A 56,354-nucleotide genomic window follows, 5' to 3' on the forward strand; every position below is an offset into this window, starting at 1 on the left:
CGGTGAAGCGGTGTTTAGGCAAACCAATCCAAAGGCGCAAGCAGGTTTTTGGAAGTTTTGTGAAATCAGACCGAATTAACCCGTAACACACTGTAATGAAACAACTTCACACACGGCCCAAAACCCGCCCCCACGACACACGACCCCGAATCAAAACCCGGAAACCAAGAATCAACAGAATCGCGAACAGCCAGAAATAGGGTTCGCGCTCATTCACCTTGACGGCCCAGACCCAATGCAGGCCGACCAGCAAGGCCGCCGGATAGACCAGCTTATGCAGTTTGCGCCACTGCATCCCGCCCAAGCGCCGGATCGACAGATTGTTCGAGGTCACCGCCAAAGGCAGCAGCATCAGAAACGCAACCAACCCGAACAGCAGATAACGGCGCTTTAGCAGATCCTGCCCCATCTGTGACCATAACAGCCCCATATCAAACACCACCCATGCCAGAACATGTGGCAGCGCATAGGCAAAGCACAGCACCCCAAGCGCACGACGAAAGCGCATCAACGATATGCCCGTCAGCCGCAGCAGCGGCGTCACCGCCAGCCCCGCAACCAACAGGTACAACGCGGTCCGGCCCAGACGATGTTCAATCGCCTGAACGGGGTCCGCACCCAAACCGCCCGTAAACGTGTCCCATAACAACAGGGCAAAGGGCAGCGCCCCTGCCAGCCAGATGACCGGAACAGGAATGCGGCGCAGGATATCGTTGATTGCGCGGATCATCAGTAATCCCTCGACAGGTCCATGCCGGCATACATGTCTGCGACCTGATCGCCATAGCCATTGAACATGAACGTCTCTTGCCGCCCGCCAAACAGGCCAGCGCCAATGCGACGTTCCGTGGCTTGGCTCCAACGGGGGTGATCAACGGTCGGGTTCACGTTGGCATAAAACCCGTATTCAGAGGCCTGCAGCTGGTTCCATGTGGCAAGGGGCTGTTTATCAGTCAGGGTAATCCGGACAATCGACTTGATGGATTTGAACCCGTATTTCCACGGCACCACCAGACGGATCGGGGCACCGTTCTGGTTGGGCAGAGTTTCCGAATACAGACCCGTCGCCAGCAATGTCAGCGGATTCATCGCCTCGTCCAGACGCAGACCTTCGCGATAGGGCCAATCCAGCAAGGCGCGCTGTTGTCCGACCATCTCTTCTGGGCGCACCAACGTTTCAAACGCGACGTATTTCGCACCCGCCTGCACGCCAGCTTTGTTCAGCGCCGATGCCAGCGGCACGCCCAGCCACGGCACGACCATCGACCATGCCTCGACGCAGCGCAGGCGATAGATGCGTTCTTCCAGCGCATTGTCGGGGGCCAGATCCTCGACCCCGTAACTGCCGGGGCGGTCAACCATGCCGTCGATTTGCACGGACCAGTCAGCGGTCGTCAGGGCACCTGCATTGCGCGAAGGGTCTTCTTTGCCGGTCCCGAATTCGTAAAAATTGTTATAGCTGCTGATCTCTTCCAGCGTATTGGGTGCCTGATCGGTGGAATATGGCGACGGCTTGCCCGTCAGCGCCATCGCGGGACGGCCCATCAATGCGGGGGCTGCCAAAGCCACAGCGCCTGCCGCCATAAATTTGCGACGGTCCATATAGATGGCCCTGGGGGTTACGTGTGACCAAGTCAGCTTCATGTCATCCTCCGGATATGACGGGCGCGTGCACGCGACCCGATGCATCATTGCACATGCACGCACACCCCGCAGGATTTGGTGCATCACATTCGATTGACACTACGTTGGCCAAGGCCAAAACGTTACAGGTCAGCCTGCCAGAATCCGGTCTAGAAATGCCGCTCCGAAACGATCGACGCGCGGTTCGTCCAGATAACGCCCCATCGAATCAAGGTTTTGCGGCTTATGTTCGGCGATCCGCTTGATCTGCTGGGTCGTGCAGGACAGCGGCTTGTCGATGCCATCTTCGCCCCGCGCCAAACGCAGCTGAATTTCTTGCAGATCATCAAACAAAGCCCCTGAGGGACGGCCAGCCAAGGCGCGACGGGCCGGATGCATCTGGGGTTGATCGCCCGCAATCACCGACAGGAATTGCTGACCATAGCTTTCCAGCTTTTTGGCCCCGACGCCGCTGATGCCCGCCATCTCGTCGATGTTCTGGGGGCGGCGCTCTGCCATTTCGATCAGGGTCCGGTCGGGAAAGATGACATAGGCCGGCACACGGGCCGTTTCAGCCATCGCACGGCGCTTGGCCTTGAGGGCCGACAACAGCGGTTCATCTTCTTCGGAGACTTGGGTCCGCAAGACATTTGCGCTTTTGGCGTTTTTGGTGGTGTCCTGCCGCAAGGTGACGCTCTCGTCGCCGCGCAGGATGGGGTGTGCGGCTTCGGTCAGGTGCAGCGCGCCGTGGCGTTCGGGGTCGGGGCGGCACAGGTCCAGCCCCATCATCTGCCGGAATATCGCCTGCCACTGGCCTTTGCCGAAATCCTTGCCAACACCAAAGGTCGGCAGTTTATCATGACCACGTTCCAGCACCTTTTCGGTCTGGTTGCCGGTCAGCACATCAATCAGATGCCCGCTGCCGAACCATTCGCCGGTGCGGACAATCGCCGACAACGCCTTGCGCACCGCCATCGTGCCGTCAAACAGCTTTGGCGGCGTCTGGCACAGATCGCAATTGCCGCAATCCTGCGTCATCTCTTCGCCGAAATAGGACAGCAGGCGACGACGGCGGCAACCTGTCGCCTCGGCCAGTCCCAGTAGGGCATTCAGGCGGGCGTGGTCGGCGGCCTTGCGGCCGGGATCGGCCAGACCTTCGTCCACCTGCGTGCGGCGCAGGCGGATATCGTCGGGGCCATAGAGGGTCATCGTATCCGCCGGATCGCCATCACGACCCGCACGCCCGATTTCCTGATAGTAACTTTCGATGCTTTTGGGCAGATCAGCATGAACAACCCAGCGGATGTCCGGCTTATCAATGCCCATACCAAAGGCGACGGTCGCCACGACAATCAAACCGTCCTCGCGCTGGAACCTCGCCTCGGCTTCGCGGCGCTGATCGGCCTCCATCCCTGCGTGATAGGCGATGGCAGGGTGGCCTTCGTCGCGCAATGCCTGCGCCAAGGTTTCGGTCCGCGCCCGCGATCCGCAATAGATGATGCCCGACTGTCCCCGACGCGCAGCGACATAGGATGTCACCTGCTGGCGCGGGCTGTTTTTGGGCTGGAATGCCAGACGGATATTGGGACGGTCGAACCCGCGCAAAAACGTGACAGGCGGCTGGCCGTCAAACAGGCGGGTGACAATTTCAGCCTGCGTTTCGACATCGGCGGTGGCGGTAAAGGCCGACAAAGGCACATCCAGCGCCCGCTTCAGATCACCGATACGCAGGTAATCGGGGCGGAAGTCATGGCCCCATTGGCTGACGCAATGCGCCTCGTCCACGGCAATTGCCGTGACATTGGCGCGGCGCAACAGGTTCACCGTTCCGCCGGATGCCAGCCGTTCGGGCGCCATATACAGCAGCTTCATCTCTCCGGCTTGCAGGGCCTGAAAGACGGCATCGGTTTCTTCGTCGGTATTGCCGCTGGTCAGGGCACCGGCATTCACACCTGCCGCGCGCAGGGCACGGACCTGATCGCGCATCAGGGCGATCAACGGTGATATCACCACCGTCACCCCGTTCCGCATCAGCGCGGGCAGCTGGAAGCACAGCGATTTGCCGCCGCCCGTGGGCATGATGGCCAGCACATCGCTGCCACCGGCCACAGCCTCGACAATATCCTGCTGGCCGAGCCGGAAGCCGTCAAAGCCCCAGACCTGACGCAGCAGATCATCCGATGCCAGATCCTGTGCCATCATGCGCCGTAAAAGAAGCCTGCGTTATTGGCCAGCGCGCGTTGCAGGATGATGATCGCGATAAAAACGATCAGCGGTGCCAGATCCAGACCGCCCATATCGGGCAGGCGGCGACGGATGGGCGAATAGATCGGCTCCAGCAACCGGTTCAGACCATCCCAGATCTGGCCGACCAATGGCTGGCGCAGGTTCAGCACCTGAAAGTTGATCAGCCATGACATGATAATGTGCACGATCATGATGAACCAAAGGACCTGCAAAACCAGTTGCAGGGCTTCATATAGCGTACCCATCGTCACTCCTACTGCGTCTATATGGCGATTTTCACCCCTGTATGCTTGTGCAGGTGGCAGGACGCAAGCGGCTGCGACCCCATGCCGCCGCGTTCGGGTTGACGGGGGCACGAACACGGCCCACCCAAGGTGCAAATGAGAGGGCCTGCATGTATCCGTTATTCCGCTTTGCCAAAGAGCTGCTGAAATTCCGCAATGCACCTGCATTGCCCGTCACCGGCACGCATGTGTCCACCCATATCTGCTGGCCGTGGGATCTGGACCCTTGGGTCGAGCTGAATAACGGCCGCACCCTGACCCTGTTCGATCTGGGCCGCATTCCCTTGGCGCGCCGCACCGGCATGATCCCCGTGATGCGGGCGAATAAATGGGGAATTACGGTCGCCGGAAACTCGACCCGCTATCGCAAGCGGATCAGGGGGTTCGACCGCTTTACCATGCTGTCGCGGATGGTCGGCTGGGATCACCGCTTTATCTATATGGAACAGACGATGTGGCGCGGCCAAGATTGTTGCAATCAGGTGATGATCCGCAGCGCCGTCACATCGGCCAATGGCATCGTCCCGCCTGCACAGGTCGTCCGCGCGCTTGGGCATGATATGGAAAGCCCGCCCCTGCCCGACTGGATCACCGCATGGATCGCGGCGGATGCCCAACGTCCGTGGCCCCCCGCCATCCCCGAGGATGCGAAACTGTCCTTGTCACAGTAACGGCCCTTGGGCCTTATATCGCCAAACGGGGCAGAAGGGGCCGATATGAACCGCAAACGCATCTGGGGGTGGTGGTTTTTCGACTGGGCCAGCCAGCCTTTCCATACGCTGCTGCTGACCTTCATCTTCTCGATCTATTTTGCGGAAGTGGCGCGTCGCCATTTTATCAACATCGGCGACAGCAGCACCTTGGCGGGGGCCAATGCACAAGCGCTGTGGGGATACGGGTTGTCGATCGCAGGGGTGATCATCGCCCTGCTGGCACCGGTGCTGGGCGCGGTGGCCGACAGTTCGGGCCGCAGGATGCCATGGGTCTGGCTGTTTTCGGCGCTGTATGTCGTCGGATCGGCGGGACTGTGGTTCCTGATGCCGACGCAGCCCGCCCTGATACAGGCGGTGGTGCTGTTCGGCATCGGGCTGATCGGGGTCGAGTTCGCGACCATCTTTACCAACGCCATGCTGCCATCCCTTGCCCCGCGCGATGAAATTGGCCGCCTGTCCGGTTCCGGCTTTGCCTTTGGCTATCTGGGCGGCGTCGTATCACTGGCAGTCATGCTGGCGCTGTTTGCCGAAACGCCAAGCGGGCGGACGTTGATCGGTATTCCACCGCTGTTCGGGCTGAACCCGACGCTGCGCGAGGGCACCCGCTTTGTCGGTCCCTTCACCGCCATCTGGTATATCGTCTTCATGGTGCCGTTCTTCCTTTGGGTCCGTGACACCAAGGGCAGCACCCGCCCGATCCGCATTCGCGCCGCCCTGCGTGACCTGTGGACGCTGGTCCGTAGCCTGCGCCAGCGTGACAGCCTGCGGAACTGGCTGGTGTCGTCGATGCTGTCACGCGATGCGCTGAACGCGCTTTACGGCTTCGGCGGCGTCTATGCAGGGACGGTGCTGGGCTGGCCGGTGTTTCTGGCGGGGGTCTTTGGCGTAGTTAGCGCCATTTCAGCCGCAATCATCAGCTGGCTGGGCGGGCGGGCCGACCGGCGCTTTGGCCCGCGAGGCGTAATTAGCATCTGCATTCTGGCGCTGATGGCGGTCTGCACCCTGCTGGTCGGCATGGACCGCACCACGATCTTTGGGATGGCCGTTCCTGCCGACCCTGTGCTGGCTGGGCTGCGCCTGCCGGACATGTTGTTCTTTATCTGTGGCGCGGTGATCGGCGGGGCGGGCGGCGCATTACAGGCCGCCAGCCGCACGATGATGGTCCGTCATACCACTCCTGAACGCGCGACCGAAGGGTTCGGCCTTTATGCGCTGTCAGGCAAAGCGACCGCGTTTCTGGCACCGTTCCTGATTGCGCTGACCACCGATCTCAGCGGCAGCCAGCGCATCGGCTTTCTTCCGTTGATCGTGATCTTTCTTGTCGCGCTGGTTCTGTTACGATGGGTCAACCCGGAAGGAGAGGCATAATCGTGATCCGCAAGACCCTGACCGCCGCCGCCATATTGCTAAGCCTGACGCTGCCCGCCACCGCAGCGCCGCTGGCCAAGGATGTATTCGGCCATGTTCCCGGCCCGACCGCAGGCACCGCCGCAGCATTCGGCACCTATAGCAAAGGCTGCTTTAACGGCGGCGTCCAGATGCCCGAAAGCGGGCCGACATGGCAGTCGATGCGCCTGTCGCGCAACCGCAACTGGGGCCACCCCGAACTGGTGAACTTCCTGACGGGCCTGTCGCAGGCCGCCACCAAAATGGGCTGGAACGGCCTTTATATCGGCGACATGAGCCAGCCGCGCGGCGGCCCCATGCTGACCGGCCACGCCAGCCATCAGATGGGGCTGGATGCCGATATCTGGATGCTGAAACCGCAAAGCCTGTCGCTAGGCCGCCAGCAACGCGAAAACATCTCCTCGGTTTCGGTGGTGGCATCGAACGGCTTGGGGATGTCAGGGTATTGGACCCCCTCGCACGCTGCGCTGATCCAGTCGGCGGCCATGGACCCGCGCGTGGACCGCATCTTCCTTGATGCTGCCATCAAGGACACCATGTGCAAAGCCAACGGCAACCGCGGATCATGGCTGCAAAAGCTGCGGCCGACGCCGAACCATGACTATCATTTCCACGTGCGCCTGAACTGCCCCGCCGGAAACAGCGGTTGCACCAATACTGCCGCACCCGTTGCTGCGCTGTCGGGCAATGACAACGGCTGTGGTGCTGCGGCGCAGGAAATGGCCTATCGGGCCAACCCCTCCAGCCGCCCCAAGGCGGGTCCGGGCAACCCCAACTATCGCCACCCCCGCACCTTTGCCCTGTCCGAACTGCCGCGCCAATGCCAGATCATCGGCACCGCGCGCTAGGCGCAGCCCTTGCCGGATTGCTGTTAACCGCGCCTGCCGATGCAGGCGCGGTTCTTGATTATGTGGGCACCTATGTCTGGCACGAGGACGAGGCCAGCTTCGGCGGTTTTTCGGGCCTTGAAATCAGCGCCGATGGCAACAGCTTTCATGCGCTGTCTGACCGCGCCTATCTGTATTGGGGCCGGATCGAACGCGACCCGCGTGGCATTGTCCGCGATATGGTCGTGGCAGGGCGCGCACATCTGCAAGACAGCAAGGGCGTTCCGCTGCCGCCGGGCTATATCGGCGACAGCGAAGGTCTGGCCATCGGCGACAATAACGACACATGGGTCAGCTTCGAGGGGTTCATCCGCATCGCCCGCTATGACGATCCTGACAAACCCGCCGTTACCCTGCCCCCGCCCCCCCATATCGCGGGCATGGGACAGAACGCCGGGCTAGAGGCGCTGGCCATCCGCAAAGACGGCACTGTCATCGCCGTGCCCGAAAAATCGCTGACCGAGGCGATGCCTTTTACCGTGCTGGCCTTTGCCGATGGCACATGGTCGGAAATGACGCAGATCAGGCGCGATCCCCGCTGGTTGCCGGTGGGGGCGGATTTCGGTCCTGACGGGTGGTTCTATCTGCTAGAGCGGAATTTCCACGGCATTCTGGGGTTTTCATCACGGGTCCGCCGGATGCACCTGTCGAATGCAGGCGTCACCGACGAGGAAATCCTGCTGGAAACCAGCCCGCTGCAATATGACAATCTTGAAGGTATCTCGGTCTGGGATGACGGCACGGGGATCCGGCTGACCATGATGTCGGATGACAATTTCCTGTTCGTCCAACGAACCGAGATTGTCGAATACCGGCTGCGCGCCGACAACCATCATCCGTAAGGAAATTGACAAGGCGGGGTACGGGCGCGTATGGCCCCCGCTGCCCCTGCACAAACGGGGGCCGAGTTCTTCCGCAACCTTGTAAAACGGAAATCCTGATGACCCGCTTTTTGCCCGGCATACTTGCCATGGCCGCCATTGTCGTGGCCTCTAATATCCTGGTCCAGTTCACTGTCGCCAACTGGCTGACATGGGGGGCCTTTACCTATCCTTTGGCCTTTCTGGTCACCGACGTGATGAACCGCGTCTATGGCGCGCCCGCCGCGCGGCGCGTTGTGGTGACGGGCTTTGTCGTCGGGGTGATCTGTTCACTGGTCGCGGCACAAATGGATGCCACAACCCTGCGTATTGCCATTGCATCCGGCACTGCTTTTCTGGTCGCCCAACTGGTCGATGTGTCTATTTTTGATGCATTGCGCGACGGGCGGTGGTGGCGTGCGCCGCTGGCCTCGACCTTGGTCGGATCGGTGCTGGATACGGTGCTGTTTTTCGGCATCGCCTTTGCCCCGATTTTCCCCGCCGATATCAATACAGACTGGTCGAACGAGGCTGTTCCCCTGATCGGACATGGCCCCGAAACCGCCCTTTGGGTGTCTTTGGCGCTGGCGGACTGGCTGGTGAAACTGGGGCTGGCCCTACTGGCCCTTGTGCCGTTTCGCATGATTGTGCGCAAATTATTGCGTGATCGGGTCAAAAGCTGATTGACTTGGAAGCTAACTGTGGCACCCTCTGAGTTATAACGGCAAACTTTTGAAAGGAGGTGGTCCAGTGTCTAGAGTGATATTGGAGAACGGTGTCGGAACAGTTTTGGTGATCGTGACCTGAGGGCAGCCCCGAAGGACATTGAACCTCGATTGGGACCGTACGGGTTTTTTCCCTAACCGGACCATCTCCGTGGAACTCGCGGACCGCTTTTTCAGCGGTCCGTTTTCCAGTTCGGGACATCCGGCATCTGCTGTGATCCCCCGCACTGAAAAAGGGCGGTCCTTGCGGGCCGCCCTTTCCATTTGTCAGCCGCGGTTCAGGCGCATTCCGCCGATCACGACCAGCGCCCAGACGACAGCCGCCACCCACCACAGGCCGCCACTGATCAGCGCCATACCGATCAGCCCCGCCTGCACCACATAATAGGCCATGGTGATCAGCGTTTTGCGAATCAGATCGCCTTCACGGTCGGTCAGCCCCACGGTCGCGGATGCCGCGACGACGTTATGCACACAGATCATATTGCCTGCGGCCCCGCCAACGGCCTGCAACACGACCACAACCGTGACACCCGCCAGATCCAGCCCGATGCCCTGCGCCGTTGAAAACTGGAAAAGCGAGAACATCATATTTGACACCGTGTTCGACCCGGCGATAAAGGCACCCAATGCACCGACAACCGGCGCAAAGATCGGCCATGTCGCACCGGTCGCCGCAGCCATCCCTTCGGCCAGAACGATCGGCATCGAGGCAATCCCCTCCGAGCCCGAGTTGATGAAGACCTGCACCATCGGCACCGCCAGCAACAGCGCAGGGGCCGCAGCCAGCATCGTCCGCCCCGAAATCGACCATGCCCGCGCATAATCCCGCCCCCGCATCCGGAACAACAGGACCGAAATCAACGAGGCGACAATCATCACGCTACCCGGTGCATATAGAAACTGCGCCGAGGCGTTGATCCCCGATCCGAACAGATCACGGAAGGCGATGGTCGTAGACGGCCCCGTCAGCCATGCCTTTAACGGTGCAATCGTGCGGGTCAGCACCAGAAGCACCGCGACGATGACATAGGGCATCCATGCCGTCATCAGGGATATCGGGCGGTCCTGCGGCCCCAGATCGGCCTCTTCGGGTTCGACGCTGCCTTGCCAGCCGTCTTCCCACTGGTTGCGGGGTGGAAAGTCGAAACTGTCGGACGGCAGAAACCACCCTGCCCGCGCCGCTGGCACCACGATCAGCAAACCGATCAACCCGCCCAAAAGCGACGGAAACTCGGGTCCCAGCACCCGCGCCACCAGAAGATAAGGCAGCGTAAAGGCCACGCCTGCAAAGATCGCGAATTTCCACGCGCGGAACCCTTTGGCAAAGCTGCGGCTTTTGCCGAAAAAGCGTGTCAGCATGCCGATCATCAGCAAAGGGATCAGCACCCCGATCAGCGCATGGACCAAGGCGACCTGCGCGGCAACCACCGGCACATAATCCACCACTGTCATCGGTGCGATGGCTGTATCGACCGCTGCGCTGTTGGACAGGCCGGTGTTGATGCCGACCAGCATCGGCGTGCCCACCGCCCCGAAGGACACTGGTGTCGACTGGATGATCAGCGTGACCATCACCGCAGCCATCGCCGGAAAACCGATCGCCAACAACAAAGGTGCCGCCACGGCCGCAGGAGTCCCGAAGCCCGAGGCACCCTCGATCATCGACCCGAACATCCATGCAATGATGATCGCCTGAATACGCCGGTCGGGTGAAATATCGGTAAAGCCGCGCCGGATGGTGCGGATCGCACCGGATTCCTGCACCGTATACAGCAGCAGGATCGCGCCGAAGACTATGTAAAGCAGCGTCACCGCCGTCACCAGACCATTGACCGTGGCACCGGCAATTTTGGTGATTGGCGCCCCCCACAGCACCAGCGCCAGCATGACGGTGACAATATAAGCCGCCATCATTGCCAGCTTGGCCGACCGCCGCATGACGACCAGCAAGATAAACACAATTGCGACGGGCAAGGCCGCAGCAATAAAGAACACTCCCTGTGACACCTCGTTTCCTCCTCGATTTGTCTTGGCCAGTCGAGGCAGCTTTGAATTCAAAATCAAGAAAAAACCGGTCTGTAAAACAGACCGGTTTCCCGAATGCCCTATATCCGTCGCTGTAAAAGCGTCGGGACTATGCCCGCTGGATCGCGATTGCGATGCCTTGCCCGCCGCCAATACACATGGTGATCAAGGCAGTACGCCCACCGGTGCGTTCCAGTTCGGACATCGCCTTGACCATCAGGATCGCGCCGGTGGCACCGACGGGATGACCCAAGGCAATCGCGCCGCCGTTGGGATTGACGCGCGCGGGGTCCAACCCCAGCCCCTTGTTCACGGCCAGTGCCTGCGCGGCAAAAGCCTCGTTCGATTCGATCACGTCGAAATCGGCGGCTTGCAGACCGGTCTTTTTCATCAGCGCCTCGACAGCGGGAATGGGACCGATGCCCATCACCTCGGGGCGGACGCCTGCAACGGCATAGCCGAGGATACGCGCACGCGGGGTCAGCCCTGCCCGTTTGGCCGCATCGGCCCGTGCCAGAACCAGCGCCGCCGCACCGTCATTGATGCCGCTGGCATTGCCTGCCGTGACCGATCCGCCCTTCTGGAACACAGCCTTCAGTCCGGCCAGCTTTTCGGGACTGGTTTCCTTGGGGTGTTCATCGGTATCGAAGGCGACCATGCCCTTGCGGGTTTTCACTTCGACCGGCACGATCTGGTCGCGGAAATGGCCCGCAGCAATCGCCGCCGCCGCGCGGCGTTGGGATTCCATAGCGAATTCATCCTGCTGTTCGCGGGTGATGTCATGTTCTGCCGCGACGTTTTCTGCTGTCACCCCCATATGGCCGGTGCCCATCGGGCAGGTCAGCGCGCCGGTCATCATGTCCAGCATCGCCTGATCGCCCATCTTGGCACCGAAACGCGCCGAAGGAATGACATAGGGTGACCGGCTCATATTTTCGGCCCCGCCTGCGATGGCGAAATCGGCATCGCCCAATAACAGCGCCTGCGTGGCCGAGACAATCGCCTGCGCCCCCGAACCGCACAGCCGGTTCACGTTCATTGCGGGCGTGGTGTGGGGAATGCCTGCCTCCAGCATGGCGACGCGGGACAGATACATGTCGCGGGGTTCGGTGTTGATGACATGGCCAAAGACCACATGGCCAATCATATCGGGCGCGACGCCGGCGCGTTCCAGCGCGGCGCGGGTCACGATGGCGGCCAGCTGGATCGGCGGCACGGCGGCAAGGCTGCCACCGAAGGTGCCGATGGCGGTGCGGGCGCCTGACAGGATGACAATTTCTGATGCGGACATGGGCGGGCCTCCTCTGGATTACGCCGAAAGAATAGGCGGGGACCGTGCCGCGGCAAGGCGCTGTTGCTATTCCGTCGCGGAACTTGCCCCGCCTGATCACGATTTGCCTTGTGCAAATTGCGGCCAGCGGAGCAAAGCGCTATGCTTGCAAGGAATAACGGAACAAGAGGCGACGCATGACCCAGACCGGCCCCCGGCTGCGAATCAAGCTGCGGCTTGAATATGATTCGCCCCTGATCCTTGGGCCCGGCAAGGCCGAACTGCTGTCGCGCATCGCACGCCTCGGCTCTATCTCGGCAGCCGCGCGCGAAATGGGGATGAGCTATAAGCGCGCATGGACCCTGGTCGAGGAAATGAACATCGCCTTTGCCCTGCCCGTCATCGAAAGCGCACGTGGCGGCCCCAAAGGCGGCGGCGCAACCGTGACGCCAACGGGCGAAAAAGTGCTGCATCATTACCGTGCGCTGGAAACCCTGCTGTTGAACGAAGGGGCAACAGATCTGAACGCGCTGAACGATCTGCTGCGGCCCGAAGGCAGCACCTAGGCTGGCAGTCGCCCATCCAATGGCTTTGTGATTTCAACGCAGCGTGATTTTCCCTATGATCCTTGCAAAAGACGAAGCAAAGCAGGACGAGGGCAGGATGAACACGCTATTGAAGCTGGCCATTGTGGGGCTGGTCGCCTCTTGCGGCGGCGGCAACTACAGCGCGCCGCGCCAGTTGGACAACGCATGCGCCATTGTCGGGGAACGCCCCGCCTATCTTCGGGCGATGAAAAAGGCGGAACGCAAATGGGGTGTGCCGGTGCATGTCCAGATGGCGACCATGTATCAGGAATCGAAATTCATCGGCGACGCGCGCACCCCGCATCAATACGCCCTTGGCGTCATTCCGATCGGTCGCCAAAGCAGCGCCTTCGGCTATTCCCAGGCATTGGATGCGACATGGGAAGAATACCAGAAAAAGACCAATAACCGTCGCGCCAAGCGGGACAATATCCGCGACGCCACCGATTTCATGGGGTGGTATATGGACGGCAGCCAGAACATGCTTGGCCTGTCAAAATATGATGCCACCTCGCAATATCTGGCCTATCACGAAGGTCGGGGCGGCTTTTCACGTGGCAGCCACCGCAGCAAGGGCTGGCTGATGCGGGTGGCCGCACAGGTTGGACAGCGGTCGGAAATGTATCGTCGCCAGTTGATCGCCTGCCGCAAAGCGTGATCTTATCGATCCGGCAGGGCGGGCGGTCTTCGCCCCCCCTGATCTGCACCCAAGGGGGACGACCTATGTACAGTGTCATCGGTACCGCCAAAAGCCGCGCCTTCCGAGTCCTGTGGATGCTTGAGGAATTGGGCGAACCCTATACCCATATTCCCGCCAATCCGCGCAGCGACGGCGTGGTGGAATTCAACCCTGCAGGAAAGGTGCCGGTGCTGATTGACGACGGCACCCCGATCACCGATTCCACCGCGATCCTGACCTATCTGGCCGATCGCCACGGCAAGCTGACCCATCCGGCAGGCACGCTGGACCGCGCCTGTCAGGACAGCCTGACCCAATTCCTGCTGGATGAATTCGACGCCGCCCTCTGGCTGGCCGCCCGCCACAGCTTTATCCTGCCCGAGGAAATGCGCCTGAGCGCGATCAAGAACACCCTGCGGTGGGAATTCGAAGGCAGCCAGAAAACGCTGGTCAACCGCATGGGCGAAGGCCCGTTCCTGATGGGTGATATGATGACCGTGCCCGATATCATCCTGACGCATTGCCTTGGCTGGGCTTTGGGTGCGCGTTTCCCCATTGTCGAACATGATCTGACGACCTATCTGGAACGGATGCGCGAACGTCCGGCCCACCAGCGGGCCACCGCGCTTTAACGCGCCAGCACTGCCGCCGCTGCCAGACCGGCGCGGCGGCCACTGTCCAGACAGCCGGTCAACAGATAGCCGCCTGTCGGGGCCTCCCAATCCAGCATTTCGCCGGCGGCAAAGACATTGGGCAGGGCGTTCAATTGCAGATCGGCATCCACCGCCTGTCGGGTGATGCCACCCGCCGAGGAAATTGCCCGATCCAACCCCATCGCCCCGTCATGCCGCAGAGGCAATGCCTTGGCACGCGCTGCCCATCCGGCGGCATCTTGCGGCAAAGGTTGCCCCCACTCCAGCAACAACGCCACCTTGACCGGATCGCCCAGCACCCGCCGCAGCCAATTACCAAGCGACAGCTTGCCTTTGGGCTTGGCAAAACGCGCGGCCAAAGCATCAACGGTCAGATCGGGGGCCAGATCGACACGGGCCGGAACGCCGTCGCGGATGGCTGCGGCGACCTCATAGATGCCGCCCCCTTCGATCCCCTGCCGCGTGATCACCCATTCGCCACGGCTGACCAGATCGCCCGCATGGATCGCAACGCCTTTGACGGCATGCCCCGTGACGCGCCCCATCGCCGCCGTCCAATCCACCGCGAACCCCATATTCGCAGGCCGGAACGGCGCAATCTGCACCCCTGCATCTGCCAGAACTGGCACCCAAGCTGCATCCGACCCCAGCCGTGGCCAACTGGCCCCGCCAAGCGCCAGCACCGTGACATCGGCATTGATCACCCGATGTCCGTCAGCGGTCTGAAAGCCGACACCGTCTTTCAGATCGACCCATCGCCAGCGCGACCGCAGTTCGACCCCGCCATCGCGCAACCGCGCCAACCATGCCCGCAACAAGGGCGAGGCTTTCATTCCCACCGGAAACACCCGCCCCGTTGATCCGGCAAACAGCGGAATGCCCAAACCTTCAGCCCATGCCATGACCTGCGATGGCCCGAAACCGGCGTGTTCATAGCCCGCCAGACGCGGCCAGAAATCGGTATCGGATTCCGCTTTGGTCAGGTTCAGGCCGGATTTTCCCGCCATCAGGAATTTGCGGGCGGGGGTGGGCATGGCCTCGGCCACGACAACACGGCGACCTTCGGCCATCAGAACCTCGGCGGCCATCAACCCTGCGGGGCCTGCACCGATAACCAGCGCGTCAACGCGTTCGGTCACCGCCGCCCCCTTGGCTTCATCGACAGACGCAACAACGCCCGTTCGACCAGCGGCATCTGCGGCGCGCGGCTGGCGCTGCGTAATGTCATATCGGTCTGCAGCAGGGTCGAGACAGCTTCCTCTAGCGGGCCCATGCCCCAGCTTTGCGCCTGTCTTGTCATGCGGTCACGACGGGGACCGAACACCGGCGGGCGGGCGCGGGCCAAGGCCACCCCCGGTCCTGCCGGATCGGCGGCGGCCAGATGCAATGTCCGGAAATGCCGCAAGGCCGCGATGCACAGGGCGACGGGGGAAATGCCCTGCCCCTCGATCCGGCGCATCAGCGGGCCGAATTCCCCTTCGCGGCGTTCGGCGACAATATGGATCAGCTCATCCAGATCGGCCTCGATGGTGGCGGGGGCCATCAGGGCAATATCTTCGGGCGTCAGCGGGGCCGGGTCCTGATATTTATACAGCCCGATCTTTTCGATCGTCTGGCGCAGATCTCCGGGGTCCAGCGCCCGCGACAGCAACATCATTTCCTTCATCGCATCGCGCGGCACATCGGTCAGCCCGACATCGGCCAGCCAGCGCGACATTTCCTCGGGGCCGGGGGGATCGTCATAGATCGGGGCCGTGACCGCCTGCCCGTGGGTTTCAAACAGTTTGCGCAGCGCCGAGGATTTTGTCAGCCCGCCCGCCGCCACGACGATCACCGCATCGCCCTGACGCCAATCGGTCAGGGCCGCACGAATCGCATCGGCGGCGGAATCGGGGGTGTCATCCAGCAAGACGACACGCGGGCCGGGAAAGAATCCGACCTCGCGCACAGCGTCGATCAATTGGGCAGGGTCTTTCTTCATCCCCGCGCCGGGCAGTCGGGTCAGGCGCATTTCTTCGTCGGCCTTATCGCCGACTAGGGCCAGAACCGCCTCGGCCCGTTTCATCGCCACCCGCATCGGGTCCTGACCATAGATCAGAAGCGCAGGACGCGACGGGTCCGGCTTGGCGATATAGCGCGCAATCTCGCCGCCTTTCAGCAGCATAGAACCCTCATTCCGGCAATTGTGACGCGGCGGCCAGCAAACGGGTGACCACCTGATCGGCCAGCATACGCGCCAGACGTTCGCGCGAGCTGCCTTCAGCGGCCAGTGTGGCCACCGTCGTTCCGGTCGTCGAATAAGAGGTAAAGTTGCTGACCCGCCCTTCGGTCACGACATTTCCCTGTTTGTCGGTCAGCTTGAAATCAGCCGTGCCGTTCAGGGAATAACGGGTCGTGATTTCCTCGGTCGTGATGGCCTGACCGACCGCGCCGACGCTGATCCGGTAATCCAGATCATAGGCCGAGGCGCTATCCGGCCCGATCCGTTCCGCCAGCCGCTGGTTGAAGACGAAATCGATCGGCGTGTCGGGGTCGCGCGGGCGCACCTTGCCAAACAGCTTGGTGCCGCCCCCGTTCGGGCCATAGACTGGCGTCAGCCCGCATCCTGCAAGGGCCAGCGCCGCCCCAAGGCCCAGAACGACAGTGCGGCGGGACAGGCGGTCAGGCAACGACATTGACGATCCGCCCCGGTACAACGATCAGCTTTTTGGGCGCTGCGCCTTCAAGGAAACGCTGCACGGTGTCGTCGGCCAGAACCAACGCTTCGATCTGGTCTTTGGGCATATCCTTTGGGACCGTGATTTCGGCGCGGCGTTTGCCGTTGATCTGGATGGGCAGGGTCACGCTGTCATCCTCCAACATGGCGGGATTGGCCTTGGGCCAGCCGGCATCCACCACCATGCCCTGCCCGCCCGATTTCGACCAGACCTCTTCTGCCAGATGCGGCACCATCGGGGCCATCAGTTGGGCGATGATGCGCAATGCGGCACGGCGCGCTTCGCCCCCTGCCTTGGATTTGCCCACGGCATTGGCCAGTTCGTAAAGCTTGGCGACGGCCTTGTTGAAGGCAAAGCTTTCAATGGCGCGGGTCACATCCGCAATGGCGCGATGGGCGGCGCGGGTCAGGTCCAGATCCTCGGGGCCGTCGGCGGGGGCTTCGTCAGCCATCCGCCAGACGCGGGACAGGAACTTATAAGCAGCCTCGGCACCGGCAGCCGTCCATTCGACATCGCGTTCGGGCGGGCTGTCCGACAGCATGAACCAGCGCGCGGTATCGGCGCCGAAGTTTTCGACGATATTGACCGGATCGACGACGTTCTTCTTCGACTTCGACATCTTGGCCGAAGGAATCACCGTCACCGCCGTGCCATCCGCCAGCTTCCCGTCCGTCACATCCTCGGGCAGGTGATAGACGGGGCGGTCGCGGTCGTCGCGGGTGGTATAGATTTCGTGCGTGACCATGCCTTGGGTGAACAGGGCATTGAACGGCTCTTTTGCTGCCTCGGGCAGATGGCCGGTCTTGACCATCGCGCGGGCAAAGAAGCGCGAATAGAGCAGATGCAGAATCGCATGTTCGATGCCGCCGATATACTGGTCGACATTCATCCAGTAATCCGCATCCGCGCGGTTCGTCGGTGTATCGGCATCGGGGCTGGTAAAGCGGGCGTAATACCAGCTGCTGTCGACGAAGGTGTCCATCGTGTCGGTTTCGCGCCGTGCAGCACCGCCACATTTCGGGCAGGTCGCCTGACGCCATGTCGGATGACGGTCCAGCGGGTTACCCGGCACGTCGAATGTCACATCCTGCGGCAACAGCACGGGCAGGTTGGCCTTCGCCTCGGGCACCGTGCCGCAGCTGTCGCAATGGACGACGGGAATCGGGCAGCCCCAATAACGCTGGCGCGAGATGCCCCAGTCGCGCAGGCGGAACTTGGTAACCCCTTCGCCATAGCCTTCGGCTTGGGCATGCGCGATGGCGGCATCAACCGCTGCTTCACCGGTCTGGTCGGCTTCACCCGAAAATCCGCGAACATAGCTGACGGTTTCGGATTTCAGCGGCACAAAAGGGGCGTTGGCGACCAGATCATCGGCCTGATCCTGATCCATCCCGACCTCACCAAAAGTGGCGCGGATTGGCAGGTCGTATTTCAGCGCGAATTCATGGTCACGTTCGTCATGCGCGGGGCTGCCGAAGATCGCGCCGGTACCGTAATCCATCAGCACGAAATTCGCGATCCAGATCGGCAGGTGCCAATCGGCATCCAGCGGATGGGCGACATGCAGGCCGGTGTCGAAGCCCAGCTTGGGCGCAGTTTCGATGGCCTCTTCGGTGGTGCCGATACGAGCACATTCCTCGCGGAAGGCTTCGACCTTGGGGTCGTTCGCGGCTAGTTCCTTGACCAGCGGATGGTCTGGCGAAAGCGCGACAAAGCTGGCACCCATCAGGGTGTCGGGGCGGGTTGTGTAAACCTCGATCCGGTCGAAACCTGCGGGGGCATCGACGGTGGTGAATTCGAATTGCAGACCGCGCGACTTGCCGATCCAGTTCGCCTGCATCAGACGCACCTTTTCCGGCCAGCCGGTCAGACCGTCCAGCGCGCCCAGCAGTTCGTCGGAATAATCGCTGATCTTAAAGAACCACTGCGTCAGCTCGCGCCGTTCGACCGTGGCACCCGACCGCCAGCCCTTGCCGTCGATGACCTGTTCATTGGCCAGCACGGTCATGTCTTCGGGGTCCCAGTTCACCTGCGCTGACTTGCGCGTGATCAGGCCTGCGTCCAGCATATCAAGGAACATCGCCTGCTGCTGGGCGACATAGGCGTCGTCACAGGTGGCAAACTCGCGGCTCCAGTCGATGGACAGACCCAGCGGCTTTAGCTGGTCGCGCATGGTGGCGATATTGGCATAGGTCCAGTCGCGGGGATGACCCCCTTGTTCCATCGCGGCGTTTTCGGCGGGCATACCAAAGGCGTCCCAGCCCATCGGATGCAGCACACTGAAACCTTGGGCGCGTTTGAACCGCGCCACGACATCGCCCATCGCATAGTTACGGACATGGCCCATATGGATGCGCCCCGAAGGATAGGGGAACATTTCCAGCACGTAATATTTGGGGCGGTCGTCGCGGATGGCGGTAAAGGTCCCAGCCTCGGCCCAGGCCTTCTGCCAGTTCGCTTCGCTTTCGGACGGAGTATAGGGCATGGGGTCAACCTTCGGGCATTTGCGTTGCCTTGCGGTTTATACCCCAGCCGAGTGCGGGTCCAGTGGCCAGACCCGCCCTTTGATCAAAGACGGCCGTCCTGAATGCGCAGCTGGCGTGCGCGGGTCAAGATCGCATCCTCGACGGCGCGGACGGTGCCGGCCTCGACGGTGGCGCCACCGGCACCTTGCAGCGACAGACGCAGGCTGCGGGCATCCAGTGCAGGGTCGCTGACCTGAATCGTCGCGCGATAGGAACGTCCACCACCCGGCGGGGTGCCATAACCCGTCTGGATCACGCCCGTGAAGGGATCGACCGTCTGGACCGGTAGAAAGTTCAACACTTCCAGACTGGCGTTCCAAAGGTATTTGTTCACGCCAACAGTCGCGCTGGGGTTTTCCGAGTTGCGAAACAGATCCTGGATCTTCATTTCGGCCTCGGGCTCTTTGGTGGTCGTGGCGCGCCCGTTTGTTCCGCCACAGGCGGCAAGCCCCGCGCAAAGCGTCGTGACAAAGATCAGGCGTGCGGCGCGTGCGGTCTTCATACTGTCCCCCGGGCGTATTTCGCGTGTGCAAGCCTTAACGCGGAACAGCCACCCGCGACAAGCACCTTGGAATATGTGCATCCAAAACCGTTCGCCCTTTATTACAGGGCATAAAATCAAGGGTTCCATGCCTCACGGAAAGGTGTGGCGGTTGTGCACCACAGAAATGGCGAAACAATTCGGGCCGGGGTGATTCCGTTGCATCACAATTCCGAAAGGGGGAAACAACATACATCCCCAAGGCGGTGAGGCCGGTTTGGGCAACAGAGAGACAAGAGGGAACACGACCATGAAAAAGGTTCTTTTCGCGACGACCGCACTGGTCATGACTGCAGGCTTCGCTGCCGCAGACGTCACGATCTCGGGCTACGGCCGTACCGGCGTTCTGTACGTCGAAGACGGTGTTGACGGTGAAGGCACCAACGACGCGATCATCCAGTCGCGTCTGCGTATGAACATCGACGCGACCACGACGACCGACTCGGACGTTGAATTCGGTGGCCGGATCCGCATCCAGTGGGACCAGGGCGACGACGAAACCACCGTTGCACCGGGCTACATCTACGTCACGTCGAACGGCCTGAGCGTTGAAATCGGTAACTCGAACACCGCTTACGACTCGGTCGCTCTGATGTACAACTCGGAAATCGGCATCTACTCGCGTTCGTTCGGTAACTCGCGCGGCGATTTCTTTGCCTATAACACCGATGGCTATCCCAGCTTCGAAAACGACACCGACAACGATCTGGACACCGACTATCTGGGCGTCATGGTCAGCTACACCGTCGACAACCTGACCGTTCGCGCGTCGCAGGTTGACTCGAACCAGGTTGTTTCGAACGACGGCTTCGAAAAAGAATACGGTTTCTCGGTTGATTATGTCTGGAACGACATGCTGACCGTTGCGGCTGCCTTCGTCAAAGACGGTTCGGGTATCGACGGCAACGACCAGTACTTCCTGGGTGCAGAATATGCATTCAACGAAAAAACCGACATCGGCCTGCTGTACTTCGACAACGGCGAAGATTCGGACGGTAGCGATGCTGATCTGGGTAACACCGTCACCCTGTACGGCAGCTATGCAGTTGCTCCGATGACGCTGATCAATGCTTACGTCGCCAACAACGACGCAGACAGCAACGATACCGACAATTCGTACGGTATCGGTGCTGAATACGACCTGGGCGGCGCCAAGCTGGCCGGTTCGATCCAGCGCGGCTACGACGAGCTGGTCACCGCCGACATGGGCGTGCGCTTCGACTTCTGATCGAAACCACTTCTATCGGTTACAGGAAAGAGCGGGCCTTGCGCCCGCTCTTTTCTTTATGTTCTGTAGCATCATGGGACTTACAGATATCACCAGCCGCATTGCCGCGGCCGAAACCGCCGCAGGACGCGCCCAAGGCAGCGTCAGGCTGATCGCCGTCAGCAAAGTGCAACCCAATGAACGGGTCGAGGCTGTGCTGAATGCCGGCCACCGCGTCTTTGGTGAAAACTATGTGCAGGAAACCCAAGGCAAATGGCCCGACTGGCGCGACCGCTTTGACGGCATTGACGGCATTGACGGCATTGACGGCATTGACGGCATTGACGGCATTGATCTGCATATGATCGGCCCGCTGCAATCGAACAAAGCCAGACAGGCCGTGCAGCTGTTCGATGCCATTCACACGCTGGACCGCGCGACACTGGCGCGCAAACTTGCGGCACAAATTCAGGAACAGGGCCGCCAACCGCAGCTGTTCGTTCAGGTCAACACCGGCGACGAACCGCAAAAGGCCGGTATTCTGGTCGATGAGCTGCCGGGCTTTCTGTCATATTGCGCCCAACTGGATCTGTCCCCCAGCGGATTGATGTGCATCCCCCCCGAAGGGCTGGACCCGCAACCGCATTTCGCCATGCTGCGCAAACTGGCTGCCGAACACGGCCTGCCCAACCTCTCAATGGGGATGAGCGCGGATTTCGAAACCGCCATCGCCGAGGGTGCGACCCATATCCGTGTCGGCTCGGCGATATTCGGCGCCCGCGACTACAGCTAGGCAGCCAGCGGCGGCACGATCAGCTTTGTGCCCGGCTTGGCACGTATCGCCACCCAAAGCAGGTCGGGCCGCGCAAAGGCAATGCAGCCTTCCGTTCCGAAACGCGGCCGCCGCCATTGATGCAGAAAAATGGCCGAGCCGCGCCCCGCTTGCGCATCCGGCCAGTTCCAATCGGTTGTCATCACCAGATCGTAAAGCGGGTCCGGACGGCGCAACCTCTCATGGCTGGGGGCGAATGGTGCGCGGACGTGATGGTTGTAATCCTGATGTCCGCTGGCATCGCACCACAAATCCGTCGGCCCGATCGGCTGCGCCCAAGGGGCCGGACAGGCCAGCCGGTCAGAGCGATACCATAGGCCGGTCACTGTATGCACGCCGACCGGCGTCGCCTTATCGCCCTCTTGCTTTGTCTGGCTTAGGCCGGTTTTGCCAATCGAACAGGGCAAGACCCGCCCCATAAACCGCAACCCCATCGGGGTCAGAACCATATCCGTCGCCTTCATAGCAAATGCCCCGATTTTTCGGCCTTGGTGTCCAGATAGTCGGTGTTAAAGCGGTTGCGCGGGGTGATCAGCGCGACGCGTTCGGGCACCGCAATACCGTGGCTTTCCATCATGGCCACCTTGCGGGGGTTGTTCGTCATCAGCCGCGTGGCCGAAAAGCCCATCTGACGCAGCAGGGCGGCACCGATGCGGAAATCGCGCTCGTCATCCTCGAAACCAAGGCGATGGTTGGCCTCGACCGTATCGAACCCCTGATTTTGCAGATCATAGGCGCGCATCTTATTGGCAAGCCCGATGCCGCGACCTTCCTGATTCAGATAAAGCAGCACACCGGCACCCGCCTGCCCCATCGTCGCAAGGGCGGCGTTCAGCTGGGGCCCGCAATCGCATTTCAGACTGCCCAATGCGTCGCCGGTAAAGCAGGCCGAATGCAGCCGCGCCAGAACCGGCGCATCACGGGGCGGATCGCCGATTTCCACCGCGTAATGTTCTGTTCCACCATCATCGGGGCGAAAGATATGCAGCCGCGACCGTTCCGACGATACCAAAGGCAGGCGTGCGGCGATGACGGGGGTCATTGCAGATTCGGCCGACAGCTGCGCCAGCACAGGTTCAGGCGGCAACCGTGTCAGCCCTTCGGTCGGCGGGGCCGCGACCAGCAACATTGCGGGCAGCAATTGCGCCGATTTCGCCAGCCCCAAAGCCACGCGATGGGCGGTGACATCACCGCCGCGTTCCGCCCGAAGCGGCCCCTTCATCGGCACGCGCAGGTCATCGGACGGGTCGGCCAAAGCCCGCAACCAGTCCAGATCAGCATCAGATGGCAGGGAAATCCGCGCCACACCCGCATCATAGGCTGTTGTTTTCAACGTCAATGCGCGCCGGTCTGTCAGCGCAAGAACCGGTTGCCCCAATGCTTTCAGATCGGCCAGACGGATTGCAGACAGGGTTTCCACCGCCGCCGCGATATAGCCGCCGATGACCACGGGCAAACCCATACGCAAATCGGCGCGGGCACGGGCGATGGTTTCAGACAGGGTCGGGATCAGGCTCATGGGGCCACGCAATTTTGAAACATATTGAAACATAACGCGCGAATCCGACAACTCCATGTGAGAATTCCGACATGTTGCTGGACGGATTGGACCGCGCACCCCACTCAAGTATCAACAAGCCATAGGAGGCAACATGCCCGGACTTAAAAAAATCTTGTTGGTCGATGACGAAGAAGACCTGCGCGAAGCCCTGGCCGAACAGCTGGTGGCCACAGATGATTTCGACGTGATCGAGGCTGGCACCGGTGCCGAAGCCGTCGAGGCAACGAAAAACGCCATTTTCGATCTGGTCGTTCTGGACGTGGGCTTGCCCGACACCGACGGCCGCGAGCTGTGCAAGAAGCTGCGCAAACTGAATGTCAAATGCCCCATCGTGATGCTGACCGGGCATGACACCGATGCGGATACTATCCTTGGCCTTGATGCCGGTGCGAATGATTACGTCACCAAGCCGTTCAAATTCCCCGTCCTGCTGGCCCGTCTGCGCGCCCAGCTGCGGACGCATGAACAGTCCGAAGACGCGATCTTCCAGCTTGGACCATATACGTTCAAACCCTCGATGAAGATGCTGATCGACCAGAAAGACCGCAAGATCCGCCTGACCGAAAAGGAAACCAACATCCTGAAATTTCTGTACCGCGCACAGGACGGCGTCGTGCCGCGCGATGTGCTGCTGCACGAGGTTTGGGGATATAATGCGGGTGTGACCACGCATACGCTGGAAACCCATATCTATCGCCTGCGCCAGAAGATCGAACCCGATCCCTCGGCTGCGCGTTTGCTGGTGACAGAATCAGGCGGCTATCGTCTGGTTGCCTAAATCCGGAACAGCCCGCTTCGGCGGGCTTTTTCAATCAAGAACCTTAAGGCCCAAGCTATGCCAAGATCGCTTTCCCTGCTGTCGATCCTGATCGGCACATTCGCGGTTATTTTCACCCCCATTGCCACGATCTATGTCATCGCCATGGATTGCGCGTTCCAGCCCCTTGGCTGTCACGGCACCACAGCCGTGATGATGGCCGATTTTGTGATGTCGCCATCGGTGATCTATCCGGTCATTCCGATCGTCATCGGCATCGTGCTGATCTGGCTTGGAATGCGTCATCGCCGGACGGTCTATCGACAAAAAGATGCAGGTGAAAATTCTGCGGGAACCGGGGCGCGGCAGTGACGTTACATCCCCGAAGCCCAGTGGTCGGAGGATACGGCCACACTCTTACCTCCCTGTTGGACTTGCCCGGTGTGTTATCACCGGGCATTTTTTTATACTGTCCGATCACGGTGATGTGGGGCGGACCAATCATCATCCGGCCCGATCGGCACGATCCGGTGCGGATTGATCATATCGTGGCTGACATAATAGTGGTGCAGGTAATGGTCGGGGCGCACGGTTTTTGCGACCCCGGGCCATTGATACATTTCCCGCGCCCATCCCCACAGGTTGGGATAATCGACAATCCGGCGCCGGTTGCATTTGAAATGCGTGTGATAGACACCATCAAACCGCAACACCGTGGTCAGCAGCCGCCAGTCCGCCTCGGTCACGCGATCACCGGCCAGATAGCGGTGATCGGTTAGCAACCCTTCAATCCAGTCCAGACTGTCGAACAGCGGACCGACCGCCTTGTCGTAAGCATCCTGCGATGTTGCAAAACCCGCTTTATAGACGCCGTTATTCACCGTTTCATAGATGCGGGTGTTGATGGCATCGATCCTGTCGCGCAGACCAGCGGGATAGTAATCGTCGTGATTTCCGGTGATGTCATTGAAGGCGGAATTGAACATCCGGATGATGTCGGCGCTTTCATTCGACACAATCGTGCCGGTTTCACGGTCCCACAGAACCGGCACCGTCACCCGCCCCGTCATATCGGGCTGCACCCGCAGATAAACCTCGCGCAGGTAGTTCAGGCCGAATTGCCAGTCGCCGGTCGCGCCGTCGAAATCGGTGCGAAATTCCCAGCCTTCGTCCAGCATTTCGGGATGCACGACCGAAACGCCGATATGGTCCTGTAGGCCCTTCAGCGCGCGGAAGATCATGGTGCGATGCGCCCAGGGGCAGGCATGGCTGACATACAGATGGTATCGCCCGCTGGCGGCCTTGAAGCCGCCCTGCCCTGTCGGACCGGCACTGCCGTCTGCTGTCACCCAGTTGCGGAATTTCGATGTGTCGCGCACGAAAGCGCCGCCCGTACTGCTGGTGTCATACCATTGGTCTTTCCAGACGCCGTCCACCAATTGGCCCATGCCTTATCCTTTCGCGATGTGACGCGCCAACGGATGGCGCGCCAATCTGTTCCGACCCCTAACCGATGGCGCGGTCGCGGGTTTCGTGTTTGACCAGCAACAAAGCCAGTGCCGCCAGCACCAGCAACAGGGCAAACATGCCGATGGCCAGTGTAAAGCTGCGGGTAAAGACAAAGGCCAGCAGGCTGGGGGCCAGAATGCCGCCCAGACGTGCAACGGCGCTGGCCGTACCCATCCCCGTGCCGCGCAGATGCGTCGGGTAAAGTTCGGGCGTGAAGGCGTAAAGGGCGCCCCAGCTGCCCAGCAAGGCAAAGCTCATGATGATCAGCGATGCGGCGACCATCGCGGTGCCGCTGGCGACGGTGAACAAGAAACAGCCCGCCGCGCTGAGCAGCAGGAAACCGGCCAGCGTGGGACGGCGGCCAACAGCCTCGACCCCCCAGGCGGCAAGGGCATAGCCGGGGATTTGTGCCAGCGCCAGAATCACAAGGAAACCGTATCCGCGGACAAAGCCGAAGCCCTCGGTCGCCAGTTGGCCGGGCACCCAGATAAAAACGCCGTAATAGGACAGTGATACCAGAAACCAGACGGCCATGACCCCAAGGGTGGCACGACGCAGCTGCGGGGACAGGATCGATTGCGCCACGCCCGCAGGAACCTGTGCAGGGTTCAGATGCACATCTGCGGGCAAGGGCGATTCTCCGTTCACGCGCAGGATGCGGTTGATCACTTCGCGCGCCTCGGCCTGACGGCCTTTGCGAACCAGATACATCGGCGATTCAGGGATCCAGAAGCGCAAGAAAAATCCGATCAGCGCAGGCAATGCCGCAATCAGGAAGATCCAGCGCCAGGGGGCAGCAGCCTGCAGCTCTGCGGCGGTCCATGCGGTCATGGCGACAACGATGGTGCCGATGGCCCAGAACCCCTCCAGCCAGACCAGCCAGCGGCCCCGCGATCGGGGGGGCAGAAATTCGGCCATCATCGCGTAATCAACGGGCAAGGTGCCGCCAACCGCGATGCCCGTGAAAAAGCGCAGGACCAACAGCAAGGTGAAATCATTCGCCAGAACCGAGGCCAGACCGAAGACCGCATCCATCGCGACCGTGCCGATCAAAACCCATTTCCGTCCGATCCGGTCGGCCAGCCGCCCGAAAAAGAAGGCCCCGACAAACATACCCAGAAAAAACACCGTGCCGACACGCAGGGCCGTCACACGGTCGATATCGAATGTCAGTGCGATGGATGGTGCGGCAAAGCCCACCGCGATCACCTGCATCGCATCGGCGGCCCAGACCAGCCCGAAGATGCATAGTAGCCGCCATTGGAAAACGCCTGTCCCGCCCCGTGTCAGTGCATCGTCGATGGTCAATTTCATTGCAAATCCCCTATCCCGATAGGTTCCTGAATAACGCCGGCACGGTATATGGCAAGCCTTCTCCTCGACACGTGGCGGACCCGCCGCTAGGGTCCGCGCAAAACCGCAAGGAGTGCCGTCATGTTCACCATCGCCACCTGGAACATTAACTCGGTCCGGCTGCGTGAAGACCTGGTTGCGCGCTTTCTGGCCGAAGAAAGCCCCGACATCCTGTGCCTGCAGGAATGCAAATCACCCGTCGATCTGATCCCCGTCGAACAGTTCCGCGCGCTTGGCTATACCCATATGGTGGCGCGCGGTCAGAAGGGCTATAATGGCGTGGCGATACTGTCGCGCCTGCCGATCACCGATGCGGGCGACCGTGATTACGCGCAGATGGGCCATGCCCGCCATGTCGCCGCGCGGCTGGAAAACGGTGTGACCATCCACAATATGTATATTCCCGCAGGCGGTGACATCGCCGACCGCACCGTGAATGAAAAATTTGGCCAGAAGCTGGATTTCCTGACCGAGATGCGCGACGTCTGCCATGCCGAGCGCCCTGAAAAATCGATCATGGTGGGTGATTTCAACATCGCCCCGCGTGAAGACGACGTCTGGTCGCACAAGAAACTGCTGAAAGTCGTCAGCCACACCCCGATCGAGGTCGAACATCTTCAAGCCGCGCAGGATGCCGGTGGCTGGGTCGATGTGACCCGTCAGGACATCCCACAGGGACTGCTTTATTCATGGTGGAGCTATCGCGCCAAGGATTGGGACGGGGCCGATAAGGGGCGTCGTCTGGACCATATCTGGGCCACCGGCGATATCGCCAATGCCGCCCATGGCAGCCGTATCCTGCGTCCGGTCCGCGGCTGGGAAAAACCAAGCGATCATGTGCCGGTGCTGGCCAGCTTCGATCTGTAACCGCGCCGCCCCCTTTCATGCGGGGGCGACGCCACGCCTGTCAGGCGTTCTCGGCATTCTCGCTGTCAAACAGCGCATGGCCGTCAAGGTCCAGAATATCCTCGTCCTGACGGTCCCATTCCTGACGTTCGTCATCCGTCGCGCGGGGCGAGAACCAGCCCGTCAGCGCATAGAGGATGCCGATCAGCGGCGCGGTCCAGCAGGCGAAAGCCAGCGGAATATAAAGCAGGTTGGTCAGATTGCCGTCCATGATGTCCAGCGACAGCGCGGTGATCACAAATGCGCCGCCCGCGTTCCATGGAATCAGCGGTGACATCAGGGTGCCACCTTCCTCGACCGCGCGCGACAGGTTCAGTGTCGAATAGCCCATGCCGCGATACAGGGGCGCATACATCCGTCCTGGCAGCGCGATCGAGATATAGGGATCACCCGCCACCACATTCGTCGCAAAGGCCGTGGCGATGGCGCTGCTTTGCACTGCGGAAAAGCTGGTGACGCGGCTGATGATGGCATTGATGATCGCTTCCAGACAGCCGGTGCGTTCCAGCGCACCGCCAAAGCCAAGCGCGATCAGCATCAGAGAGATCGTCCACATCATCGACTGGATACCGCCTGCGTTCAGCAGGCTGTCGATATCGGCCACGCCGGTTTCGATGGTATAGCCGGATTGGGCATAGCTAAAGACATCGTGCAGTCCGGCGCCCTGCCAGAAGATCGCGATAATCCCGCCCAACAGCACACCGGTAAACAGCGACGGCAGCGGCGGACGTTTGGCAATGGCCAGAACCACCACCACCAGCGCAGGGATCAACGGCACCAGCCCCAGACTGAACTGTGCTGACAGCGTATCGGTGATGGCGTCGATCCGCGCGAAACTGGTTTCGGCGGGGGTAATTAACGAAAAGCCCGCCACCAGATAGACCGACAGTGCGATCAGCATTGCCGGAACCGTCGTCGGCAGCATATTGCGGATGTGGTCGAAGATATTCACCCCCGTCACCGCAGGGGCAAGGTTCGTGGTATCGGACAAGGGCGACACCTTATCGCCGAAAAACGCGCCCGATACGATGGCACCCGCCGTCCAATAGGCCGGAATACCGAAACCAGCCCCAATGCCCATCAGTGCAACACCGATGGTGCCGACAGTGCCCCAGCTGGTCCCCAGCGACAGCGAAACAACCGCGCAGAGGATCATCGCAGCGGCCAGAAATATCTGCGGGTTCAGCAAGGTTAATCCATAATAGATCAGCGTCGGAACCGTCCCCGAGGCAACCCAGACGCCAATGATCATTCCCACGACGATCAGCACGGACAAGGAAGGCATGGATACGTGGATGACATGGAACACCCCTTCGCGGATATCCATCCATCGCTGGCCGCGCATGACGCCCAGAAGGCCGGTGATCGCCAGCCCCAGGATCAGGGGAATATGCGGGGTGAAATCCCCATAATAAAACAGCTGTATCCCCAGCAGCCCCAATGTCAGAACAATTGGCAGCAGTGCTAGTCCCAGTGGCGGCAATTGCTGCCTAGAGTCGGTGGTGTCAGTCATCCCTGTCCCCGCTTTTATGGTGCCAATACTCACACGGGCGTGAGCACTCTGTGATCGCAACGCATAATCCGCCCTTTTGTTCAACGCCGTGACGCCCCATATTGAAGGCAACCACGCGAACCGAATGATCCGGGGACAAAATGACAATGCTTTTCGATGGTGCCGGCAACGCACCCCAGACCGACGACTTTATCAAAGACGTATCCGAAGCCGACTTCATGAAAGAGGTCGTCGAGGCCTCGATGGAGGTTCCGGTCATCGTCGATTTCTGGGCGCCCTGGTGCGGCCCCTGCAAGACCCTTGGCCCGATGCTGGAAACCGAAGTGTCGCGCCACAAGGGCCGCGTCCGCATGGCCAAGGTCAATGCCGATGAAAATCAGGCCATCCTTGGCCAGATGCAGATCCAGTCACTGCCGACGGTCTATGCCTTTTTTAAGGGTCAGCCGGTTGACGGCTTTCAAGGCGCTGTTCCGCAAAGCCAGATCAAGCAGTTCGTCGACAAGCTGGTCGAAATGGGCGGCGATGACGGCGGTCTGGGCGATGCCATCGCCGCCGCCGAACAGATGATTGCGGATAACGAAGCCGCGGACGCGATCGAGACGTTTACCGCCATCATCGGTGAAATGCCAGACAGCCCCGAAGCATGGGGCGGTCTGATCCGCGCCCATCTGGCCGCCAATGATCATGCCGCCGCCGCTGCGACCCTGACGCAGGTGCCTGCCCCCATCGCCGGTTCGGCCCCGATCGAGGCTGCCCGCGCCCAGCTGCAACTGGCCCAGCAGGCCGAAAGTGCCGGTCCGCTGGATGATCTGCAGGCACGCGTGGATGCAGATCCCGATGACCAGCAGGCGCGGCTGGAATTGGCGCAGGCATTGCATGCCGACGGTCAGGTCGAACAAGCGATCGAGATTTTGCTGGACAGCTTCCGCCGCGACCGCGACTGGAACGACGGCGCGGCCAAGGCCCAGCTGATTACGGTGTTCGACAGCCTGAAGGCCAATGACCCGATTGCCCAGAAGGGTCGCCGCCGCCTGTCCTCGATGATCTTTGCCTGACGCCATGAGCCTTCGTTTCGATCTGCCCGACCGCATCGCATTGTTCCCCTTACCGGGGGCCGTGCTGATGCCGCGGGCCCGTATTCCGCTGCATATCTTCGAACCGCGCTATCTTCAGATGGTCGAGGATGCGCTGAAAACCGACCACCGCGTCATCGGCATGGTCCAGCCCGAGGCGGACGGATTGTCCACCATCGGCTGTGCCGGGCGTATCGTGTCTTTTAACGAAAACGACGATGGCCGGATGATGATTTCGCTTGGGGCGGTGTCGCGGTTCCGGTTGCTGGATGTGCAGGACAGCTTTGCGCCCTATCTTCAGGCGCAGGTTGATTGGTCGTCGTTTTCGCGCGACCGTGGCCAGCCCGAACATGACCCTGCGATGGATCGCAAGGTGCTGTTCGACCTGCTGGCCCGCTATATGGAATCGCATGACCTTTCGACCGATTGGGACGCCGCCGCCCAATCCGAGGACGAGATGCTGATCAATTCGCTGTCCATGATGCTGCCTTTGTCCCACAGCGACAAACAGGCGCTGCTGGAATCCCCCACCCTTGTTGACCGGCGCGAATTGCTGGTCGGCCTGATCGAATTCGCCCTGCATGGCGGAGAACCCGAGGAACGACTGCAATGACCGAATCCACCTATGACCGCCACATGCTGGAAGCATTGGTCTGTCCGGTCACTCATACGACCCTGCGCTATGATGCCGACAAACAGGAACTGGTTTCGACCGCCGCCGGTCTGGCCTTTCCCATCCGCGCAGGCATCCCGATTATGCTGATCGACGAGGCGCGCCAGATCCGCAAGGATGACTAGGACCCCGCGCCTGCCCTTCTGGGTCGGCACCCTGATCGCGGTCTGCATCGTGATCGAAGGGGTTCTATCTGTCGCCGACCTGCTGGGCTATCCGGCCCTGCGCCCCGGCGCATATATGCTGGGTGCATTCTGGTCGCCGTTGCTGGTCCATGGCACCGGCCTTTATACCGGCCAACCGGTTTTGATGTTCCTTAGCTATGGCCTGCTGCACGGCGGCGTGCTGCATGTCGCCGTCAATATGTTCTCGCTTCTGGCTGTCGGCCGGGGGCTGGCCGGAATGATCGGCAGCCGTGCCATGGCGGTGACCTATCTGCTGTGCCAGATCGCGGCGGGCCTGCTTTTCGCAGTCATGCAGCCACAGGCCGGCCCGATGGTCGGCGCATCAGGTGCAATTTTCGGCCTTGCAGGGGCGATTGTGGGCTATGCCGTGATCAATCTGCGTCGCAGGCATAAAAGCATCGCGCCACTGGCCCGCTCGGCCGGTCTGATCATCGCATTGAATGTGGGACTGACGTTGGCGATGCCGGAAATTGCATGGCAGGCCCATCTGGGCGGTGCGGCAGCCGGTCTGCTGATCGGCGCCTTTCTGGCGTGGCGCAAACCCTGACCCCCTGAACCGCCACAGCGGGGGGTGCGGGGGGCGGCAAGCCCCCCGCCTGTCGCGGGACGCAATCAGTTTTTGTCCGCATCTGGCGAACCGGCATCGGCGGGCTTTGCATCGGCGGCGTCGCTCTCGACAACCTCATCCGGCGTGTCATCCCCTTCCCCTGCCAACAACCGGCGCATAACAGGCCGGAAGGTATCGGCAGGCGCTGCGGCCAGACCGGCTGCGCTATCTTCGGGGGCGGTCGCCAGATGCTCGGCAATCAGTTTATGGCCCAGACCATAGCCCGTCCATTTCCGCAGATCGCCACGCCCAAAGAACCAGCGGGCGTGGTCGTAATCCAGCCGCGACCATTCGTTCATCGCCTGCCGCGCCACGCCCGATGACGGACGCACCGCGTCCCACGGGTCCGGTTTTCCGCCAAGAACCTGCAAAACGAAATGCCCCGCCAGCCCTTCGCTGACCAGCGCGGCCCCCAGTGATTTGCCATAGCCGGGGCCATCCCATCGCATCAGATGGTGCATTTCATGGATCAATGTGCGGATCAGATAGGCATCGGAATAGCGGTCGGGGTTGACTGTCACCTCGATCACGCCCGGCGACGGGGCATGGCCACCCACGCCCCAATCCGGGATGCCGCCATTCGGCAATGCACGGATCACCAGATCAAAATCCGGCACATCCGCATGCTCGCTGGCCAATGCCACGGCCTGTTTGGCGGCTGCCCGTATTTCGGCCATGTGGCGCGTCACAGCGTGACGCGCATTCAAAAAGTGCAAATTCCAAGTGGTCATGTCGTTCCTGACGGTGCCTTAAACTTCCGGCACCAGAACCTCGCGCTTGCCGACATGGTTGGCCGAGGACACGACGCCCTGATCTTCCATCTGTTCGACAAGACGCGCGGCCTTGTTGTAACCGATCGCCAGCTTGCGCTGGATATAACTGGTCGAGCATTTGCGATCGCGGGCCACAATCATCACAGCCTGATCGTAAAGTGCATCATCCCCGTTGTCGCTGCTGCCCAACCCAAGAACGGCGTCGATATTGTCGGCCTTGTCATCTTCGGGGCCTTCGACGACGCCGGATTTATAGCTGGGCGGACCAAAGGATTTCAGGTGGTTCACGATCTCCTCGACCTCTTCGTCGCTGACGAAAGGACCGTGGATACGGGTGATGCGCGCGCCATTGCCCATATACAGCATATCGCCCTGCCCCAGCAGCTGTTCGGCACCTTGTTCGCCCAGGATCGTGCGGCTGTCGATCTTCGAGGTCACCTGGAAGCTAACCCGCGTAGGGAAGTTCGCCTTGATTGTGCCGGTGATGACATCGACCGACGGACGCTGCGTCGCCATGATCAGGTGGATGCCCGAGGCCCGCGCCATCTGCGCCAGACGCTGGATGCAGGCCTCGATTTCCTTGCCCGCGACCATCATCAGGTCGGCCATTTCATCGACAACAACAACAATATAGGGGAAGGATTCGGGCTGGAATTCCTCGGTCTCCCAAATTGCATCGCCGGTGTCTTCGTCGAAGCCGGTCTGGACGGTGCGCTTGAACATCTCGCCCTTGGACAGGGCTTCGGCCACGCGACCGTTATAGCCTTCGATATTGCGCACGCCCATCTTGGACATCTTGCGATAGCGATCTTCCATTTCGCCCACGACCCATTTCAGGGCGACAACCGCCTTTTTGGGGTCGGTAACAACAGGCGACAGCAAATGCGGGATGCCGTCATAGACCGACAGTTCCAGCATCTTGGGGTCGATCATGATCAACCGGCATTCATCGGGCGTCAGCTTGTACAGCAGCGACAGAATCATGGTGTTGATCGCCACCGACTTACCCGAACCCGTGGTCCCTGCAATCAGCAGGTGGGGCATCTTGGCAAGGTTCGCCACGATGGGATCACCGCCGATATCTTTGCCCAAGGCCAGCGGCAAAGGCTGCTTGCCGTCAGCAAAGGCGCGGCTGGCCAGAATTTCGCGGAAGGCCACTTTTTCGCGACGGGCATTGGGCAATTCGATGCCGATGACGCTGCGGCCCGGCACGGTCGAAACACGCGCTGACAGGGCAGACATCGACCGCGCGATATCGTCAGCCAGACCGATCACACGGCTGGCCTTCAGGCCCGGCGCGGGTTCCAGTTCGTAAAGCGTGACGACAGGACCGGGGCGAACCTCGGTGATCTGGCCTTTGACGCCGTAATCATCCAGCACTGCCTCCAACGCGCGGGCGTTTTCCATCAGCATCTCTTCCGAGATGGGGGCCTGATCGCCTTCATCCGGCAAGGACAACAACGACAGCGGAGGCCGCTCATAGCTGCCATCGGTGATTTCGACGACGGGCTTGGGGGCCACCGATGCAGGTTCGGGGGCGGCTTTGCGCGGTGTCACCTGCGGCGCATGGGCTGGCGGTGTGTCCAGCAGCATTGGCTGTTCGGGCTGTGCGGGGATGCCTTCACGGTTCAACCGCGATGTCACCGCCGCCAGAACCGAGGATTTCGCCGTCTGGCTGCGGATCGCATCGCTGATCCGGCCACGCACTTCTTCCTCGCTGGGGGCAGCGCCATCGTAATCCGAATCACGCTCGATCAGCTCGGGCTCGGGCATTTCTTCTTCCAGCTCGAACTGCATGGGGGCGGATTTTGCACGAGTGGGGGCGGGTTCGACGCGGTCATCCTGATCGATCTGTTCACGCGGCTGACGCAGGCGCTGCACAAATGCACTGCCCGCATCATAGGCCCGCAATGACAGATGCAGGGCCGTTGCCAACCCGCGGAAAAAGCGTGATTTCAGGGCCAGCAGTTCGGCCTTGCTGAAGCCAAGAACAAAGGCCGCAGTGCTGACGGTTGCCACCGCCACGATCAGCGCCGCAAAGCGGATGCCGAATTGCGCCTTCATCGGCAGCAGGCTGAGGAAGGCACCCATGATCATGTCACCGAAATGACCGCCCATGCCGTAATTCTGCTGCCACGCCGCGTCGGGCGTCAGCGTGCTGCAATAGACGGACACAAGTGCCACGGCGATGGGCGTAAACAGCCCGCGCATCAACCGTTCTTCGCCTTTGTGCAGCATCATGCGCAGGCCCCAGACGACACCGGCGGTGACCAGCATCCATGCGCCATAGCCCGCGATCATCATCAACGGCGCCGCAATATAGGCCCCCAGACTGCCCAGCATATTCTGCGCGGGCGCATCGGTGGCCGACAGGAAGCTGGGGTCGTCGGCAGACCAGCTGCCCAGCATCATCCCGATCAACAGGGCCAGCAGGATCAGTCCCGCGCCTAGCAATTCCTTGCCGCGCCGTTCCAGCGCCGCCTGAGTGGTCTGATCAAACAGCGGATCGCGGTTTTTTGCCTGCCAGCTTGCCATTTAATCATCCCCTCCCGTTGTTATGTCATCATACAGCACCGCGCGCAGTCGGGTCAGAGCTGTTTCGGTTTGTGCCGCATCAGCGACCAGCGCCACGCGGATAAAGCCCTGTCCGGGGTTCCGGCCATCGACATCGCGCGATAGATAGGCCCCCGGCAGCACCTGAATGCCCGCCGTCGCCCATAGCTTACAGGCCGCAGCCTCGCCGTCTTCGACGGGCAGCCACAGGAAAAACCCGCCATCGATGGGCAGATATCCGGGGATATTGCCCAGAATGCGGTCGGCGATGTGGTATTTTTCCAGATAAAGCGCCCGGTTCGCATCGGCATGGGCATCATCTGCCCACGCAGCCTGCGACACACGCTGGACCGGCAAGGGCAAAGGCGCGCCTGCAAAGCTGCGCAGCTGGCGTATCTTGACCATCTGTGCCTTGCTGGCTGCAACAAAGCCTGACCGCAGACCCGGCAGGTTCGACCGCTTGGACAGCGAATTGAACATCACGACGCGGTCGGCCAGCCCCATGTCTGTGGCCACAGCCAGCGCACTTGGGGGCGGCGCATCGCGATAGATTTCGGAATAGCATTCATCCGAGAAGATCAGGAAATCATGGCGTTCCGCCAGCGTGACCAGCGTTTCCAGATAATCACGGTCGGCCATCGCCCCTTGCGGATTGGCTGGCGAACACAGATAGGCAATGGCCACACGGTCCAGCACATCGGCAGGAACCCCTGCATAATCGGGCAGATTACCCGTTTCAGGCGTGGCGGGCAGAAAGATCGCCTCGGCGTTCACGGCAGCCGCGGCCACAGCATAGACCTGATAAAACGGGTTCGGCACCAGAATGGCCGACCGCTGACCGTTTTTGATTTCGGGGCACAGCGCAAGGGCGGCGTTGAATAGCCCCTCGCGGGTGCCGTTCAGGGCCATCAGCCGGTCGGTGGTAATGTCCAGCCCGTGACGGCGTTTCAACCAGGCGCTAATCGCGTCCAACAATTCGGGCGCGCCTTCGTTCGTGGGGTATTTCGCAAATTCTGCGATGCTGTCGGCCATCACCGGCCCGACAAAATCGGGCATGGCGTGACGGGGTTCACCGATGGTCAGGACCATCGGCGATTCACCGGGCGCAAGTCCCGGTTGAATATTCGACAGCAACGCCCGCAATCGCGGGAACGCGTATTCCGGCAAGTTCGAGAACCGCTCGGGGAATGTCATCTCTGCCTCGCTTTCGGGGTCTACGCCCCGTTCCTTGGCCGAAACATTAGCGTGATCATCCCCTTGCGTCCAGCGAAACACCCAAAGCCTGCGGGCGGTTGCCTATGTCACAGCCAGCGCTGCCTCGGCCCCTGCGGCGACGCGCAGAAGATGGCGGTCCAGCCCTGCATGCCCCATGACAGATATCCCGCAGGCCGGCAGCCCCGTCGGCAATGTCACCGAAGGCAAACCCAACAGGTTCGCGATACGGGTATTGCGCAGGGTCAGCAGGTTGGCGCGGACAAACTCGTCCTGATCCTCCATCAACTGCTGGGTGATGGGCGGCAGGATCGGCACGGTCGGCACCAGCACGGCGTCATAGCCGCCCACCACTTCCTTGATCCATTTGCGGCGGATGCGCGTTAGGGTTTCCCATGCGGCGACGTAATCGGGGCCGCTGACCTCGGCCCCGCCACGGAAGCGTTCAAGGATGGGGGCCCACATCAGTTCGGGCGCATCCTCGATCTGGGCGCGCCAGATGCCATAGGCTTCGGGGGCAAAGACCTGCGATGACAGCACCATCGCCTTATCCAGCCAGTCGGTCGAGACATGCGTAATCTGGGCACCCGCGCGGGCCAGCCGGTCGACCGCATCCTGAAACGCCGTGACGACACCTGTTTCGGCACCGTCGAAGGGCAGCCCCTCCAGCACCATCAGACGCAGCCCCTTGACCGAGGCACCTTCCAGATCGGGAGCGGATTGGTCGGCCATGATTGCGAACAGTTCGGCGCAATCCTCGACCGTGCGGGCAATCGGGCCGGGAATGTCGAATTTGCGCGCCAGCGGCACCACGCCTTTTTCAGGCAATGCGCCATGCGTCGGCTTGAAGCCCACCAGCCCGTTCCATGCCGCAGGCACGCGGACCGAACCGCCGGTATCCGTACCGATCGCCGCTGCCGCAAGGCCCAGCGCCACAGAAACCGCCGCCCCCGATGACGACCCGCCCGGCGCACGGATCGGGTCCAGCGCATTCGGCGGCGTTGCCGTTACAGGGTTAAGGCCCAGACCCGAAAAAGCCAGTTCCGTCATATGCGTCTTGCCTAGACAGACCAGACCGCGACGCGCACCACGTGCCAGAACGATGCCGTCCTTGCGCGGAACGCGACCCTCCAACAGCTTGGAGCCTGCCTCGGTCACGGTGCCGCCGCTGTCGATATTGTCTTTCCAGCTGACCGCCACACCGTCCAGCAGGCTGTGACGGCGGTCCTGTTTGGCACGATCATGGGCGGCAACCGCTTCCGAACGGGCGCGCGACGGAGTTGTACGCGCATAAATGCGGTCGCAATCGGGGTGCGCCTTGGCCGCAGCCAGATAGGCCTCGGTCTGGTCGATGGGATCAAGAAGGCCGGCCAAAATCGCGCGGCCCTGCTGGGTGGCAGACTTCAAACGCCACTCCATTCAGAAATCCACCGCGATGCCGTTCTTTTCGTAATCGCCGAAACGCACGGCTTCGGGGCCGTCGCGACCACCGTATTCAACCGGCAGTTCCTTATCCTTTGCAGCTTTGCGGCGTGCTTCAGCCTCGGCCAAAGCGCGCTGGGCGGCAGGTGGCAGGTCGGTCTGATGGGCGTTGGTATCATCACTCATGGAAAGATCCCCCGAATAGGCGTATGGGTCGCGCTTAGTCTTAGACAACATCTAGGTGAAGGAAAACGTTTTGGCAAAGCCGGGCGGCGATATGGCGCGTAATGGCGCATTACGATTGATCCAAGGGGTGCGTGACGGGCTGTCACTCTCCGACCAATCCGGCGTTCTGCGCAAGATGCCGGTGGCCGAACAGGCACGCGCGGCACGCTTGGCGGCAGAAACCCTGCGCCATCAAGGGCGCGCCGATCAGGTGATCGAGACATTCGTGAACCGCAAACCCGCACCACAGGTGGCAGATGTGCTGCGTCTGGCCGTGGTCGAGATGCTGGAACTGGGCGCCCCTGCCCATGGCGTCGTGGGTGCGGCGGTCGATCTAACGCGCACCCTTGGCCAGCGTGGTCAGGCAGCGGCAGGCATGGTGAATGCGGTGCTGCGCAAGGCGTCCGCCTATGAAGGCTGGGCCGATTTGCGGCCCCAACAGCTGCCGGAATGGCTGCGCGATCCGTTGCTGGATGCCTATGACGAAGGCACAATGTCCGCGATGGAGGCAGCGCATCAACAGGGCGCGCCCATCGACCTGACGCTGAAATCCGGATCAACCACGATCGAGGGCGCAGAACTGCTTCCGACCGGATCGTTGCGGTTGCATGGACATGTCCATGTCTCGGCCCTGCCCGGGTTTACCGAAGGCGACTGGTGGGTGCAGGACGCGGCAGCGGCGCTGCCCGCGCGTTTGCTGAACGCCGAAGCCGGTGAACGCGTTGCCGATCTATGTGCCGCCCCCGGTGGCAAGACGATGCAGCTGGCCGCGACCGGTGCGGATGTCATCGCCGTCGATATCAATGAACAACGCCTGAAGCGCGTGACCGAAAACCTGACGCGTTGCGGACTAAGCGCAAAGCTGGTCACCGCCGACGCGCTGGAATGGCACCCCGATGCGCCCTTGGATGCGATCCTGCTGGATGCGCCCTGTTCGGCCACCGGCACTATCCGCCGCCACCCCGACCTGCCCTTTATACGCGACGGCTATGGCATCGGCGATCTGATCGAATTGCAGGAAAAGCTGCTGGATCACGCGCTGTCGCTGCTGCGTCCGGGCGGGCGGCTGGTCTATGCCACCTGTTCGCTGATACCGGACGAAGGTGAAGTGCAGGTGGACGAGGCTTTGGCACGCCACCCCGGCCTGACGGTCGAACGCCCCGTGCTGGACGGTATCGACCCCGCATGGATCACTGAAGAAGGCGGCTTGCGCCTTCGGCCCGATTACTGGGCAGATAACGGTGGTATGGACGGCTTCTATATGGCTGTCCTTAGAAAGCCCGCCTGATTTCGATCCCTGCTGGACCTTCGGGTCCCGCAGGGGTAACTGACGCCTGACCAGACACACGAGGCCCATATGACCCGTCCCGTCGCCCTGAAGCGCGCCCTGATCTCGGTATCCGACAAAACCGGCTTGATTGACTTTGCACGGGCGCTTGACGCCCGCGGGGTCGAAATCCTGTCCACCGGCGGCAGCGCCAAAGCGATGAGAGAGGCGGGCCTGACCGTCGTCGACGTCGCGGATGTCACCGGCTTTCCCGAAATGATGGATGGCCGCGTCAAAACGCTGCACCCCGTCGTCCACGGCGGCCTGCTGGCCCTGCGCGACAATGACGAACATCTGGCCGCGATGGAGGCCCATAACATCGGCCCCATCGACCTGCTGGTCGTGAACCTGTATCCGTTTGAAGAAACCGTTGCCAAGGGTGGCGATTACAACGATTGCATCGAGAACATCGACATCGGCGGCCCCGCCATGATCCGCGCCGGTGCCAAGAACCATGGCTTCGTCAACGTCATTGTCGATGTGCAGGATTACGACGCCCTGCTGGCCGAACTGAACGACAACGACGGCGCGACCACGCTGGAATTCCGCCAGCGTCAGGCCCAGATCGCCTATGCCCGCACGGCAGCCTATGACGCCGCGGTCAGTACGTGGATGGCTGGCGCAATCGGTCAGGACACGCCGCGCCGCCGCGCATTTGCAGGTACGCTGGCCCAAGGGCTGCGTTACGGCGAAAACCCGCATCAGCAGGCCGCGTTCTATACCACAGGCGACGTTCGCCCCGGTGTGGCAACCGCCCGCCAGTGGCAGGGCAAGGAATTGTCCTATAACAACATCAACGATACCGATGCCGCGTTCGAGCTGGTGTCGGAATTCGATCCCGCCCAAGGCCCGGCCTGCGCGATCATCAAGCACGCCAATCCATGCGGCGTGTCGCGCGGTGACAGCGCATTGGACGCCTATAAGCGGGCGTTCGATTGCGACCGCACCTCGGCCTTTGGTGGTATCATCGCGCTGAACCAGCCGCTGGACGGCGCGACGGCGGAAGAAATCGTCAAGATCTTCACCGAAGTCGTGATTGCCCCTGACGCCGACGAAGACGCCAAGCGCATCTTTGCCGCCAAGAAAAACTTGCGTTTGCTGACCACGGGCGGCTTGCCCGATGTGACCGCCGCAGGCACCAATTTCCGTCAGGTTGCCGGTGGTTTTCTGGTGCAGGGCCGCGACAATGGCCGCATCACCCGCGATGATCTGGAAATCGTCAGCGAACGCCAGCCATCCGAAGAAGAGCTGGCCGATCTGCTGTTTGCATGGACCGTCGCCAAGCACGTCAAATCGAACGCCATCGTCTATGCCAAGGATCTGGCGACTGTCGGCATCGGCGCGGGCCAGATGAGCCGCGTTGACAGCACCCGCATCGGTCGTCGCAAATCCGAGGATATGGCGCAGGCCATGGGCCTGACCCAACCCCTGACCATCGGATCGGCTGTTGCATCGGACGCGTTCTTCCCCTTTGCCGACGGCATCGAGGCACTGGCCGAGGCGGGCGCACGCGCCGTTATCCACCCCGGTGGCTCCATGCGCGATGACGAAGTGATCGCCACCGCAAACCGTCTGGGTCTGGCCATGGTGCTGACCGGCCAACGGCATTTCCGTCACTGATGGGCGGCCCTTCCAAGACAGGCGGGGCGAAAACGGCGCGCGGCAAGGGGAAACCCGCGCCGCGCAAACCCGCGCCCGTTATACGAACCGATATGCGGCTGGTCACATGGGTGGCCGCAGCAGTCTTTGGCGTCGATCAGGCGTTGAAATATCTGGTCGTCCACATCCTGCAACTCGATCTGAAGCGGTCCATTGATGTCCTGCCGCCATGGTTGAACCTGCGGATGGCATGGAATCAGGGTGTAAATTTTGGCCTGATGTCATCAGAACAGCATCTGATGCGCTGGATTCTGGTCGTCATCGCCATTGCCATCTGTCTGTGGGTCTGGATCTGGGTCTGGCGCAACGGCTTTGGCCGGATCGCCAAAATCTCGGCGGGGATGCTGATTGGCGGCGCGTTGGGAAATGTCGTGGACCGCGTGTTTTATGGTGCAGTGGCGGATTTCCTGAATATGTCGGTGCCGGGCTGGCAAAATCCATACAGCTTCAATGTGGCGGATATCGCTATTTTCGCAGGGGCCTTCGGGCTGGTGCTGATGCCCCAGAAAAAGCCAGAAGCCGCACCGGTTAAAGTCGCAAGGAAAACGACCAAGGCGCAGGCGAATACAGCACAGGGCTTGCGCAAGCAGGGTGATGTGGTCCACGACCACCCCAATGACGCGACGCGTGACGACGACGGAAAATCGGGCTAGAACGTCGCAAAGGACGAAGGGGCAGGACATGCGGACTATTGCGCTGATGATCGGAATGACGGCTTTGATGGCCCTTGGGGCGTGTTCGGGGGGAAAACCGCTGAACAACCTGAAGGCGGGTCAGGCCGGACCGGATGAATTTGCCATTATGCCGACACGAAGCCTGTCGATGCCGCCCGATCTGGCGGTCTTGCCTGCGCCGACGCCGGGCGGTGCGAATATTACCGATCCCAACCCACAGGGCGATGCCGTGGCAGCCCTTGGCGGCAACCCCGACCGACTGGTCGATCAGGGCATCGGTGCCGCCGATCAGGCCTTGGTGGCGCAGGTCTCGCGTCAGGGAAATGACCCACAAATCCGCCAGACCCTTGCCACCGAGGATGCACAATGGCGCGCCAGAAACGGTCGCCGCGCGTTGGAAACCCTGTTCGGCAGCTCGGTCTATCAGCGGGCCTATTCGGCCATGGCGCTGGACAGCCGCGCCGAACAGCTGCGCTGGCAAAAGGCAGGTGCTGTGACATCGACCGCTCCGGCCCCGCTGGAGGAGTAATCCTTTGACCAAGCTGTTCGATCCGGCGACGCCGGATTTCGGGGCAAACCCCTGGCCTGCCTATGCGGCATTGCGTGATCGTCCCGGCCTGCCCTATTGGGATGAATTCGACGGCCATCTGGCCAGCCGCATGCAGGACCTGCGCGAGATTACGCTGGATCGCCGCATGGTGCGCGGGGCCGCCGCCTTTGCCGATGCCGACGAATTGCGCCGCATTCAGGTGGCCGCGAATTTCCATGATATGCCCTTCCACGAACGGCTAGTGCAGACATCCATGCTGGAAATCGACGGACCGGCGCATGACAAGCTGCGCCGTGCCGTCTTTCCGTTTTTTACTAAATCGCGTCTGGAAAGCCTGCGCGGGTTTGCAACCGGATGGGTCGATCAGTCGCTGGACCGACTGATCCCGCAGGGGCGCATCGATTTTATTGCCGATCTGGCGGCACATCTGCCCGGGCAGGTCATCGGCCATCTGATCGGCACCGCCCCCGAACTGGCCCCGCAGATGACCATCTGGTCCGAAGATGTGGTCAGCTATTTCGACATGGACCGCACAGCGACAAAAAAAGCGCGGGCCGAGGAATCGACCCGTCTGTTCGCAGAACTGCTGGAAGATTTGCACGCTGCCCGCCGCATTGCCCCGCGCGACGATCTGATGTCGGCGATGATCGAGGCTGAAACAGCCGGTCTGATGACGCATGACGAATTGATCGCGACGATCATGCAGATCCTTCATGCCGGTCACGGGTCGACCATCGACGTCATGGGTAGCGGGCTGCATGCGCTACTGACCCATCCCGACCAGCTGGCGCTGCTGCGCGACGATCACGCGCTGATGCCATTGGCGGTACAAGAGATGTTCCGCTTTGCGGCCCCCTTGCCTTTCTTCCACCGCTTTGCATCCGAGGATATGACCATCTGCGGGCAGGACTGGCCCAAAGGGACGAAATTCGGGCTGCTCTACGCCAGTGCGAATCGCGATCCGGCTGCATTTGCCGATCCGGACCGGTTAGATATTGCCCGGCGCCCGAATGTGCATCTGGCCTTTGGTGCAGGGCCGCATGTCTGTCTGGGGAACAATCTGGCCCGTCTGAACATGGAGATCCTGTTCAAGGCCTTGCTGGATCGCGCACCCGATATGGCGCTGGACGGTCAGGCACGATGGAAAACCGGTTTGCAGGCCCACGGCCCGACATATCTGCCCTTGGCGCTGACCGCATAGGACACGACCCCAGCCCCCCATCGAAGGGGGCCGTGGTCGGGGGCATCCGCCCCGCGCGCGCCAGATGCCATCCCTGCACAATCCCGCGAGGGTATCTTGTACCCATGCTGTCAGCGGTCCAAGTTTCCGCCCAGCAAGAGGAGGTTGCATAACCGATGCGTCGCCCCACCATTCGTCCTGCCCTGATGCTGTCTTCGGCACTTGTGCTTGGAACCACTTTTTCGGCCATGGCCGAAATGCCCGAAGACGTCACCCATTTCACCCTGCCAAACGGTCTGGAAGCTGTCGTCATTCAGGATGACCGCGCCCCTGTCGTTGTTCAGATGGTCTGGTACAAGATCGGGGCCGCAGATGAGGTCCCCGGCAAATCCGGCATTGCCCATTATCTTGAACATCTGATGTTCAAGGGCACAGACAAGCTGGAGGCAGGTGAACTGTCGAAAACGGTCACCGCCAATGGCGGCAGTGACAATGCCTTTACCAGCTGGGATTACACCGCCTATTTCCAGCGCATTGCCAGTGACCGGCTGCCCCTTGTCATGGGGATGGAGGCCGACCGGATGGGCAATCTGAACATCTCGGATGACGATTGGAAGGCGGAACGTCAGGTGGTTCTGTCCGAACGCGCGCAACGGATCGACAGCGATCCCGCCGCCCTGTTCAACGAGGAAATGAACGCCATTGTTTATGACAACCATCCTTATGGTCGTCCGATCATCGGCTGGAAGAACGAAATCACTGACCTGACGCGTGAAGATGCCATCGACTGGTATGACACGCATTATTCCCCGAACGAGGCGATTCTGGTCATCGCGGGCGATGTGACCCCCGAAGAAGCCCGCCGTCTGGCCGAAGAAAACTATGGCCCGATCCCTGCCAAGGGCAAGGCCGAGCCGCGTGTCCGTCCGCAGGAACAGGTCAAACTGACCGACCGCCGGATCAATATGTCCGACCCGCGCGTCGCACAGCCACGCATGACGCGCAGTATGTTGGCCCCCGAACGCAATGCCGGTGATCAGGAAAAGGCCGCCGCGTTGACGGTGCTGGCCGATCTGCTGGGCGGATCGACGCAAACCTCGGTTCTGGGGCGTGAGCTGGTGTTGAGTGGTAAGGCGCTTTGGGTGTCTGCGTCTTATGAAGGGCTGTCGTTTGACCCGACAGAATTTACGCTGCAACTGATTCCGCCACAGGGCACCGAACCCGCCAAGGCGGAAGCGGCGCTGGACGCGGCATTGGACAAGTTCCTGACCGATGGTGTGGATGCAGCTGATCTGGAACGGGTCAAGACCCGCATTCAGGCGGCACAGGTCTATGCCAAGGACAGTGCCCATGCCCGCGCATATGATTACGGGCAAGGTCTGGCCACCGGCCTTACGGTCGAGGATGTGAACGACTGGTCCGATATCCTGTCGGCGGTCACCGCAGATGACGTCATGGCCGCCGCGCGTGATGTTTTGACCGAAGGTGGCGCTGTGACCGGCTGGCTGACCCCCGAACCCGCAGCCGAACCTGCCGCCAAGGCGGCACCGCCGAAACCCGCAAACGCCGAGGTGCAAGGATGATCCGTGCCGCAATCGCAACGATCCTGACCCTGCTGGCCCTGCCCGCCCATGCGATCGAGATTCAGGACGTCACCTCTCCGGGGGGTATCAAGGCATGGCTGGTGCAGGATGACAGCATCCCGTTTGTCGCGCTGGATATCCAGTTCAAGGGCGGCGCCAGCATGGATGCCGAAGGCAAGCGTGGTGCCACGAACCTGATGACCGCGCTGCTGGAAGAAGGTGCCGGAAAACGCGACAGCACCCAGTTCGCCCAAGCGGTCGAGGATCTGGGCGCGCGCTTGTCCTTCGACACCGATGATGACACCCTCAGCATTAGTTTTCGCGCCCTGTCGGAAAATCGCGATCAGGCAGGTGACCTGTTGGCGATGGCGCTAACCCAACCGCGTTTCGACGAAACCGCCGTGCAGCGGGTCCGCTCACAGGTTCAGGCCGTGATCCGGTCCGAAGCGACAGACCCCAACAGCATCGCTGCCAAAGAACTGGCCAAGCAGGCATGGGGCAATCACCCCTATGCCACGTCGCTGAACGGCACCGAAGACAGCGTCGCGCAATTGACGCGGCAGGATCTGGTCGCCGCCAAGAACCGCGTTCTGGCGCGGGATCGGGTGGTAGTCGGTGCATCGGGTGATATTTCAGCCCAAGAACTGGGCCCGCTGCTGGACCGTATTTTAGGAGGGTTGCCTGCACAGGCGACCGCACCACTGCCTGAAAAGGCCGAATTGCAGGTCGCCGGCGGCACCACGGTCATCGACTGGGACAGCCCGCAGACCATCGTGTCCTTTGCCGGTCCGGGCATCGGTATCGAGGACCCCGATTACTTCGCGGCCTTTGTGGCGAACCACATCCTTGGGGGCGGCGGCTTTAGCTCTCGCCTGATGACCGAAGTGCGTGAAAAGCGCGGGTTGACCTATGGTGTCGGAACGGTTCTGGCGACGGGCATCTTTGGCCAGTCTTGGCAGGGCGGCATGGCCGGTGCCAATGAAACCACCGGGCAGGCCGTCGATCTGATCAAGCAGGAATGGGCCGGCATGGCCGATGGCGTCACCGATAAGGAACTGAACGACGCCAAGACCTATCTGACCGGTGAATATCCGCTGCGTTTTGATGGCAATGGCCGGATTGCCGCCATCATGGCAGGAATGCAGCTAATCGGATTTCCCATCGACTATATCAACACCCGCAACGAAAAGGTCGAGGCTGTGACCGCCGAAGACGTGGCCCGCGTATCCAAACGTCTGCTGGACCCCGAACAGCTGCGCTTTGTGCTGGTCGGTCGCCCCGAAGGCATCGAAACCAGCCAAGAATAACCGTTGCCGCGCCTGTCACGGGCGCGGCAACGCCTCTGGCGGTGTCAGGGGCCGGATGTTAGTTTCGGGTCCATGACCAACCAAGCCCCCCAATTCCGCCCTGTCATCCGTCAACTGGACGAAACCACCGCCAACCGCATCGCGGCGGGTGAAGTCGTGGAACGTCCGGCATCTGCGGTGAAAGAACTGGTGGAAAATGCGCTGGACGCAGGGGCGACACGCATCAGCATCGACATCGAGGATGGCGGCAAGCGTCTGATCCGCGTGACCGACAATGGTTGGGGAATGACGCCCGATGAATTGCCGCTGGCCCTGTCGCGCCACGCCACCAGCAAGATCGACGGCAGCGATCTTCTGGCCATCAACAGCTTTGGCTTTAGGGGCGAGGCGCTGCCTTCGCTGGGGGCCGTTGGTCGGCTGACCATCACATCACGCACCGACACATCGGAAGGCGCGGTGATCGCCGTCACCGGCGGCAAGGTCACGCCCCCCCGCCCTGCCGCCGCCAACCAAGGCACGGTTGTCGAATTGCGCGACCTGTTCTTTGCCACCCCTGCCCGTCTGAAGTTCCTGCGGACAGATCGTGCCGAGGCGCAGGCCGTCGCCGATGTCATCCGCCGGCTGGCCATGGCCGAACCCTTTGTCGCCTTCCATCTGACCGCCGATGGCCGCGACATCTTTCGCGCCGATGCCGAACAGGGCGAATTGTTCGGTGCATTCCAGACCCGCCTGACACGGGTAATGGGTGTGGATTTTATTGACAATACTTTGCCGATTGATGCCAAACGCGACGGGATCACCCTGACCGGCTTTGCCGCGCTGCCAACGTTTTCGCGGGGCGCATCGGTGGCACAGCATCTGTATGTGAACGGCCGTCCGGTGCGCGACAAGCTGCTGACGGGGGCGTTGCGGGCGGGCTATATGGATGTGCTGGCACCTGGGCGCTATCCGGCGGCGGTGCTCTACCTGACCTGCGATCCGCAGCTGGTCGATGTGAACGTCCACCCCGCCAAGGCCGAGGTGCGTTTTCGTGACCCCCAAGCGGCGCGCGGCCTGATCGTCAGCGCTTTGCGTCATGCCATGGCCCATGCGGGGCATCTGGCATCATCAACCGTGGGCGATGCGACATTGCAGGCCTTTCGCCCCGAACCCGCGCGCCCGTCCACACCCCAATATACGCAGACATGGCGTCCAGGCACGCCATCACAATCCAGCATCCGCGCCGCGTTGGACCTGCAATCGCCCGTACTGGACAGCGGCTTTTCCGAAAGCCCCTCTGCAAGGTTCGAGGTGATCGAGGATGACCCCCCCGTCAGCGCCCCCTTGGGTGCCGCGCGGGCGCAGATCCATGAAAACTATATCATCGCCCAGACCGAGGACGGATTGATCGTCGTCGACCAGCATGCCGCCCATGAACGTCTGGTCTATGAACGGCTGAAGATGCAGGCCGCCACCCGCACCATTCCCGCACAGGCCATGCTGATCCCCGATATCATCGAGCTGCCCGACGCAGACGCCGCCCGCATCCTGTCCATCGCGGATGACCTGGCAGAAATGGGTCTGGTAATTGAACCCTTTGGCGGCGGAGCGATTGCGATCCGCGAAACCCCCGCCATGTTGACCCGCCTGAATACCAAGGCACTGATCAACGATATTCTGGATGATCTGGCCGATCAGGGCACATCCGATCGGCTGCGGGCGCGGCTGGATGCTGTGTTGTCATCCATGGCGTGCCACGGGTCCATCCGGTCGGGCCGCCGGATGTCCGCCGATGAAATGAACGCCCTGCTGCGCGAAATGGAGCGGACGCCCAGATCGGGCCAGTGCAACCACGGACGCCCGACATGGGTCAAACTGCGCCTGACCGACATTGAACGCCTGTTCGGTCGCAGCGATTAACTGCCGCGACTGACGCGGACCAGCTTGCCGTCATCCTCATCGGTGATCAGCATGACAGCGCCGTCCTGTGCCACCTCGACATCGCGGACACGGCCGATGCCTTGCAGGTGGCGCGCCTCGTCCGTGACTTTTTCACCGTCGATGTCCAGACGGATCACGGCGCTGGCCTGCAGGCCACCCAGCAGCAGATCACCCTGCCATTCGGGGAACATCGCACCGTCATAGAACGCCATTCCGCTAAGCGCAGGCGACGGATCCCAATAATAGACCGGCTGGACCGTGCCATCTACCTGCGTCTGGCCCATTTGCGCGCCGCTGTAATCCGTCCCATAAGTGGCGATCGGCCAGCCGTGGTTTTGTGCGGGCTTGATCAGGTTCAGTTCATCCCCGCCTTTGGGACCGTGTTCGGACATCCAGATCCGGCCATCCGGCCCGACTGCCGCGCCCTGGATATTACGATGCCCCATGGTCCAGATTTCAGGCAATGCGCCATTGATCCCCGCCCCTGCCGGACTGCCATCCGGCGCGTTGATCCGCACCGTTTTGCCAAGAGTCGCAGAGGGGTCTTGGGCGTATTGGCGCGGTTCGGGCAGTGAGCGTTCCCCCACCCCGATATGAAGGTGCCCCTGCCCGTCATGTACGATACGTGCACCAAAATGCTTGGTTGAATTCCATGCGGGATTCTGCTGCCAGATGCGGGTGACCTGCTGCATCTGCGTGCCATCTGCCGACAGGATGCCAGTGGCGACGGCGGTGGCGTTCTTGCCTTCGTCGCGTGGTTCGGCATAGGTCCACCAGACACGGCGGGTATCGGCGAAATCATCAGCCACCGAGACATCGTGCAAGCCGCCCTGATCCCGCGCATCGACTGCAGGCAGACCCTGCACCGGTTCACCCAGCGTACCATCCGCTGAAATGACCCGCATCCGGCCCGGTCGTTCGGTCACCAACCAGTTGCCATCGGGCAAAGCGGCCAGACCCCAAGGATGTTCCAGCCCAGACACCAGCACCGTCTGGTCCAGCGCAATATCATCAGCCATTACAGGCGCACGTGTCTGCCCTGAAAATGCAGGCGCCTGATCATATGCTGCCCCGTTTGGCGGGGCATCGTTAAACCCCTGTCCGGTGGCACAACCGGCCCCCAGAAACGTGACAAAAGCAGTTGCTGCGTGATGTAGTCGAACCATGTCTTCTCCCTTTCCATGAATATCGCGTTGCGTTTTCTTCGGGATGCGGGGGCTGCATCTGGTATGTCGAACCGCTGGTCGTATGTGAAGCAAACGCAGATCTATCCGCATCGGGTCCGTAAATCGTTGCAATCAGGTACTGATAGAGACGTCAGTGTAAACCGGCATGACCCCGCAATGATTCACGTGGAAACGCGTACTGTCGATCACCCCAACATTGCATAGCTCGAGGTGATCAGGGGACAAAATCCGTCCGGTCATTCATGTGATCCCTGCGACGGCAGCAGGAAGGACCGGAAAGTGGAACCCGAAGGCCCTTGATGTGTTTGGACAGATAACCTGACGTCTAACCCATGAAGGAATCATCATGCTGCTGACCCGTCGTACTGGACTGAAACTTGCCGCCGCCCTGCTGGGAACCGCATTGATCCCGGCATTCGCTATGGGTCAGAACGCCGAGGCAACCTCTTATACCCACACGACGGACGCAGGTGACGTCATCATCCATCCGGTCGATCACGCCAGTATGGTGTGGGAGACCCCGGCAGGTGTAATTTATGTCGATCCGGTCGGTGGTGCGGATGCCTATGCGGATATGCCCGCGCCCGATTTCATCCTGATTACCCATCAGCATGGTGACCATTATGACCAGCCAACGCTGGACGGTCTGGCCGAGGCCCCGATGATCACCAACCCCGCCGTCTTCGACATGCTGCCCGAAGCCATGCAAGGCCGTGCGACCTCTATGGCCAATGGCGATACCGGCACCATTCTGGATTACGATATCGAAGCCACCCCCGCCTATAATATTACCGAAGACCGGCTTCAGTATCACCCCGAGGGGCGTGACAACGGTTATATCCTGACCATCGGGGGCAAGCGTTTCCTGATTGCCGGTGATACCGAGGATACGCCCGAACTGCGTGCCATGACCGATATCGAGGTGGCGTTCCTGCCGATGAACCTGCCCTATACGATGACGGTCCAGCAGGCAGCCGATGCGGTTGCAGCGTTCAAGCCCAAGGTTGTCTATCCCTATCACTTCAATGACAGCGACGTGCAGGAATTTGCACGGCTGGTTGGTGAAACCGACGCAGGCACCAAGGTGGTGATCGCGGACTGGTATCACGGCGCCACCGAATAAGGACCAGACGCGATGCCGGCCATGCTGCTGCGTATCGCGCTGATCGGGGGCTGGATTATCGGAATGCTGGCCATTGCCTTCTGGCTGTGGCCCTCGCTTCCTGCCCTGCAATCGGACCTGACGGTCCTGCATGAAAACTTGCAGCATGGTCAAGGCTGGCGCGACCGGAACCCCGAATTGGCCATCCTGTCCTTCGTTGCGGTTTTTACCGTGGCGGGGGCTTTGCCGATTCCGGCAGTGGTTGCCATGACCTTGGCAGGCGGGGCATTTTTCGGGTTCTGGACCGGATTGATCCTGTCACTGGCTGGAACAGTGCTGGCGGCAGTGGTGTCTTTCCTGATGGGGCGGCATTTGCTGGCCGATCTTGTGCGGCGCTATCTTGGCAGGCGCATCGACCAATTGGACCGGATGGTGGATCGCGACGGGGCGCTGGCCCTGCTAAGCCTGCGCCTGACGCCCGCCCTGCCGTTTTTCGTGCTGAATACCATGTCCGGCCTTAGCAAAATGTCGCTGCGGCTGTTTGTTGTCGTGACGACTTTGGGCGTTCTGCCCAATAAGATCATTCTGTCAGGCGCAGGTACGCAACTGGCCGAGGTTCAGGATGTCTCTGATATCTTCGGACCGCGACTGATCGCAGCGATTGCGGCATTGGCGGCCTTCCCGTGGATCGCCCGCTGGCTGTCGCGCCGTATCCGGCAGCGGACTGCCGTTAGAACGGAACAGGCGCGCTAAAGCTTTCGTGGATACCTGTATCAGGATGGCGGAACCGCAACGTCTGGGCGTGCAGCATTAGCCGCGGAAAATTTGCCGCCGGACCGCTTGCATAAAGCGGATCGCCCAAAATTGCATGACCACTTTCGGCCATATGCACCCGCAGCTGATGCGTCCGGCCAGTGACTGGCGTCAAGCGCACGCGGGTTTCCGTATCAGTGGTTTTCATCACCCGCCAATCCGTCTGCGAGGGACGACCCTCGGCGTGGTCAACCTTTTGTCGCGGGCGGTTCGGCCAATCGACCATCAGCGGCAGATCGACGCGACCGGTTGCAGGCTGCAATTGCCCCCATACCCGCGCAACATAGGATTTCTTGGTCTGCCGGTCCTCGAACTGTTTGGACAGATGACGTTGTGCATGGGGCGTCAGGGCAAAGACCATGACGCCCGATGTGTCCAGATCCAGCCGGTGGACCAGCAATACGGTCGGAAAGGCCAGACGCAGACGGCTGATCAGACAATCGGCGCGGTCATCCCCGCGCCCCGGTACGGACAACAGACCTGACTGCTTGTCGACCACCAGAACCTCGTGGTCGGCATGCAGGATGACAGGGGCGTCGGCGGGCGGGGTATAGATGAATTCTGTCTGGGTCATTTCACCACAAGACGTATCGCCAGACCCGCGAACATGACAGCGGCGATTTTATTCACCAACCCCAAGCGGCTGCTGATCACATGCCCCGCCAGACCGCCGACAATGCCATAGCCGATGGTGACCAATGTGCCGGTAAAGGCAAAGATCAGACCAAGACCCAGAATCTGCTGCCAGATCGGCCCCCATGCGATATTGGTAAACTGCGGCAGGAAGGCCAGCAGGAACAGGACCGGCTTGGGGTTCAGCGCATTGGACAGAAAACCGCGACGGATGATATTCCATACCCGCACGCTGCCTTTGGCTGAAGGGTCGATGTCACCCGCGCGCCAGCTTTTCCACGCCAGCCACATCAGATAGGCCGCGCCGATATATTTGATGGCGCGCAATGCTTCGGGGTGGGCCGCGACGACAGCGCCAAGGCCGATAGTGGCCAGCGTGACATGCATCAAGACGCCCAAGCCCACGCCGAATCCGGCCCATGCCCCCGCCTTGGGGCCACCCTGAATCCCGCAGGCGCTGGCAAAGAACACATCCTGCCCCGGTGCAAAGTTCAGCACCAACCCGCCTGCGACAAAGGCCATCATCTGGCCCATGGGAATATTCGCCAAAGTATCCCAGATCATCGGATGCCCCTTTCAAATGGCTCGGGCGAAGGCCCGCGTCAGAATTACAAATGACCGAATATGTCTTTCAAAAGCCCCGCCAACACATCCGCATCGCGTTGATCGAACGCATCGGGCTGGTTGCTGTCGATGTCCAGAACACCGATCAGCCGGTCATCCTTGCCCAGAACCGGCAGAACGATTTCCGATCGGGTCGAACTGGAACAGGCAATATGGCCGGGGAAATCCTCGACATCGGCAACCAGTTGGGTCTGGCGTGTGCGGGCCGCTGCGCCGCAGACACCGCGGGCAAAGGGAATCACCAGACAGCCGTGACCGCCCTGATAGGGTCCGATCTTCAGCAGTTCCGGTCCCACCACCCGATAAAAACCGGTCCAGTCGAACCGGTCATCGGATTGATGCAATTCACAGGCCAATGTGGCCATCAGGGCAACCTCGTCGGTTTCACCCTCGCATAGGGCCCTGATGCGGGCCGTCATATCGTCATAATCGCTCATCCATCCTCTCTACGATGGGGGAAAGGCACAGGAAAGCCCGCCCCTGCATCGGCGGCCAAATATCGTACCGTGCGTCCTGACCCACTGCCTGTTCGGATGGCATCGCGGATCATTGCGGATCGCGCTATAACCACCCTGCATAGGCATGGAGAAACGCGATGCTGGCATGGTTCACCCTTGATAAAACCGCAGCACCCGGAACGGCGGATCGCCTGATCGCCGATCTGGCGCGTGATTTGCAGGACCGCGGATTGGCCATTGCAGGGGCCACGCAGACCAATCACGACCTTGGTCCCGATTGCGCCTGCGACATGGATATGCAGGTCATCGGTGATGATGCCGGTCCGGTCCGGATTTCCCAATCGCTTGGTAATGGCGCATCGGGCTGTCGTCTGGACACCGGCGCGCTGGAAACGGTTGTTGCCCGCACCGCCCCTTATCTGGCGGGGGCCGAACTGATGATCATCCCCAAGTTCGGCCGGCAAGAGGCGATGGGCCGCGGCTTTTACAGCCTGATCGCCCAGGCCGCCCAAGCCGATCTGCCGGTGGTGTTATATGTTCCCCGTCAGCAGCATGACGCCTTTCTGGAATTCGCGGGCGATCTGGCCGTGCGGATGCCACCCGAAGATCTGCATCACTGGTGCCTTGATCGATTCGCGCAGGCCCTATGACACAACTGCCCGTCATCGATGCACGTGGATTGTTATGTCCCTTGCCGGTCTTGCGATTGCGCAAAGCCCTGATGATGCTGCCGGAAGGGGCAGAGTTGCGTCTGATTGCGACCGATGCGATGGCGGTGGTCGATGTGCCGCATTTCTGTCGGCAGGCTGGTCATGTCATGGTGGCCCAGCGCGACCTTGAAAACGGCGCGTTCGAATTCACGGTGCAACGGGGGCTGTCTGCCCCCTCGGCCGCAAGCGGCCTCACCCCCGAGGATATTTGAGCACGAGTGATGACCCTGTCCTTCCTGTCGACCCGCAAGCGCCTGTCCGACCTGTCCGAGCGCGAGATTCTGGCGCTTGCCATCGCGTCCGAGGAAGATGACGCCCGCATCTATCGCAACTGGGCAGACTTCCTGCGCGCCGATTATCCCGCCACCGCCGCCATCTTCGACGGCATGAGCGAGGAAGAGGACGGCCACCGCCGGCTGCTGATCGACGCCTTCAGCGCGCGTTTCGGCGATTCGATCCCCGTGATCCGGCGTGAACATGTTGCAGGCTATGTCACCCGCCGTCCGGCTTGGATGATGCAGAACCTGTCACTGACCGCCATCCGCGCCGAAGCTGCGGGCATGGAACATGACGCTGCCGAATTTTATGCCAAGGCCGCCCAGGTCAGTCAGGATGCAGGAATGCGCAAGCTGTTGGGTGATCTTGCCGCTGCCGAACGCGGACATGAAACCCGCGCCACGGAACTGGCAGACCAGCATCTGGATGAGGATACACGCGCTGATGAGGATGCCGTGGCCCATCGGGAATTCGTGCTGACATGGATCCAGCCGGGGCTTGCCGGTCTGATGGATGGCAGCGTATCGACCCTTGCGCCGATCTTCGCCGTGGCCTTTGCCACACAGGACCCCTGGACCACCTTCCTCGTCGGGCTGGCAGCCAGTATCGGGGCGGGCCTTAGCATGGGCTTTACCGAAGCGGCATCCGATGATGGCGTCGTGTCGGGGCGCGGATCGCCCTTCAAGCGCGGGCTGTCATCGGGGGTCATGACCGCCATCGGCGGGCTGGGGCATGCGCTGCCCTATCTGATCCCCGATTTCTGGACCGCGACGACAATCGCCATCATGGTCGTCTTCGTCGAACTGTGGGCCATTGCATGGATCCAGAACCGCTGGATGCAGACCCCCTTCTGGCGGGCTGTCTTGCAAGTGGTCGTCGGCGGTGGTCTGGTGCTGGCGGTGGGGGTTCTGATCGGGTCCGGCTGAGGTCGCCCCCGTCAAAGGGGGCATGACAGTTGATCGAGATTTTTCTTAAAACGCTGCCTTTTTTCGCGTTGATCGGATTGGGCTGGGCTGCCGCAGCGACGCGATTTTTTCCCTCCGAAGCTGCTGTCTGGCTGACGAAGTTCGTTTTCTATTTCGCGCTGTCGGCCATGCTGTTCCGCTTTTCGGCGGGACTGGATCTGGCGGCTGTCTTCGACACCCGCTTTGTCATCGCCTATCTGGCCGGATCGTCCCTTGTCTGGGTTTTGGGCTTTCTGGTGGCCCGTGCCCGCAGCATGCCCCTGCCCGATGCCGCCATGGAGGCGCAATGCTGCATGACCGGCAATACCGGTTTTCTGGGCGTGCCGATGCTGGTCCTGCTGATGGGACCGGCGGCAATCGGTCCTATCCTGATGGTCCTGACGGTCGATATGCTGGTCTTTGCGACATTGATCACATTGATCATCCATGCCGTCCGAAACGGCGGGCTGCGTCTTGCCACGGTTCTGCCGGTTCTGCGCGGGATTGCCACGAACCCGATGATCTTCTCGATGGTCGCGGGCTTGGGCTGGTCATGGCTGCAAATTCCCCTTCCCGGGCCGCTGGATGAATTTCTGACCCTGCTGGGCGCGGCGGCCACCCCCGGCGCATTATTCGCCATCGGGGCCAGCCTTGCGGGGCGACATCTGGGACGTCTGGCCGTGTCAGGTTGGCTTGCTTTTGTGAAACTGCTGCTGCACCCGCTGGCCGTTGGTGTCGCGGCGCTGCTGCTGTCGGTCGACCCCTTCGCAGCCTCAGTCATGGTGGCCACTGCCGCGCTGCCAGTGGCGGGAAATATCTATATTCTGGCGCAATATTTCGGCGTTGGCCAACAGCGGGTATCAGCCGCAATTGTTATCTCGACCGCGGTCAGCATTGTGACATTGCCGGTGATCATCGCACTGATGGGGACATAGGCACCGGACACTCGACCATAACAAGCCGTCAGGCTATCCCTGAACGCAGCGAATTTACGGGGGAGGAGAACTGAATATGCGTGGTATCGCGGACCTGAAGCTGTCCAACATCATCCTGGAGGTCGACGCGGATGATATCGCCACCGTCACCCTGAACCGTCCGGCCAAGCGCAACGCGCTGGATTCCGACACGATCGAGGAACTGATCGACATCTTCACCACCCTGCCCCGCGCCGGTGTCAGGGCAGCGATCCTGCGCGCCAATGGCGATCATTTCAGCGCCGGTCTGGATCTGGTCGAACATCACCGCGAAAACCGCAACGCCAGCGATTTTATGCATTTGTGCCTGCGCTGGCACGAGGCGT

General features: G+C 61.3%; 57 protein-coding genes (1 of these 57 running past the window's edge). 32 read left to right on the forward strand and 25 right to left on the reverse strand.

The features are described 5' to 3' along the window. Positions 1-106: 106 nt before the first annotated feature. The 4 genes from DWB67_RS12095 to DWB67_RS12110 all read right to left on the reverse strand — a co-directional run bounded on the left by DWB67_RS12095 (position 107) and on the right by DWB67_RS12110 (position 4,115). Positions 107-730, reverse strand: coding sequence for a sulfite oxidase heme-binding subunit YedZ (locus DWB67_RS12095; RefSeq protein WP_119807809.1), 624 nt, complete (start codon positions 728-730; stop codon positions 107-109). Beyond that, positions 730-1,644 (reverse strand): protein-methionine-sulfoxide reductase catalytic subunit MsrP, encoded by a 915-nt coding sequence (gene msrP / locus DWB67_RS12100; RefSeq protein WP_119807810.1) that lies wholly within the window; start codon positions 1,642-1,644, stop codon positions 730-732. The genes DWB67_RS12095 and msrP overlap by 1 nt, the downstream gene beginning before the upstream one ends. A 129-nt stretch (positions 1,645-1,773) precedes the next feature. After that, the gene (gene recQ, locus DWB67_RS12105) at positions 1,774-3,822 is read right to left on the reverse strand and encodes a DNA helicase RecQ (RefSeq protein ID WP_119807916.1); all 2,049 of its coding nucleotides are present in this window, start codon (positions 3,820-3,822) and stop codon (positions 1,774-1,776) included. Further along, positions 3,822-4,115 carry a YggT family protein gene (locus tag DWB67_RS12110; protein WP_119807811.1) on the reverse strand — a complete coding sequence of 98 codons (294 nt, stop codon included), beginning with the start codon at positions 4,113-4,115 and terminating at the stop codon, positions 3,822-3,824. Before DWB67_RS12110 ends, recQ begins: the two co-directional genes overlap by 1 nt. Positions 4,116-4,264: 149 nt before the next feature. On the opposite strand from DWB67_RS12110, the gene DWB67_RS12115 reads away from it, so the two are divergent. The 5 genes from DWB67_RS12115 to DWB67_RS12135 all read left to right on the forward strand — a co-directional run bounded on the left by DWB67_RS12115 (position 4,265) and on the right by DWB67_RS12135 (position 8,704). Then, entirely contained in the window at positions 4,265-4,825 is a 561-nt protein-coding gene (locus DWB67_RS12115) for an acyl-CoA thioesterase (RefSeq protein ID WP_119807812.1), read from the forward strand. A gap of 45 nt (positions 4,826-4,870) precedes the next feature. Further along, a complete protein-coding gene (locus DWB67_RS12120) occupies positions 4,871-6,235 on the forward strand; it encodes an MFS transporter (RefSeq protein WP_119807813.1) in 1,365 nt (454 codons plus the stop codon). A gap of 2 nt (positions 6,236-6,237) precedes the next feature. Further along, positions 6,238-7,122 carry a penicillin-insensitive murein endopeptidase gene (gene mepA / locus DWB67_RS12125; RefSeq protein ID WP_119807814.1) on the forward strand — a complete coding sequence of 295 codons (885 nt, stop codon included), beginning with the start codon at positions 6,238-6,240 and terminating at the stop codon, positions 7,120-7,122. After that, positions 7,095-8,003 (forward strand): esterase-like activity of phytase family protein, encoded by a 909-nt coding sequence (locus tag DWB67_RS12130; protein ID WP_119807815.1) that lies wholly within the window; start codon positions 7,095-7,097, stop codon positions 8,001-8,003. The genes mepA and DWB67_RS12130 overlap by 28 nt, the downstream gene beginning before the upstream one ends. 98 nt (positions 8,004-8,101) lie before the next feature. After that, positions 8,102-8,704, forward strand: a complete 603-nt coding sequence (locus tag DWB67_RS12135; protein WP_119807816.1) for a queuosine precursor transporter — start codon at positions 8,102-8,104, stop codon at positions 8,702-8,704. A 309-nt stretch (positions 8,705-9,013) separates the two neighbouring features. Here DWB67_RS12135 and DWB67_RS12140 read toward each other — a convergent pair whose 3' ends face one another. Beyond that, a complete protein-coding gene (locus DWB67_RS12140; RefSeq protein WP_119807817.1) occupies positions 9,014-10,756 on the reverse strand; it encodes an L-lactate permease in 1,743 nt (580 codons plus the stop codon). A gap of 127 nt (positions 10,757-10,883) precedes the next feature. Beyond that, a complete protein-coding gene (locus tag DWB67_RS12145; protein WP_119807818.1) occupies positions 10,884-12,065 on the reverse strand; it encodes an acetyl-CoA C-acyltransferase family protein in 1,182 nt (393 codons plus the stop codon). A gap of 176 nt (positions 12,066-12,241) precedes the next feature. Here DWB67_RS12145 and DWB67_RS12150 point away from each other — a divergent pair, with 176 nt between their 5' ends. From DWB67_RS12150 to DWB67_RS12160, 3 genes are all read left to right on the forward strand, one after another. Then, complete coding sequence (locus DWB67_RS12150; protein WP_119807819.1) at positions 12,242-12,610, forward strand: winged helix-turn-helix domain-containing protein; 369 nt, start codon at positions 12,242-12,244, stop codon at positions 12,608-12,610. A 97-nt stretch (positions 12,611-12,707) separates the two neighbouring features. Further along, the gene (locus DWB67_RS12155) at positions 12,708-13,289 is read left to right on the forward strand and encodes a transglycosylase SLT domain-containing protein (RefSeq protein WP_119807917.1); all 582 of its coding nucleotides are present in this window, start codon (positions 12,708-12,710) and stop codon (positions 13,287-13,289) included. Between the two features lie 65 nt (positions 13,290-13,354). Further along, entirely contained in the window at positions 13,355-13,942 is a 588-nt protein-coding gene (locus tag DWB67_RS12160; protein ID WP_119807820.1) for a glutathione S-transferase family protein, read from the forward strand. On the opposite strand, the gene DWB67_RS12165 is transcribed toward DWB67_RS12160, so the two are convergent. The 5 genes from DWB67_RS12165 to DWB67_RS12185 form a co-directional block, all read right to left on the reverse strand. After that, positions 13,939-15,102, reverse strand: a complete 1,164-nt coding sequence (locus DWB67_RS12165; RefSeq protein ID WP_119807821.1) for a TIGR03862 family flavoprotein — start codon at positions 15,100-15,102, stop codon at positions 13,939-13,941. The two genes, DWB67_RS12160 and DWB67_RS12165, sit on opposite strands and share 4 nt — an antisense overlap. Beyond that, the gene (holA, locus tag DWB67_RS12170; RefSeq protein WP_119807822.1) at positions 15,099-16,127 is read right to left on the reverse strand and encodes a DNA polymerase III subunit delta; all 1,029 of its coding nucleotides are present in this window, start codon (positions 16,125-16,127) and stop codon (positions 15,099-15,101) included. Before holA ends, DWB67_RS12165 begins: the two co-directional genes overlap by 4 nt. A 7-nt stretch (positions 16,128-16,134) precedes the next feature. Next, the gene (gene lptE, locus DWB67_RS12175) at positions 16,135-16,638 is read right to left on the reverse strand and encodes an LPS assembly lipoprotein LptE (protein WP_119807823.1); all 504 of its coding nucleotides are present in this window, start codon (positions 16,636-16,638) and stop codon (positions 16,135-16,137) included. Next, positions 16,625-19,165: a leucine--tRNA ligase gene (gene leuS, locus DWB67_RS12180; protein WP_119807824.1), complete on the reverse strand. Its 2,541-nt coding sequence runs from the start codon at positions 19,163-19,165 to the stop codon at positions 16,625-16,627. Before leuS ends, lptE begins: the two co-directional genes overlap by 14 nt. Before the next feature lie 83 nt (positions 19,166-19,248). After that, positions 19,249-19,707, reverse strand: a complete 459-nt coding sequence (locus DWB67_RS12185) for a DUF3576 domain-containing protein (protein ID WP_119807825.1) — start codon at positions 19,705-19,707, stop codon at positions 19,249-19,251. Between the two features lie 289 nt (positions 19,708-19,996). Here DWB67_RS12185 and DWB67_RS12190 point away from each other — a divergent pair, with 289 nt between their 5' ends. Both DWB67_RS12190 and DWB67_RS12195 read left to right on the forward strand, forming a co-directional pair. Then, positions 19,997-20,974: a porin gene (locus DWB67_RS12190; RefSeq protein ID WP_119807826.1), complete on the forward strand. Its 978-nt coding sequence runs from the start codon at positions 19,997-19,999 to the stop codon at positions 20,972-20,974. 73 nt (positions 20,975-21,047) lie between these two features. Continuing rightward, entirely contained in the window at positions 21,048-21,746 is a 699-nt protein-coding gene (locus DWB67_RS12195; RefSeq protein ID WP_119807918.1) for a YggS family pyridoxal phosphate-dependent enzyme, read from the forward strand. Here DWB67_RS12195 and DWB67_RS12200 read toward each other — a convergent pair. Then, positions 21,743-22,249 carry a L,D-transpeptidase gene (locus tag DWB67_RS12200; protein WP_182911574.1) on the reverse strand — a complete coding sequence of 169 codons (507 nt, stop codon included), beginning with the start codon at positions 22,247-22,249 and terminating at the stop codon, positions 21,743-21,745. The two genes, DWB67_RS12195 and DWB67_RS12200, sit on opposite strands and share 4 nt — an antisense overlap. After that, positions 22,246-23,304, reverse strand: a complete 1,059-nt coding sequence (gene ribA, locus DWB67_RS12205; RefSeq protein WP_119807920.1) for a GTP cyclohydrolase II — start codon at positions 23,302-23,304, stop codon at positions 22,246-22,248. Before ribA ends, DWB67_RS12200 begins: the two co-directional genes overlap by 4 nt. A 133-nt stretch (positions 23,305-23,437) precedes the next feature. On the opposite strand from ribA, the gene DWB67_RS12210 reads away from it, so the two are divergent. Next, entirely contained in the window at positions 23,438-24,124 is a 687-nt protein-coding gene (locus DWB67_RS12210; RefSeq protein WP_119807827.1) for a response regulator transcription factor, read from the forward strand. A gap of 57 nt (positions 24,125-24,181) precedes the next feature. Then, the gene (locus DWB67_RS12215; protein WP_119807828.1) at positions 24,182-24,475 is read left to right on the forward strand and encodes a hypothetical protein; all 294 of its coding nucleotides are present in this window, start codon (positions 24,182-24,184) and stop codon (positions 24,473-24,475) included. Between the two features lie 92 nt (positions 24,476-24,567). Here the strand turns inward: DWB67_RS12215 and DWB67_RS12220 are convergent, their stop codons facing one another. Together DWB67_RS12220 and DWB67_RS12225 are read right to left on the reverse strand one after the other, a co-directional pair. Next, a complete protein-coding gene (locus tag DWB67_RS12220) occupies positions 24,568-25,551 on the reverse strand; it encodes a glutathione S-transferase family protein (RefSeq protein ID WP_119807829.1) in 984 nt (327 codons plus the stop codon). Positions 25,552-25,609: 58 nt separating this feature from the next. Continuing rightward, complete coding sequence (locus tag DWB67_RS12225) at positions 25,610-26,926, reverse strand: MFS transporter (RefSeq protein WP_119807830.1); 1,317 nt, start codon at positions 26,924-26,926, stop codon at positions 25,610-25,612. A 120-nt stretch (positions 26,927-27,046) separates the two neighbouring features. Between DWB67_RS12225 and DWB67_RS12230 the strand changes: the two genes are divergently transcribed. Further along, positions 27,047-27,832 (forward strand): exodeoxyribonuclease III, encoded by a 786-nt coding sequence (locus DWB67_RS12230; protein ID WP_119807831.1) that lies wholly within the window; start codon positions 27,047-27,049, stop codon positions 27,830-27,832. Between the two features lie 40 nt (positions 27,833-27,872). Here the strand turns inward: DWB67_RS12230 and nhaC are convergent, their stop codons facing one another. After that, positions 27,873-29,384: a Na+/H+ antiporter NhaC gene (gene nhaC, locus DWB67_RS12235; RefSeq protein WP_119807832.1), complete on the reverse strand. Its 1,512-nt coding sequence runs from the start codon at positions 29,382-29,384 to the stop codon at positions 27,873-27,875. A 140-nt stretch (positions 29,385-29,524) separates the two neighbouring features. Between nhaC and DWB67_RS12240 the strand changes: the two genes are divergently transcribed. The 4 genes from DWB67_RS12240 to DWB67_RS12255 are packed head-to-tail and all read left to right on the forward strand — an operon-like array spanning position 29,525 to position 31,862. Then, positions 29,525-30,439 carry a co-chaperone YbbN gene (locus DWB67_RS12240; RefSeq protein ID WP_119807833.1) on the forward strand — a complete coding sequence of 305 codons (915 nt, stop codon included), beginning with the start codon at positions 29,525-29,527 and terminating at the stop codon, positions 30,437-30,439. Between the two features lie 4 nt (positions 30,440-30,443). Continuing rightward, on the forward strand, positions 30,444-31,070 hold the full coding sequence (locus DWB67_RS12245; protein WP_119807834.1) for an LON peptidase substrate-binding domain-containing protein: 627 nt from the start codon (positions 30,444-30,446) through the stop codon (positions 31,068-31,070). Next, on the forward strand, positions 31,067-31,255 hold the full coding sequence (locus DWB67_RS12250; protein WP_119807835.1) for a Trm112 family protein: 189 nt from the start codon (positions 31,067-31,069) through the stop codon (positions 31,253-31,255). The genes DWB67_RS12245 and DWB67_RS12250 overlap by 4 nt, the downstream gene beginning before the upstream one ends. Further along, positions 31,248-31,862, forward strand: coding sequence for a rhomboid family intramembrane serine protease (locus DWB67_RS12255; RefSeq protein WP_119807836.1), 615 nt, complete (start codon positions 31,248-31,250; stop codon positions 31,860-31,862). The genes DWB67_RS12250 and DWB67_RS12255 overlap by 8 nt, the downstream gene beginning before the upstream one ends. 65 nt (positions 31,863-31,927) lie before the next feature. Here DWB67_RS12255 and DWB67_RS12260 read toward each other — a convergent pair whose 3' ends face one another. From DWB67_RS12260 to DWB67_RS12280, 5 genes are all read right to left on the reverse strand, one after another. Continuing rightward, positions 31,928-32,653: a DUF2268 domain-containing putative Zn-dependent protease gene (locus tag DWB67_RS12260; protein WP_119807837.1), complete on the reverse strand. Its 726-nt coding sequence runs from the start codon at positions 32,651-32,653 to the stop codon at positions 31,928-31,930. 18 nt (positions 32,654-32,671) lie between these two features. Further along, a complete protein-coding gene (locus tag DWB67_RS12265; RefSeq protein WP_119807838.1) occupies positions 32,672-35,230 on the reverse strand; it encodes a DNA translocase FtsK in 2,559 nt (852 codons plus the stop codon). After that, positions 35,231-36,442: an aminotransferase class I/II-fold pyridoxal phosphate-dependent enzyme gene (locus DWB67_RS12270; protein ID WP_119807839.1), complete on the reverse strand. Its 1,212-nt coding sequence runs from the start codon at positions 36,440-36,442 to the stop codon at positions 35,231-35,233. Positions 36,443-36,544: 102 nt separating this feature from the next. Then, on the reverse strand, positions 36,545-37,879 hold the full coding sequence (locus tag DWB67_RS12275; RefSeq protein ID WP_119807840.1) for an amidase: 1,335 nt from the start codon (positions 37,877-37,879) through the stop codon (positions 36,545-36,547). Beyond that, a complete protein-coding gene (locus tag DWB67_RS12280; protein ID WP_119807841.1) occupies positions 37,880-38,068 on the reverse strand; it encodes a DUF1674 domain-containing protein in 189 nt (62 codons plus the stop codon). It abuts the gene before it with no gap. A 70-nt stretch (positions 38,069-38,138) separates the two neighbouring features. On the opposite strand from DWB67_RS12280, the gene DWB67_RS12285 reads away from it, so the two are divergent. From DWB67_RS12285 to mutL, 8 genes are all read left to right on the forward strand, one after another. Continuing rightward, entirely contained in the window at positions 38,139-39,395 is a 1,257-nt protein-coding gene (locus tag DWB67_RS12285) for an RsmB/NOP family class I SAM-dependent RNA methyltransferase (protein WP_255418666.1), read from the forward strand. Positions 39,396-39,464: 69 nt separating this feature from the next. After that, positions 39,465-41,054 carry a bifunctional phosphoribosylaminoimidazolecarboxamide formyltransferase/IMP cyclohydrolase gene (purH, locus tag DWB67_RS12290; RefSeq protein ID WP_119807842.1) on the forward strand — a complete coding sequence of 530 codons (1,590 nt, stop codon included), beginning with the start codon at positions 39,465-39,467 and terminating at the stop codon, positions 41,052-41,054. Continuing rightward, a complete protein-coding gene (gene lspA, locus DWB67_RS12295; protein WP_370453589.1) occupies positions 41,054-41,746 on the forward strand; it encodes a signal peptidase II in 693 nt (230 codons plus the stop codon). Before purH ends, lspA begins: the two co-directional genes overlap by 1 nt. A gap of 28 nt (positions 41,747-41,774) precedes the next feature. Next, positions 41,775-42,296 (forward strand): DUF3035 domain-containing protein, encoded by a 522-nt coding sequence (locus DWB67_RS12300; RefSeq protein ID WP_119807843.1) that lies wholly within the window; start codon positions 41,775-41,777, stop codon positions 42,294-42,296. Between the two features lie 4 nt (positions 42,297-42,300). After that, the gene (locus tag DWB67_RS12305; protein ID WP_119807844.1) at positions 42,301-43,518 is read left to right on the forward strand and encodes a cytochrome P450; all 1,218 of its coding nucleotides are present in this window, start codon (positions 42,301-42,303) and stop codon (positions 43,516-43,518) included. Positions 43,519-43,673: 155 nt separating this feature from the next. Beyond that, positions 43,674-45,080, forward strand: a complete 1,407-nt coding sequence (locus DWB67_RS12310) for a pitrilysin family protein (RefSeq protein WP_119807845.1) — start codon at positions 43,674-43,676, stop codon at positions 45,078-45,080. Then, entirely contained in the window at positions 45,077-46,387 is a 1,311-nt protein-coding gene (locus tag DWB67_RS12315; RefSeq protein ID WP_119807846.1) for a pitrilysin family protein, read from the forward strand. Before DWB67_RS12310 ends, DWB67_RS12315 begins: the two co-directional genes overlap by 4 nt. A 72-nt stretch (positions 46,388-46,459) precedes the next feature. Next, positions 46,460-48,286 carry a DNA mismatch repair endonuclease MutL gene (mutL, locus tag DWB67_RS12320; protein WP_119807847.1) on the forward strand — a complete coding sequence of 609 codons (1,827 nt, stop codon included), beginning with the start codon at positions 46,460-46,462 and terminating at the stop codon, positions 48,284-48,286. Here mutL and DWB67_RS12325 read toward each other — a convergent pair. Beyond that, positions 48,283-49,473, reverse strand: a complete 1,191-nt coding sequence (locus DWB67_RS12325; RefSeq protein ID WP_119807848.1) for a PQQ-dependent sugar dehydrogenase — start codon at positions 49,471-49,473, stop codon at positions 48,283-48,285. The genes mutL and DWB67_RS12325 overlap by 4 nt on opposite strands. A gap of 367 nt (positions 49,474-49,840) precedes the next feature. Between DWB67_RS12325 and DWB67_RS12330 the strand changes: the two genes are divergently transcribed. Both DWB67_RS12330 and DWB67_RS12335 read left to right on the forward strand, forming a co-directional pair. Next, positions 49,841-50,617 carry an MBL fold metallo-hydrolase gene (locus tag DWB67_RS12330; RefSeq protein ID WP_119807849.1) on the forward strand — a complete coding sequence of 259 codons (777 nt, stop codon included), beginning with the start codon at positions 49,841-49,843 and terminating at the stop codon, positions 50,615-50,617. A 12-nt stretch (positions 50,618-50,629) separates the two neighbouring features. After that, a complete protein-coding gene (locus DWB67_RS12335; protein ID WP_119807850.1) occupies positions 50,630-51,349 on the forward strand; it encodes a TVP38/TMEM64 family protein in 720 nt (239 codons plus the stop codon). Here DWB67_RS12335 and DWB67_RS12340 read toward each other — a convergent pair. From DWB67_RS12340 to DWB67_RS12350, 3 genes are read right to left on the reverse strand one after another with little or no spacing between them, the layout of a single operon-like run. After that, entirely contained in the window at positions 51,327-51,983 is a 657-nt protein-coding gene (locus tag DWB67_RS12340) for an RluA family pseudouridine synthase (RefSeq protein ID WP_119807851.1), read from the reverse strand. The genes DWB67_RS12335 and DWB67_RS12340 overlap by 23 nt on opposite strands. Beyond that, complete coding sequence (locus DWB67_RS12345; RefSeq protein WP_119807852.1) at positions 51,980-52,606, reverse strand: LysE family translocator; 627 nt, start codon at positions 52,604-52,606, stop codon at positions 51,980-51,982. Before DWB67_RS12345 ends, DWB67_RS12340 begins: the two co-directional genes overlap by 4 nt. Before the next feature lie 44 nt (positions 52,607-52,650). Next, positions 52,651-53,103 (reverse strand): GAF domain-containing protein, encoded by a 453-nt coding sequence (locus DWB67_RS12350; RefSeq protein WP_119807853.1) that lies wholly within the window; start codon positions 53,101-53,103, stop codon positions 52,651-52,653. A 158-nt stretch (positions 53,104-53,261) separates the two neighbouring features. Here DWB67_RS12350 and DWB67_RS12355 point away from each other — a divergent pair, with 158 nt between their 5' ends. The 5 genes from DWB67_RS12355 to DWB67_RS12375 all read left to right on the forward strand — a co-directional run. After that, positions 53,262-53,774, forward strand: a complete 513-nt coding sequence (locus DWB67_RS12355) for a DUF2478 domain-containing protein (protein WP_119807854.1) — start codon at positions 53,262-53,264, stop codon at positions 53,772-53,774. Continuing rightward, on the forward strand, positions 53,771-54,046 hold the full coding sequence (locus DWB67_RS12360; protein ID WP_119807855.1) for a sulfurtransferase TusA family protein: 276 nt from the start codon (positions 53,771-53,773) through the stop codon (positions 54,044-54,046). The genes DWB67_RS12355 and DWB67_RS12360 overlap by 4 nt, the downstream gene beginning before the upstream one ends. Positions 54,047-54,055: 9 nt before the next feature. After that, positions 54,056-55,036 carry an iron exporter MbfA gene (gene mbfA, locus DWB67_RS12365; RefSeq protein WP_119807856.1) on the forward strand — a complete coding sequence of 327 codons (981 nt, stop codon included), beginning with the start codon at positions 54,056-54,058 and terminating at the stop codon, positions 55,034-55,036. Between the two features lie 29 nt (positions 55,037-55,065). Beyond that, positions 55,066-55,989, forward strand: coding sequence for an AEC family transporter (locus DWB67_RS12370; RefSeq protein WP_119807857.1), 924 nt, complete (start codon positions 55,066-55,068; stop codon positions 55,987-55,989). 76 nt (positions 55,990-56,065) lie between these two features. Next, positions 56,066-56,354 carry the 5' portion of a crotonase/enoyl-CoA hydratase family protein gene (locus DWB67_RS12375; protein WP_119807858.1) on the forward strand. The gene runs 512 nt beyond the window's last position, so only the first 289 of its 801 coding nucleotides appear in the window; its start codon is at positions 56,066-56,068; its stop codon lies off the right edge, out of view.

Source organism: Paracoccus sp. JM45, from assembly GCF_003590715.1.
In the GTDB taxonomy this organism is placed as follows: Bacteria; Pseudomonadota; Alphaproteobacteria; order Rhodobacterales; family Rhodobacteraceae; genus Paracoccus.

What these genes read in the sequence shown, in the direction of transcription:
- DWB67_RS12095 (WP_119807809.1), bottom strand. Translation starts at nt 730, where the DNA reads ATGATCCGCGCAATCAACGATATCCTGCGCCGCATTCCTGTTCCGGTC.
- msrP (WP_119807810.1), bottom strand. Translation starts at nt 1,644, where the DNA reads ATGAAGCTGACTTGGTCACACGTAACCCCCAGGGCCATCTATATGGAC.
- recQ (WP_119807916.1), bottom strand. Translation starts at nt 3,822, where the DNA reads ATGGCACAGGATCTGGCATCGGATGATCTGCTGCGTCAGGTCTGGGGC.
- DWB67_RS12110 (WP_119807811.1), bottom strand. Translation starts at nt 4,115, where the DNA reads ATGGGTACGCTATATGAAGCCCTGCAACTGGTTTTGCAGGTCCTTTGG.
- DWB67_RS12115 (WP_119807812.1), top strand. Translation starts at nt 4,265, where the DNA reads ATGTATCCGTTATTCCGCTTTGCCAAAGAGCTGCTGAAATTCCGCAAT.
- DWB67_RS12120 (WP_119807813.1), top strand. Translation starts at nt 4,871, where the DNA reads ATGAACCGCAAACGCATCTGGGGGTGGTGGTTTTTCGACTGGGCCAGC.
- DWB67_RS12130 (WP_119807815.1), top strand. Translation starts at nt 7,095, where the DNA reads ATGCCAGATCATCGGCACCGCGCGCTAGGCGCAGCCCTTGCCGGATTG.
- DWB67_RS12135 (WP_119807816.1), top strand. Translation starts at nt 8,102, where the DNA reads ATGACCCGCTTTTTGCCCGGCATACTTGCCATGGCCGCCATTGTCGTG.
- DWB67_RS12145 (WP_119807818.1), bottom strand. Translation starts at nt 12,065, where the DNA reads ATGTCCGCATCAGAAATTGTCATCCTGTCAGGCGCCCGCACCGCCATC.
- DWB67_RS12150 (WP_119807819.1), top strand. Translation starts at nt 12,242, where the DNA reads ATGACCCAGACCGGCCCCCGGCTGCGAATCAAGCTGCGGCTTGAATAT.
- DWB67_RS12155 (WP_119807917.1), top strand. Translation starts at nt 12,708, where the DNA reads ATGAACACGCTATTGAAGCTGGCCATTGTGGGGCTGGTCGCCTCTTGC.
- DWB67_RS12160 (WP_119807820.1), top strand. Translation starts at nt 13,355, where the DNA reads ATGTACAGTGTCATCGGTACCGCCAAAAGCCGCGCCTTCCGAGTCCTG.
- holA (WP_119807822.1), bottom strand. Translation starts at nt 16,127, where the DNA reads ATGCTGCTGAAAGGCGGCGAGATTGCGCGCTATATCGCCAAGCCGGAC.
- lptE (WP_119807823.1), bottom strand. Translation starts at nt 16,638, where the DNA reads ATGTCGTTGCCTGACCGCCTGTCCCGCCGCACTGTCGTTCTGGGCCTT.
- leuS (WP_119807824.1), bottom strand. Translation starts at nt 19,165, where the DNA reads ATGCCCTATACTCCGTCCGAAAGCGAAGCGAACTGGCAGAAGGCCTGG.
- DWB67_RS12185 (WP_119807825.1), bottom strand. Translation starts at nt 19,707, where the DNA reads ATGAAGACCGCACGCGCCGCACGCCTGATCTTTGTCACGACGCTTTGC.
- DWB67_RS12190 (WP_119807826.1), top strand. Translation starts at nt 19,997, where the DNA reads ATGAAAAAGGTTCTTTTCGCGACGACCGCACTGGTCATGACTGCAGGC.
- DWB67_RS12195 (WP_119807918.1), top strand. Translation starts at nt 21,048, where the DNA reads ATGGGACTTACAGATATCACCAGCCGCATTGCCGCGGCCGAAACCGCC.
- DWB67_RS12200 (WP_182911574.1), bottom strand. Translation starts at nt 22,249, where the DNA reads ATGAAGGCGACGGATATGGTTCTGACCCCGATGGGGTTGCGGTTTATG.
- ribA (WP_119807920.1), bottom strand. Translation starts at nt 23,304, where the DNA reads ATGAGCCTGATCCCGACCCTGTCTGAAACCATCGCCCGTGCCCGCGCC.
- DWB67_RS12210 (WP_119807827.1), top strand. Translation starts at nt 23,438, where the DNA reads ATGCCCGGACTTAAAAAAATCTTGTTGGTCGATGACGAAGAAGACCTG.
- DWB67_RS12215 (WP_119807828.1), top strand. Translation starts at nt 24,182, where the DNA reads ATGCCAAGATCGCTTTCCCTGCTGTCGATCCTGATCGGCACATTCGCG.
- DWB67_RS12220 (WP_119807829.1), bottom strand. Translation starts at nt 25,551, where the DNA reads ATGGGCCAATTGGTGGACGGCGTCTGGAAAGACCAATGGTATGACACC.
- DWB67_RS12225 (WP_119807830.1), bottom strand. Translation starts at nt 26,926, where the DNA reads ATGAAATTGACCATCGACGATGCACTGACACGGGGCGGGACAGGCGTT.
- DWB67_RS12230 (WP_119807831.1), top strand. Translation starts at nt 27,047, where the DNA reads ATGTTCACCATCGCCACCTGGAACATTAACTCGGTCCGGCTGCGTGAA.
- nhaC (WP_119807832.1), bottom strand. Translation starts at nt 29,384, where the DNA reads ATGACTGACACCACCGACTCTAGGCAGCAATTGCCGCCACTGGGACTA.
- DWB67_RS12240 (WP_119807833.1), top strand. Translation starts at nt 29,525, where the DNA reads ATGACAATGCTTTTCGATGGTGCCGGCAACGCACCCCAGACCGACGAC.
- DWB67_RS12245 (WP_119807834.1), top strand. Translation starts at nt 30,444, where the DNA reads ATGAGCCTTCGTTTCGATCTGCCCGACCGCATCGCATTGTTCCCCTTA.
- DWB67_RS12250 (WP_119807835.1), top strand. Translation starts at nt 31,067, where the DNA reads ATGACCGAATCCACCTATGACCGCCACATGCTGGAAGCATTGGTCTGT.
- DWB67_RS12255 (WP_119807836.1), top strand. Translation starts at nt 31,248, where the DNA reads ATGACTAGGACCCCGCGCCTGCCCTTCTGGGTCGGCACCCTGATCGCG.
- DWB67_RS12260 (WP_119807837.1), bottom strand. Translation starts at nt 32,653, where the DNA reads ATGACCACTTGGAATTTGCACTTTTTGAATGCGCGTCACGCTGTGACG.
- DWB67_RS12265 (WP_119807838.1), bottom strand. Translation starts at nt 35,230, where the DNA reads ATGGCAAGCTGGCAGGCAAAAAACCGCGATCCGCTGTTTGATCAGACC.
- DWB67_RS12270 (WP_119807839.1), bottom strand. Translation starts at nt 36,442, where the DNA reads ATGACATTCCCCGAGCGGTTCTCGAACTTGCCGGAATACGCGTTCCCG.
- DWB67_RS12275 (WP_119807840.1), bottom strand. Translation starts at nt 37,879, where the DNA reads ATGGAGTGGCGTTTGAAGTCTGCCACCCAGCAGGGCCGCGCGATTTTG.
- DWB67_RS12280 (WP_119807841.1), bottom strand. Translation starts at nt 38,068, where the DNA reads ATGAGTGATGATACCAACGCCCATCAGACCGACCTGCCACCTGCCGCC.
- purH (WP_119807842.1), top strand. Translation starts at nt 39,465, where the DNA reads ATGACCCGTCCCGTCGCCCTGAAGCGCGCCCTGATCTCGGTATCCGAC.
- lspA (WP_370453589.1), top strand. Translation starts at nt 41,054, where the DNA reads ATGGGCGGCCCTTCCAAGACAGGCGGGGCGAAAACGGCGCGCGGCAAG.
- DWB67_RS12300 (WP_119807843.1), top strand. Translation starts at nt 41,775, where the DNA reads ATGCGGACTATTGCGCTGATGATCGGAATGACGGCTTTGATGGCCCTT.
- DWB67_RS12310 (WP_119807845.1), top strand. Translation starts at nt 43,674, where the DNA reads ATGCGTCGCCCCACCATTCGTCCTGCCCTGATGCTGTCTTCGGCACTT.
- DWB67_RS12315 (WP_119807846.1), top strand. Translation starts at nt 45,077, where the DNA reads ATGATCCGTGCCGCAATCGCAACGATCCTGACCCTGCTGGCCCTGCCC.
- mutL (WP_119807847.1), top strand. Translation starts at nt 46,460, where the DNA reads ATGACCAACCAAGCCCCCCAATTCCGCCCTGTCATCCGTCAACTGGAC.
- DWB67_RS12325 (WP_119807848.1), bottom strand. Translation starts at nt 49,473, where the DNA reads ATGGTTCGACTACATCACGCAGCAACTGCTTTTGTCACGTTTCTGGGG.
- DWB67_RS12330 (WP_119807849.1), top strand. Translation starts at nt 49,841, where the DNA reads ATGCTGCTGACCCGTCGTACTGGACTGAAACTTGCCGCCGCCCTGCTG.
- DWB67_RS12335 (WP_119807850.1), top strand. Translation starts at nt 50,630, where the DNA reads ATGCCGGCCATGCTGCTGCGTATCGCGCTGATCGGGGGCTGGATTATC.
- DWB67_RS12340 (WP_119807851.1), bottom strand. Translation starts at nt 51,983, where the DNA reads ATGACCCAGACAGAATTCATCTATACCCCGCCCGCCGACGCCCCTGTC.
- DWB67_RS12345 (WP_119807852.1), bottom strand. Translation starts at nt 52,606, where the DNA reads ATGATCTGGGATACTTTGGCGAATATTCCCATGGGCCAGATGATGGCC.
- DWB67_RS12350 (WP_119807853.1), bottom strand. Translation starts at nt 53,103, where the DNA reads ATGAGCGATTATGACGATATGACGGCCCGCATCAGGGCCCTATGCGAG.
- DWB67_RS12355 (WP_119807854.1), top strand. Translation starts at nt 53,262, where the DNA reads ATGCTGGCATGGTTCACCCTTGATAAAACCGCAGCACCCGGAACGGCG.
- DWB67_RS12360 (WP_119807855.1), top strand. Translation starts at nt 53,771, where the DNA reads ATGACACAACTGCCCGTCATCGATGCACGTGGATTGTTATGTCCCTTG.
- mbfA (WP_119807856.1), top strand. Translation starts at nt 54,056, where the DNA reads ATGACCCTGTCCTTCCTGTCGACCCGCAAGCGCCTGTCCGACCTGTCC.